General features: G+C 65.2%; 50 protein-coding genes and 1 tRNA gene (2 of these 51 only partly in view). 21 read left to right on the forward strand and 30 right to left on the reverse strand.

From position 1 onward, the window contains the following. The 6 genes from F9K20_RS07925 to F9K20_RS07950 form a co-directional block, all read right to left on the reverse strand. Positions 1-1,484: the 5' portion of an efflux RND transporter permease subunit gene (locus F9K20_RS07925; RefSeq protein WP_290999631.1), read on the reverse strand. It extends 1,684 nt beyond the left edge of the window; the window shows 1,484 of its 3,168 coding nt (coding positions 1-1,484); its start codon is at positions 1,482-1,484; its stop codon lies off the left edge, out of view. Further along, complete coding sequence (locus tag F9K20_RS07930) at positions 1,481-2,995, reverse strand: efflux RND transporter periplasmic adaptor subunit (RefSeq protein WP_290999633.1); 1,515 nt, start codon at positions 2,993-2,995, stop codon at positions 1,481-1,483. The genes F9K20_RS07925 and F9K20_RS07930 overlap by 4 nt, the downstream gene beginning before the upstream one ends. A 2-nt stretch (positions 2,996-2,997) precedes the next feature. Then, a complete protein-coding gene (locus tag F9K20_RS07935) occupies positions 2,998-3,393 on the reverse strand; it encodes a FixH family protein (protein WP_290999635.1) in 396 nt (131 codons plus the stop codon). A gap of 101 nt (positions 3,394-3,494) precedes the next feature. After that, positions 3,495-3,860, reverse strand: coding sequence for a hypothetical protein (locus F9K20_RS07940; protein WP_290999637.1), 366 nt, complete (start codon positions 3,858-3,860; stop codon positions 3,495-3,497). Positions 3,861-4,176: 316 nt separating this feature from the next. Next, entirely contained in the window at positions 4,177-4,890 is a 714-nt protein-coding gene (locus tag F9K20_RS07945) for an FkbM family methyltransferase (protein ID WP_290999639.1), read from the reverse strand. A 248-nt stretch (positions 4,891-5,138) separates the two neighbouring features. Next, positions 5,139-7,037 carry a sulfatase-like hydrolase/transferase gene (locus tag F9K20_RS07950; RefSeq protein ID WP_290999641.1) on the reverse strand — a complete coding sequence of 633 codons (1,899 nt, stop codon included), beginning with the start codon at positions 7,035-7,037 and terminating at the stop codon, positions 5,139-5,141. Between the two features lie 127 nt (positions 7,038-7,164). On the opposite strand from F9K20_RS07950, the gene F9K20_RS07955 reads away from it, so the two are divergent. Together F9K20_RS07955 and F9K20_RS07960 are read left to right on the forward strand one after the other, a co-directional pair. After that, entirely contained in the window at positions 7,165-8,199 is a 1,035-nt protein-coding gene (locus tag F9K20_RS07955; RefSeq protein WP_290999643.1) for a hypothetical protein, read from the forward strand. A gap of 10 nt (positions 8,200-8,209) precedes the next feature. Then, positions 8,210-8,842 carry a hypothetical protein gene (locus tag F9K20_RS07960; RefSeq protein WP_290999646.1) on the forward strand — a complete coding sequence of 211 codons (633 nt, stop codon included), beginning with the start codon at positions 8,210-8,212 and terminating at the stop codon, positions 8,840-8,842. Between the two features lie 108 nt (positions 8,843-8,950). Here the strand turns inward: F9K20_RS07960 and F9K20_RS07965 are convergent, their stop codons facing one another. The 4 genes from F9K20_RS07965 to F9K20_RS07980 all read right to left on the reverse strand — a co-directional run bounded on the left by F9K20_RS07965 (position 8,951) and on the right by F9K20_RS07980 (position 13,101). Further along, positions 8,951-9,694, reverse strand: a complete 744-nt coding sequence (locus F9K20_RS07965; protein WP_290999651.1) for an arginyltransferase — start codon at positions 9,692-9,694, stop codon at positions 8,951-8,953. 169 nt (positions 9,695-9,863) lie between these two features. After that, on the reverse strand, positions 9,864-10,769 hold the full coding sequence (rimK, locus tag F9K20_RS07970; protein ID WP_290999654.1) for a 30S ribosomal protein S6--L-glutamate ligase: 906 nt from the start codon (positions 10,767-10,769) through the stop codon (positions 9,864-9,866). A 271-nt stretch (positions 10,770-11,040) separates the two neighbouring features. Then, on the reverse strand, positions 11,041-11,307 hold the full coding sequence (locus F9K20_RS07975; RefSeq protein WP_290999657.1) for a hypothetical protein: 267 nt from the start codon (positions 11,305-11,307) through the stop codon (positions 11,041-11,043). A 210-nt stretch (positions 11,308-11,517) separates the two neighbouring features. Next, the gene (locus F9K20_RS07980) at positions 11,518-13,101 is read right to left on the reverse strand and encodes an AMP-binding protein (protein WP_290999660.1); all 1,584 of its coding nucleotides are present in this window, start codon (positions 13,099-13,101) and stop codon (positions 11,518-11,520) included. Positions 13,102-13,525: 424 nt separating this feature from the next. Between F9K20_RS07980 and F9K20_RS07985 the strand changes: the two genes are divergently transcribed. Together F9K20_RS07985 and F9K20_RS07990 are read left to right on the forward strand one after the other, a co-directional pair. After that, a complete protein-coding gene (locus tag F9K20_RS07985) occupies positions 13,526-13,732 on the forward strand; it encodes a hypothetical protein (protein WP_290999663.1) in 207 nt (68 codons plus the stop codon). Positions 13,733-14,002: 270 nt separating this feature from the next. After that, positions 14,003-15,298: an O-acetylhomoserine aminocarboxypropyltransferase gene (locus F9K20_RS07990; protein WP_290999667.1), complete on the forward strand. Its 1,296-nt coding sequence runs from the start codon at positions 14,003-14,005 to the stop codon at positions 15,296-15,298. Between the two features lie 150 nt (positions 15,299-15,448). Here the strand turns inward: F9K20_RS07990 and F9K20_RS07995 are convergent, their stop codons facing one another. Beyond that, positions 15,449-16,903, reverse strand: coding sequence for an MFS transporter (locus tag F9K20_RS07995; RefSeq protein WP_290999899.1), 1,455 nt, complete (start codon positions 16,901-16,903; stop codon positions 15,449-15,451). A gap of 89 nt (positions 16,904-16,992) precedes the next feature. Further along, the gene (locus F9K20_RS08000) at positions 16,993-17,298 is read right to left on the reverse strand and encodes a PadR family transcriptional regulator (RefSeq protein ID WP_290999670.1); all 306 of its coding nucleotides are present in this window, start codon (positions 17,296-17,298) and stop codon (positions 16,993-16,995) included. A gap of 211 nt (positions 17,299-17,509) precedes the next feature. Between F9K20_RS08000 and F9K20_RS08005 the strand changes: the two genes are divergently transcribed. From F9K20_RS08005 to F9K20_RS08015, 3 genes are all read left to right on the forward strand, one after another. Then, complete coding sequence (locus F9K20_RS08005) at positions 17,510-18,025, forward strand: hypothetical protein (RefSeq protein WP_290999672.1); 516 nt, start codon at positions 17,510-17,512, stop codon at positions 18,023-18,025. A gap of 136 nt (positions 18,026-18,161) precedes the next feature. Beyond that, a complete protein-coding gene (locus F9K20_RS08010; RefSeq protein ID WP_290999675.1) occupies positions 18,162-18,644 on the forward strand; it encodes a DoxX family protein in 483 nt (160 codons plus the stop codon). After that, on the forward strand, positions 18,641-19,948 hold the full coding sequence (locus tag F9K20_RS08015) for an APC family permease (protein ID WP_290999677.1): 1,308 nt from the start codon (positions 18,641-18,643) through the stop codon (positions 19,946-19,948). Before F9K20_RS08010 ends, F9K20_RS08015 begins: the two co-directional genes overlap by 4 nt. 16 nt (positions 19,949-19,964) lie before the next feature. Here F9K20_RS08015 and lpxD read toward each other — a convergent pair whose 3' ends face one another. After that, positions 19,965-20,984, reverse strand: a complete 1,020-nt coding sequence (lpxD, locus tag F9K20_RS08020) for a UDP-3-O-(3-hydroxymyristoyl)glucosamine N-acyltransferase (protein ID WP_290999679.1) — start codon at positions 20,982-20,984, stop codon at positions 19,965-19,967. 338 nt (positions 20,985-21,322) lie between these two features. Between lpxD and F9K20_RS08025 the strand changes: the two genes are divergently transcribed. Next, positions 21,323-22,252 (forward strand): glutaminase, encoded by a 930-nt coding sequence (locus tag F9K20_RS08025; RefSeq protein ID WP_290999682.1) that lies wholly within the window; start codon positions 21,323-21,325, stop codon positions 22,250-22,252. A gap of 39 nt (positions 22,253-22,291) precedes the next feature. Here the strand turns inward: F9K20_RS08025 and F9K20_RS08030 are convergent, their stop codons facing one another. Next, positions 22,292-22,504: a DUF2735 domain-containing protein gene (locus tag F9K20_RS08030; protein WP_290999685.1), complete on the reverse strand. Its 213-nt coding sequence runs from the start codon at positions 22,502-22,504 to the stop codon at positions 22,292-22,294. Positions 22,505-22,953: 449 nt separating this feature from the next. On the opposite strand from F9K20_RS08030, the gene F9K20_RS08035 reads away from it, so the two are divergent. Beyond that, entirely contained in the window at positions 22,954-23,988 is a 1,035-nt protein-coding gene (locus tag F9K20_RS08035) for a glutamine synthetase beta-grasp domain-containing protein (RefSeq protein ID WP_290999687.1), read from the forward strand. A 68-nt stretch (positions 23,989-24,056) separates the two neighbouring features. On the opposite strand, the gene F9K20_RS08040 is transcribed toward F9K20_RS08035, so the two are convergent. Both F9K20_RS08040 and F9K20_RS08045 read right to left on the reverse strand, forming a co-directional pair. Further along, positions 24,057-25,625, reverse strand: coding sequence for a serine hydrolase (locus F9K20_RS08040; RefSeq protein WP_290999689.1), 1,569 nt, complete (start codon positions 25,623-25,625; stop codon positions 24,057-24,059). A 119-nt stretch (positions 25,626-25,744) separates the two neighbouring features. Then, positions 25,745-27,556: a class I poly(R)-hydroxyalkanoic acid synthase gene (locus tag F9K20_RS08045; RefSeq protein WP_290999691.1), complete on the reverse strand. Its 1,812-nt coding sequence runs from the start codon at positions 27,554-27,556 to the stop codon at positions 25,745-25,747. 270 nt (positions 27,557-27,826) lie between these two features. Between F9K20_RS08045 and F9K20_RS08050 the strand changes: the two genes are divergently transcribed. From F9K20_RS08050 to recJ, 6 genes are all read left to right on the forward strand, one after another. After that, positions 27,827-28,009 carry a hypothetical protein gene (locus tag F9K20_RS08050; protein WP_290999692.1) on the forward strand — a complete coding sequence of 61 codons (183 nt, stop codon included), beginning with the start codon at positions 27,827-27,829 and terminating at the stop codon, positions 28,007-28,009. Positions 28,010-28,204: 195 nt separating this feature from the next. Then, on the forward strand, positions 28,205-29,431 hold the full coding sequence (locus tag F9K20_RS08055) for an LL-diaminopimelate aminotransferase (protein WP_290999694.1): 1,227 nt from the start codon (positions 28,205-28,207) through the stop codon (positions 29,429-29,431). 15 nt (positions 29,432-29,446) lie between these two features. Continuing rightward, the gene (locus F9K20_RS08060) at positions 29,447-30,790 is read left to right on the forward strand and encodes a homoserine dehydrogenase (RefSeq protein WP_290999696.1); all 1,344 of its coding nucleotides are present in this window, start codon (positions 29,447-29,449) and stop codon (positions 30,788-30,790) included. 19 nt (positions 30,791-30,809) lie between these two features. Further along, positions 30,810-31,799, forward strand: a complete 990-nt coding sequence (glpX, locus tag F9K20_RS08065) for a class II fructose-bisphosphatase (RefSeq protein ID WP_290999698.1) — start codon at positions 30,810-30,812, stop codon at positions 31,797-31,799. Between the two features lie 84 nt (positions 31,800-31,883). Continuing rightward, entirely contained in the window at positions 31,884-32,399 is a 516-nt protein-coding gene (locus F9K20_RS08070) for a hypothetical protein (protein WP_290999700.1), read from the forward strand. 91 nt (positions 32,400-32,490) lie between these two features. Next, on the forward strand, positions 32,491-34,329 hold the full coding sequence (gene recJ, locus F9K20_RS08075) for a single-stranded-DNA-specific exonuclease RecJ (RefSeq protein WP_290999702.1): 1,839 nt from the start codon (positions 32,491-32,493) through the stop codon (positions 34,327-34,329). 12 nt (positions 34,330-34,341) lie between these two features. Here the strand turns inward: recJ and F9K20_RS08080 are convergent, their stop codons facing one another. Continuing rightward, a complete protein-coding gene (locus F9K20_RS08080; RefSeq protein ID WP_290999705.1) occupies positions 34,342-34,506 on the reverse strand; it encodes a hypothetical protein in 165 nt (54 codons plus the stop codon). A 138-nt stretch (positions 34,507-34,644) separates the two neighbouring features. Here F9K20_RS08080 and F9K20_RS08085 point away from each other — a divergent pair. After that, a tRNA-Glu gene (locus tag F9K20_RS08085) sits at positions 34,645-34,719 on the forward strand. A gap of 174 nt (positions 34,720-34,893) precedes the next feature. Here F9K20_RS08085 and F9K20_RS08090 read toward each other — a convergent pair. After that, positions 34,894-40,296: a peptidoglycan-binding protein gene (locus F9K20_RS08090; RefSeq protein WP_290999708.1), complete on the reverse strand. Its 5,403-nt coding sequence runs from the start codon at positions 40,294-40,296 to the stop codon at positions 34,894-34,896. Between the two features lie 474 nt (positions 40,297-40,770). On the opposite strand from F9K20_RS08090, the gene F9K20_RS08095 reads away from it, so the two are divergent. The 4 genes from F9K20_RS08095 (at position 40,771) to F9K20_RS08110 (ending at position 46,114) form a co-directional block, all read left to right on the forward strand. Further along, positions 40,771-41,247, forward strand: a complete 477-nt coding sequence (locus F9K20_RS08095; RefSeq protein WP_290999711.1) for a hypothetical protein — start codon at positions 40,771-40,773, stop codon at positions 41,245-41,247. 239 nt (positions 41,248-41,486) lie between these two features. Next, positions 41,487-42,563, forward strand: coding sequence for an AAA family ATPase (locus tag F9K20_RS08100; protein ID WP_290999714.1), 1,077 nt, complete (start codon positions 41,487-41,489; stop codon positions 42,561-42,563). A gap of 24 nt (positions 42,564-42,587) precedes the next feature. Then, on the forward strand, positions 42,588-43,667 hold the full coding sequence (locus F9K20_RS08105; RefSeq protein WP_290999717.1) for an AAA family ATPase: 1,080 nt from the start codon (positions 42,588-42,590) through the stop codon (positions 43,665-43,667). A 20-nt stretch (positions 43,668-43,687) separates the two neighbouring features. Beyond that, positions 43,688-46,114, forward strand: a complete 2,427-nt coding sequence (locus F9K20_RS08110) for a tetratricopeptide repeat protein (RefSeq protein ID WP_290999719.1) — start codon at positions 43,688-43,690, stop codon at positions 46,112-46,114. Positions 46,115-46,246: 132 nt separating this feature from the next. Here F9K20_RS08110 and pqqE read toward each other — a convergent pair whose 3' ends face one another. From pqqE to F9K20_RS08170, 12 genes are all read right to left on the reverse strand, one after another. Then, complete coding sequence (pqqE, locus tag F9K20_RS08115) at positions 46,247-47,383, reverse strand: pyrroloquinoline quinone biosynthesis protein PqqE (protein WP_290999722.1); 1,137 nt, start codon at positions 47,381-47,383, stop codon at positions 46,247-46,249. 10 nt (positions 47,384-47,393) lie between these two features. Next, positions 47,394-48,152, reverse strand: a complete 759-nt coding sequence (gene pqqC, locus F9K20_RS08120) for a pyrroloquinoline-quinone synthase PqqC (RefSeq protein WP_290999725.1) — start codon at positions 48,150-48,152, stop codon at positions 47,394-47,396. After that, positions 48,149-49,078 carry a pyrroloquinoline quinone biosynthesis protein PqqB gene (gene pqqB / locus F9K20_RS08125; protein ID WP_290999727.1) on the reverse strand — a complete coding sequence of 310 codons (930 nt, stop codon included), beginning with the start codon at positions 49,076-49,078 and terminating at the stop codon, positions 48,149-48,151. The genes pqqC and pqqB overlap by 4 nt, the downstream gene beginning before the upstream one ends. A gap of 87 nt (positions 49,079-49,165) precedes the next feature. Next, positions 49,166-49,255 carry a pyrroloquinoline quinone precursor peptide PqqA gene (pqqA, locus tag F9K20_RS08130; RefSeq protein WP_290999729.1) on the reverse strand — a complete coding sequence of 30 codons (90 nt, stop codon included), beginning with the start codon at positions 49,253-49,255 and terminating at the stop codon, positions 49,166-49,168. 119 nt (positions 49,256-49,374) lie between these two features. Beyond that, a complete protein-coding gene (locus F9K20_RS08135; RefSeq protein ID WP_290999731.1) occupies positions 49,375-50,058 on the reverse strand; it encodes a Crp/Fnr family transcriptional regulator in 684 nt (227 codons plus the stop codon). 100 nt (positions 50,059-50,158) lie between these two features. Further along, on the reverse strand, positions 50,159-51,628 hold the full coding sequence (locus F9K20_RS08140; protein WP_290999733.1) for a cbb3-type cytochrome c oxidase subunit I: 1,470 nt from the start codon (positions 51,626-51,628) through the stop codon (positions 50,159-50,161). Next, positions 51,625-52,065 carry a DUF420 domain-containing protein gene (locus tag F9K20_RS08145; RefSeq protein WP_290999735.1) on the reverse strand — a complete coding sequence of 147 codons (441 nt, stop codon included), beginning with the start codon at positions 52,063-52,065 and terminating at the stop codon, positions 51,625-51,627. The genes F9K20_RS08140 and F9K20_RS08145 overlap by 4 nt, the downstream gene beginning before the upstream one ends. Before the next feature lie 7 nt (positions 52,066-52,072). Next, a complete protein-coding gene (locus tag F9K20_RS08150) occupies positions 52,073-52,195 on the reverse strand; it encodes a hypothetical protein (protein WP_290999738.1) in 123 nt (40 codons plus the stop codon). A gap of 72 nt (positions 52,196-52,267) precedes the next feature. Then, positions 52,268-53,911 (reverse strand): cbb3-type cytochrome c oxidase subunit I, encoded by a 1,644-nt coding sequence (locus tag F9K20_RS08155; RefSeq protein ID WP_290999741.1) that lies wholly within the window; start codon positions 53,909-53,911, stop codon positions 52,268-52,270. Between the two features lie 21 nt (positions 53,912-53,932). After that, positions 53,933-54,697: a cytochrome c oxidase subunit II gene (locus F9K20_RS08160; RefSeq protein WP_290999744.1), complete on the reverse strand. Its 765-nt coding sequence runs from the start codon at positions 54,695-54,697 to the stop codon at positions 53,933-53,935. Continuing rightward, the gene (locus F9K20_RS08165; protein WP_290999747.1) at positions 54,681-55,520 is read right to left on the reverse strand and encodes an SCO family protein; all 840 of its coding nucleotides are present in this window, start codon (positions 55,518-55,520) and stop codon (positions 54,681-54,683) included. Before F9K20_RS08165 ends, F9K20_RS08160 begins: the two co-directional genes overlap by 17 nt. 50 nt (positions 55,521-55,570) lie before the next feature. Continuing rightward, positions 55,571-56,365 (reverse strand): heme-copper oxidase subunit III, encoded by a 795-nt coding sequence (locus F9K20_RS08170; RefSeq protein ID WP_290999750.1) that lies wholly within the window; start codon positions 56,363-56,365, stop codon positions 55,571-55,573. 406 nt (positions 56,366-56,771) lie between these two features. On the opposite strand from F9K20_RS08170, the gene ubiM reads away from it, so the two are divergent. Next, positions 56,772-57,508: the 5' portion of a 5-demethoxyubiquinol-8 5-hydroxylase UbiM gene (ubiM, locus tag F9K20_RS08175; protein ID WP_290999753.1), read on the forward strand. The gene runs 493 nt beyond the window's last position; 737 of the gene's 1,230 nt are visible here — the first part of the coding sequence; the start codon lies at positions 56,772-56,774; its stop codon lies off the right edge, out of view.

Genomic DNA, 57,508 nt, shown 5'->3' on the forward strand with positions numbered 1-57,508 from the left:
CGCACGAAGATCACCATCAGCGCCGGGACGAGGGTCACGGACAGGAAAGCCGCCGCTGCCATGGCGAAGGTCTTGGTGAAGGCAAGCGGCTTGAAAAGTCGCCCTTCCTGCGCCTCGAGGGTGAAGATCGGCAGGAACGACACCGTGATAATGAGGAGCGAGAAGAAGAGGGCCGGCCCGACCTGGGTTGCGGCCTCGATCAGGATCTCCATACGCGGCTTATCGGGTGGCGCACGCTCCAGATGCTTGTGCGCGTTCTCGATCATCACGATGGCGGCGTCCACCATGGCGCCGATGGCAATTGCGATGCCGCCGAGACTCATGATGTTGGAGCTGATCCCCAACAGGTACATGAACACGTAGGCGATGAGCACGCCGAGCGGCAGCGTAAGAATGGCGACGAAGGCGCTGCGCGCATGCAACAGGAAGACGATGCACACGAGCGCCACGATGAGGCTTTCCTCGGTGAGCGTGCGCTTCAGCGTATCGATCGCCCGGTGGATGAGCTCGGAGCGGTCGTAAACTGGTACGATTTCCGTGCCGTCCGGTAAGCTCGATCTGATCTCCTCCAATCGCTTCTTGATATTGTCGATTACTGCGAGCGCATTTTGCCCGTAACGCTGCACGGCGATACCCGAGACCGCCTCTCCTTCGCCGTTGAGCTCGGTGATGCCGCGCCGCTCGTCCGGGGCCAACTCCACGCGCGCCACGTCGCGAAGATAGACCGGGGTGCCGTTCTCGCTCTTGAGAACGATCTGCTCGAGATCCTTGGTGCTCCTGATGTAGCCGCGCCCGCGCACCATGAACTCGGTCTCGGCGAGCTCGACGACGCGCCCGCCCACGTCCATGTTGGATTCACGGATCGCCTCCTTGATCTTGGCGAGCGAGATGTTGAAGGTCTTGAGCCGGCCGGGATCGACCACGACGCTGTACTGGCGCACGAACCCGCCCACGCTCGCAACCTCGGCAACCCCTTCCGCCTTCGCCAGCGCATAGCGCACCTGCCAGTCTTGAATGGTGCGCAGGTCGGCTAGGCTCCGCTTCGCCGCCAGGACCGCGTACTGGTAGACCCAGCCGACGCCCGTGGCGTCGGGACCGATGGTCGGGGTGACGTTGCGCGGCAAGTTGCGCGCGGCAAAGCTCAGGTACTCGAGCACGCGCGAGCGCGCCCAGTAGATATCAGTGCCCTCCTCGAAGATGACGTAGACAAAACTGACGCCGAAGAACGAGAACCCGCGCACCACGCGCGACTTCGGCACCGAAAGCATGGCCGTGGTCAGGGGATAGGTGATCTGGTCCTCGACCACTTGAGGGGCTTGGCCCGGCGCCTCCGTGTAGATGATCACCTGCGTGTCGGAGAGGTCGGGGATGGCGTCGAGCGGCACATTCCTGATGGCGTAGATGCCAGCGCCGGTGGCAAACAGGGCGCCGAGCATTACCAGCATGAGATTGTTGGCCGACCAGCGGATGATCCAGGCAATCATTGGCCAGCCTCCGCACCGGATTTCGGCTCGGTGGCAGAATCTTCCTCAGCAGGCGCAGCCTCGGCGGCGAAGCCCTTGAGGGCGGCGCGCAGATTGCTTTCCGCATCGATCAGGAAGTTCGCCGACGTGACCACCTTGTCGCCAGCTTTGACGCCCTCGACGATCTCCCGGAAGCGGTCCCCGTGCTGCCCGAGCTTGACCTCGCGCGGCTCGAAGCGGCCGTCGCCCTTGTCGAGAATTACGACTTGGCGCGTTCCGCTGTCGATCACGGCGCTGTTCGGCACCGCCACGACCTCGCGATCGGCCCCGGCCGTGATCTCGACGTCCGCGTACATGTCGGGCAGCAAGGCGAGATCGGCGTTCGGCAGCTCGATGCGTACTGGGGCGGTGCGCGTCTCCTTGTTGAGATGCGGATAGATGACGGCGACCTTGCCGCGGAACTCCCGGTCCGGATAGGCACGGGCGCGCACTGTCACCGGTTGACCCACCTTGAGGGCGCCAAGCTCGGCCTCCGGCACGTCGGCCATCACCCACACGTACGAATGGTCGGCGATGCGGAACAGCACCTCGCCGGCCTGCGCGCGCATGCCCTCCACGGCGGTGCGATCGAGAACGATCCCGTCGTTCGGCGCGCGCCAGACGATGGTATCGGGAACATTGCGCGTGCGTGCGATGCCATCGATGACGTCCTTCGGGATCTTCATGTTCTCCAGGCGCCGGCGCGCCCCGATGACGGGTGCGCGCGTGCGCGCACTTTCTGCCGCTGTTCGCCTCCCGGATGCGATAGGTCCCCAGCCCGTCTCTTCCTCGACGACCAGGCGGGCGCCGATGGAGAGCAGCTCGGGCGCATAGATGGTCATCAGCGGCTCGCCCGCCTTGACATGCGTTCCGGTCGTCACATCCGCAACCTTCTCGAGATAGCCATCGAAGCGCAGGGCGATGACGGAGATGCGCCGCTCATCCAGCTTGACGATGCCGGGGGCGCGCACCGTATGTCCCAAGGTGCGCTTCTTGACCTCCTCGCTGCGCACGCCGCTGCGCTGGATCTTCTCCGGCGAGATGCTGACGCTGCCCGCGTCATCCTCCCCCTCGTAGACGGGTATGTAGTCCATCCCCATGGAGTCCTTCTTCGGCACCGGCGAGATGTCCGGCAGGCCCATGGGATTGCGGTAGTAGATCGGCTTGCGTTCTTGCCCGTCGGCCGTCTTCGTCGTGGTCTTGGCGCCCTCGAACTGCGGCTCCTCATGGTCGTACACGGGCAGGTAGGCGCGGCCATCCTCCGTCTTTTTTGGCTGTGGCGAGTAGTCGGGTTTTCCGTCAGGATGCTTCCAGTAGAGCACCTGCCGCTCGCCCTTTTCAGCGGACTCATGGACGTGGGCTCCGGCTGCAGCCGGTCCTGAGCCATTGATCAGCGATGTGTCGGGCCAAGTGCCGGCACCAAGGCGGTAGCCGGCGACCAGGGCGATGAGGACCGCTATGATCGCGGTCCCCCCAATGAGCGTTCTACGCATGGCTACTTGGCCTGGAAGACGACCGTGCCCTGCACGGTGTCGGCTTCGCCGGGAACCTTGGCCATGATCTTGAGCGCCCAGCCGCCCGCCATGGAGAGATCGGCGTGGAATTTGTAGACGCCGGGCTCTTCCGCCGGCATGGCCTTGTGCTCGGCGAGCATGCCGCCCATGCCGTCGGGCGACATGTCGAGCTGAGTGCGGAACAGCACCGCGCCGCTGACTGGCTTGCCGGTGGCCTTATTGATGAGGCGTACAGCGACCTCACTGCCCTTGCCGCTCTTGATCTCGGCGGAAACCGGCTCGAACGCATAGTCGGCCGCGGCGGCATAGGCCGCTACGGAAAGGGTGAGGGCGCCGGCTGCCGTGAGGGCACGGAAAGCACTGATGATCTTCAGCATCGGGATTGCCTTCTTCTCGATTGCATGAGCGCGCGCAGAGGAGCGCGCGAAAGCGCAACGGCGCGCCGCGCCCGAGTGGGCAAAGCGCGCTTATCGAGAAGTCAGGCTTGCGGGGGCCGCGGCAGCGGCTCGGAGTGCCAGTTCGGCGGCTTCTGTGGCCGCGTCGGGTAGGCGATCGAGGTCATGATGATGGCGGAGGCGTTTGGTGCCTCGAGCTTGCCGATGAGCTTGAAGCACTTGGCCATGCACGTGCTGGATTGGCAGGCCGCCTTGACCGTATCGCAGCACCCGCAGTCGGGGTCGGTCGGGGTGGTCTTGTCTTGATGCGCGGCATGACCGGCACAATCCGGCATCGCAGCCACTATGGCAGCCGCCGCATCGCCGTCGGTGGGCGCAGCGACTGCCACGCCGAACGGCGCCATCGCCACGGCCATCGCTATCAGTACGGATACGAAGCTGCGCATCATTTAACATTATCTGGTGCAAAGGCAGTCGGGGTCAAGTCGGCGCCAAATCAGGGGGCTGGGCAGGCCAGCGCCATGACGCCGCCTCTTTTGGCGCCACGCCCATGTGGCCTGAGCAACGTGGCGCCAGGATACGGTGGCAGGAATGATGCGCGCGCGGAGCGAGGACGTCACGAAGCCCTGTAGCAGACGCCCTCCTGCCCCTTCGATCGGGACGGGGAAGATCGATTGGGGCAGGGCAATGCTAGTCACAATCGACGCGCGATAGGTCGATTATAGTTTCTCGCAAGGTTAATTCGCGCGCTGGTCCCCGATCTTTCTAGGCGTCTCGAATGAATGTCCGCACGTCCCGATCCATCCCTTCTGGATCCTCGGCGAACCCCAGGCGCGCCAGGTTCGCCTCGACGGCACGTAGGCCGTCCGCACCATAGAGACCGGGATGCGTCTCGATCACGGCGGCACGGATCGAGCCAGCACTTGGCGCCGCGAGCACATCGAGCTCGCCGCCCTCGATGTCCATGATCAGTACGTCAGGGCGATGCTGCTGCAGGATGGCGGAAAAGCTCAGCGCGCCGACCTCGACGACTGCGTCGTAGGGAAGCGAGGCATCGAGCGAGCTCGACCAGAAATCCCTACGGCAGAAGAAAGGAAACGCCCTCGGCGCGTCGCCGTGTACCACAACCACTCCGTTGAGCAGCTCGACTCCGTCGACGCCATTGAGGGCGTGAACTCTGCGGATGTACGGGATCAATCGCGGGTTGGCTTCGACGCAAACTATATTGCCGGCGTCGGTGAATTTGCGCAGGTACGAGCTCAAAAAGCCGAGTCCGGCGCCGAGCTCGAGCACGACATCGCCCCGGCGCATGATCCGCGTGGCGAGCGCCCGCTCGCGCCGCTCGTAGCGGCCGGCAGCGAGTGTTAGCTCCATGTGCGGAGACAGCACGTTGCGGTCGATAGGGAGCACGATGCCGCTGACGCGCGCGTTACCGCGCAGCCGGTTGATGGCGCGCTTGATGATCCTGACGGGGTTCATGAACGCATCGGTAATGTGCCTGCCGGGCGATCCCCACGCTCAAGGCTATACACCACACAGCCGCTAAAGAGCAGCTTGGGTTGCTGGCGTTATGAAGATGCGCGCTGCGCGCCGGCCGTGCGGGCAGCGCAGGCAAGACAGAGGGGTGCCGCAGGCTGGGAGGATGAGCCTCGGCGCGTGTCAGGCGGCGAGCTTCGTCTTCAGGTAGCCAACCAATTGAACGGCATCGGCGCCCCGGCGGTCGCGCGTTACGGCTTGATGCAGCCGATCTCGCCCGGCACCGCCCCGCTGCTGGGCGTGAGCCGTTTGCGTGCGCATTGCTCGGCAAGCAGCTGGCGCAAGGCTGCCTCGCGCTCCTGCCACTCGGGCTTGCCGGCGAGGTTGTCGAGCTCCAAGGGGTCGGTGGTGACGTTGTACAACTCGACCTCGTCCAGTGCCGGCGTGGTCTTGACGCGCTGCTGATAGAGGCGCCGGTCGGTGCCCTCGTCGGAGGATTCGCGGCGCAGCGGCTTGACGACGAGGTCGCGCACGCCGTCATCGCCCGGGGTACCAGGATCGCTCCAGTAGCGCGGATGATCGAAATAGCGCGAATACTTCCACAGCGCGCCGTCGATTTCGGCAATCACGGTCTCGACGTGGTTCGGCTGCGAGACGGAGTCGTAAGTAAGGCCGATGAAATTCTTCTGATCGAGGCCGCGGCTGGGGTCGTCGTCGGTCATGAAAAAGATCGGTTCCGCGACGGCTTTTGCGTCCTTCTCGCCGCGGATGAGCGGTGACAGATCGCGGCCGACGAGCGGCAGCGCGTCCGTGAAACCCGATGCGATCTCCTTGCGCACGGCCTCTGCGTCGATGCCGGCGATGCCGAGAATGGTCGGGGCGAGGTCGATGTGGCTCGTGGGGATCGGCACCGCCCGCGCCACATCTTTGCCTGGCGGCACGATGACGAGGGGTACGCGCACTGCCTCTTCATAAGCCATGTACCACTTCTGAAAGAGGCCGCCATGCGAGCCGAGCAAGTCGCCGTGGTCGGAGGTGAAGATGATCCAGGTATTGTCGAGGAAGCGCGATGACTGGAATGCGCTCATCACCTCGCCGAGGTGGCGATCGACGTCGGCGTGCAGCTTGTAATAGAGGCGGTAGTAGTCCGGCCGCACGAAGCTCGGCTGCATGAATTGGCTGTAGGCGTCCTTGTAGGACTGCTGGCACGAAGGCTTGTTGTCGAGCTTCTCGGTGCGCGTCTTGGCAAAGAGGTCGCGGTCGAACACGTCCTGTGGCACGTAATCGGGCACGCTGAAGTCGTACTGGCTCTGGGCGCGTGCCGTTAGGTTGGAGAAGAAGCCCCACAATGCGATGTCGTGTGGGTTGGTGAACGAGGCCATCACGAACCATGGGGTGTCGTCGCTGCTCGCGTGCAGGTCCTGCAGCAGCTCGACGACCTGCGAGGAGATCGCCGGGTCGCGTCCTTGCTTGCCCTGTGGCGCCGATGATCCGGAGCGCAGCGGGTCGGAGCCGTGCGGCTCCGGGCCGACCCAGCCGTTGAAGCCGAACGGGTCGAGCGTGTCGGCCTCGAGGTAGATCTTCTCCTTGGCGGGGTCGGTGTACCCGTTGGCGTCGTAGCTGGTGACGACCTGGCTGGTGCCGGGAACCTTGAGGTCGGCCTCCGTCACGTGCCACTTGCCCTTCCAGTAGGTGCGGTAGCCGGCGGCGCGCAGGTAGTGGCCGATGGTCGGCACCGAGCCCGGGGTGAGCCAATGCATGTCGGGGTCTTCGGCGGCCTTGGCAGTGCCGTCGGTGTTGGCGACCCCGTGCAGCGAGGGATAGTGGCCGGTGTAGAGCGAGGTGCGGCTCGGGACGCAGGCCACCGAGGCCGCGTAATGGCGATCGAAGCTGATGCCCTTCTTGGCCAGCGCCGCCTGCGTCGGCAGATAAGCCTGGCGGAATTGCTTCAGGGCCTCGCTCTCATAGACGGTCGGGTAGCGCTGCTCGTCGACCAAGAGGAAAAGGATGTTGGGGCGGCGCGGGCCCGGGCTGGCGGGCTGCGCGCCGGCCTCGCGGGGCGCATGGGCCTCGAGTCCGGCGATGCCAGCTGCTCCGGCGAGACCGAGTTTCAGGGCCGTGCGCCTATCGACGTCGCGCGGTTCAGTCATTGGCTACCCCCTGGGATGGGCTATTCTTCCCCTAAGCGCGATGCCGCCCCAATCGAGCCGAATTGCTCGCCATGACTGTGCCGGGCCGGCATTGCCGTTGCGGATCGATCGTGGCTCGGGATTGCGCGTGAGTTCAACTGTAGAAATTCAGTCGCATCGCACCGGCGAGCGCGCATCGGCGTGCAGCGCCGCCCGCGTCGCCGACCTGACGTCGGCGCATGGACCGCTTTCCGCGACGGCGCGCGCCAGCTTGCGCGCCAGGCACGGCTTTACCGCCGCCGTGCGCAAGGCGGCCCTCGGCCAACTCGACCTGCATCACGGCAACCGCCTGCTCAATCTGATCGTCAACGATCGCGGCCGCTTTCTCGTCGGGCTGTTGGCGCTCGATCTGCATTTTAATCGCGACGTCGGGGGAGCCGGTCTGACACCCGGACGCTTGCGCCAACGCTGCGCACATACTGGAACCTGCAGTCCGACGCGCGCCAGCGCGCTGCTTGCCCTCATGCGCTTGGGCGAGTTCGTCCGCACGGCGCCGGCGGCGCAGGACCGCCGGCGGCGCGAGCTGGTGCCTACCGAGCGGCTGCTCGGCGCTCAGCGGGAGCGCTGGCGCTGCCAGTTCGAAGCAGCGGCGCCATTGCTTCCCGAGGCGGCGCTGGCGCTTGCGGCGCTCGATGAGCCGCACTTCGTGCCCGCTATGGTGCGCCGGCTGAGCGACTACTACGACGCGGGCTTTCGCGTGCTCGATCTGGTTCCGGCGCTACGTCTGTTTGGCGAGCGCTCGGGTGGGATGTTCATCGTTCTGGCTCTGATCGCCGCCGCCGACGAGGACGCCATTGTCAGGGGCGCCCCCGTGTCCGTCTCCATCTCGGAGTTGGCGCGCCGCATAGGCGCATCGCGCACGCACGTCATCAAGCTCATCAACGATGCTGCCGCCGAGGGACTACTGGAGCGAGCCGGGGCGCAGGGAATAATCCTCAAGCCGCGCCTCAGCGACGCCGTCCATGACTTCTTCGCCATCGGCTTCCTGTTCCTGGCGCATTGCGCCGAGGCCATCCGCGCCGCCGCGCAGGAAGCGCCTTCACCAGTCGGCAGTGAGGCGGTTGTGCCGCAAGCCCAGGTTATGCCCGCCTCGCGGCTTGCCGGGGAAACGGCCGCCCGCTAGGACTGGTCCGATGAACGGGACGGGGATCACAGCGATTCTGGCGGCGGCGCTGCTGGCGGCCGTCGCGGCTGGCGTGGCGGGCGGCGCGTCCGCGCAGGGGGCGGCGCCTGCCCCACCCGATTCCTCTTGGGCACCGGTCGAGCCGGCGGCACCTGCCGATACCGGGGCCCGCAATCAGCCGCTGCCCAAGGAGCCGGAGGATCAGGCAACCAAGCCGTGGGCTCCCCCGGACCTGGTGGCGCCCGCTACGCCGGGCGGGGCGGCGGGACAGGTTTGCGCCAAAGCCGATTTCGAGGCCGTGGTCGACGAGGCGGCCGGGGCGCTGCGCGACCTCAACATGCAGAACAAGCCGGCCTTCCAGGAGAAGCTGCGCCAGCTGAAGGACAAGCGCGGCTGGAGCCACGACGCATTCCTGAAAGAGGCGGCGCCGTTCGTGCGCGACGACAAGATCGCCGTCTACGACCAGGATTCGGAGCGGCTGCTGACCGATATCTCGACGCTCGGGCAGGAGGGGGCGGACGCACCGACGCCCGACTGCGCGCTGCTCGCCGGCTTGAAGGCGCGCATGCAGACGCTGGTCACGACGCAGACGGCCAAGTGGGCGTACATGTTCCAGAAGCTCGACGCCGCGCTGGCGCAGTAGAGGTTGGGCGGACTGCGCCAGTAGCTGAAGTGGCGATTGCCGATACCTGCATGGATGGCCGCCTGCGTGTTCGGTCCCGGCGGATGTACAAGGTTTGGCCTGAGCGAGCTACTTGCGGACCCAGCCGTTGGGGCCGAGATGCTCCTGCGGCTGGAAGCGCATCTTGTAGCTCATCTTGCGCGAGCCGTTGATCCAGTAGCCGAGATAGAGATACGGCAGCCCGAGCTTGCGCGCATATTCGACATGCTCGACGATCATGTACGTGCCGAGACTCATGGACTCCGCCGCCGGATCATAGAAGCTGTAGACCATCGAGATGCCGTCGGAGAGCAGATCGCACAACGCGACCGCCATCAGCGGCCAGTTGTCGGGATCGCTGTCGAGTGGGTCGTCCGGCTTCTGGCGGTACTCCGTGACAAAGGTATTGATGACGCTGTCCTCGACCATCATGGCGTAGTCGAGCACGGTCATGTCCGCCATGCCGCCATCGGAATGGCGCGCATCGATGTAGCGGCGGAAAAGGGTGAACTGCTCCGACGTCGGCTCCGGCGGCACGCGCCGTGCCTCCAGGCACCGCGCCTTGTCCATGACGCGGCGCATCGAGCGGCCGATGACGAACTCGTCGATGACAACGCGCACCGACACGCACGCTTGGCAGCCCTCGCAGTAGGGCATGTAGGCGATGTTCTGGCTGCGGCGGAAGCCGCCGCGCAGCAGATTGTCGATGAGGCTCGCCGGCTTTTCCTGCGTCAGGTGCGTGAACAGCTTGCGCTCTTGGCGGCCGGGTAGATAAGGGCAGGGCTGAGGAGCGGTGACGTAGAACTCCGGAAAGTGCTTCTGCTGCTCCGTCATTCGCCGACTTTCCTCGAGCTGGTGAGCGGTGCGGGTGCACCACCGACCGCACCCCAATGATAGGTGAGCGGTAAGGGCGCGATCAAGACGCCTCGCGAAGTTCGCCTGGCTGTGACTGCAAAGCCCTAACCATGGCTTCCGCGGTGCAAAAAGAGAGGTTGCGGCAACTCTAGCCGACGCCCTTGGTCTCGGTTTTGCCGTAAGAGGCGTTCTGCTCCAGAAAGTCGATGATCTGGCTGGCGATGTCGATGCCGGTGGCGCCCTCTATACCCTCGAGACCGGGCGAGGAGTTAACCTCCATGATCAGCGGTCCGTGGCTGGAGCGTACCATATCGACGCCGCTGACGTTCAGTCCGAGGGCGGTGGCGGCGCGCCCCGCGATGCTACGCTCCTCGCTGGTGAGCTCGATCTGCACTGCCGTGCCGCCACGATGCAGGTTGGCGCGGAACTCGCCCGGCCGGCCGATGCGCTTGGTCGCCGCCACAACCTTGCCGCCGATGACGAGAGCACGGATGTCGGAGCCGTTCGCCTCGCGGATGAACTCCTGCACCATGATGTTGACGTTGGCGGCGCTGAACGCCTCGATGATCGACTTGGCCGAGGCTTCGGTCTCGGCGAGGATGACGCCCATCCCCTGCGTGCCCTCCAGGAGCTTGATGACGACGGGCACGCCGCCGACCTCCTTGATCACGTCCTCCGCTCGGCGCGGGCCGTGTGCAAAGGCGGTGACGGGGAGGCCGATGCCTTCGCGGGCAAGGAGCTGAAGGGCGCGCAGCTTGTCGCGCGAGCGGCCGATGGCGACGCTCTCGTTGAGCGGATAGACGCCCTGCATCTCGAACTGGCGCAGAACGGCGAGGCCGTAGTGGGTGATGGAGGCGCCGATGCGTGGGATGACGGCATCGTACATCGGCAAGCGGCGGCCGTTGTAGCGCAACACCGGCTGGTTGGAGGTGATGTTCATGTGGACGTGGAGCGTATTGACCACGTCGATAGTATGCCCGCGCGCGCGGGCGGCCTCGCACAGCCGTACGTGAGAGTACAATTGCGGATTGCGGGCGAGCATCACGAAGCGCATCGAGCACCCCTAGAGCCTAGTGTGATGATCGAGACGTCCGCTAGTCCTGCCAGCCGCGCTCTGAAGCACACTAGGATCACTACGTTAGCCCGTGTCCTTCCGATCGCGAAATTCGCTCCAAGCACGCCGAGATGAATTTCGCGACAGGACACTAGCCCCCTCAACCGGCAACGAACCGCGACGCGGGGCCAACCGCGTTGCATCATCGGCAATTGAGAGAAAAGTGAGGCTCTGCACTGCGCCGTTTTTGGCGCCGCCCCCAGGGGCGCCGCTAGACGCGGCGTCCCACCTCGATGTCGAGCCGGTTGGGCGTCGAGAAATGGGTAAGCCCGCTGCCTGCAGGGGCGGATACGGCCGGACGGTCACCCTCTTCCTCGGGATCGATGGAGGCGTAAAGGAGCGTTGCCGCGGCCGCGATCGTAACGAACAAGATAATGAGGCCGAGCAGCGTCCGCTTCAGTGCCCACTGGAGCGTCGGCGTCTGCAGCACCACAACGTTCGTACCCTCAACGCGCGCCGGCGTCGTGGTCGTCGACATGGCTTTTCGCACTCTCTTTCGGTGTGGAAAGTCTAGGCGTCCCTCGGGGCGGAGCGCGATGCGACCCGCCTTATGCGCACCATCCATGTAAGACGCCGAGCGCCTGGTCAAGACCTGTTGCGGGGTGCGTCGCGTTCTCGCAGCTGCACGTTGTGGCGGCGCCACGCCAGCCTGCGCAGGCGACCGCTTTTCGGCCTCGCAGCAGGAGGACTAGAGCGCCGGATTGGCTTGGCGTGCGATCTCCACGGTGGCCTGCAGGTCGACCTTGCCCGAGGCGAGGACCGGCACGGCGGCGACGACGAGGATCGATTTCGGCACCCATAGCTCGGGGAAGCCCTCGCGACGCGCGTGGGCGAGCAGCTCGTCCTTGCTGGCCTGCGGCTTATCGGTGACGAGCAGCAGTTGCTCGCCTTTGCGCGGGTCGGGAAAGCTCAACACGACGTGCTGGGCGTCACTCCACAATCCGCACGCGAGGGTCTCGACGGCAGCGAGCGAGACCATTTCGCCGCCGAGCTTGGCGAAGCGCTTGGCGCGCCCGCAAATCCTGATGAAGCCGTCCTCGATGGTGACGATGTCGCCCGTGTCGTGCCAGCCATCCTGCGGGCCGACGATGACGCCCGGGTTGTCGGCCAGCAGATAGCCGGCCATCACGTTGGGCCCGCGCACGAACAGGCGCTTGCCGTCGTTGAGACCCGCCACCGGCTCCAGCCGCGCCTCGATACCCGGCAGCAGGCGCCCGACCGTGCCATGGCGGTTGGTCTCAGGCAGGTTGCAGGCGAGCACCGGGGCGGTCTCGGTGACGCCGTAGCCTTCGAGGATTTCGGTGCCGTTGGCGTGCATGAGCTGGCGGGTCGGATCCTTCACTCTCTCAGCGCCGCAGACGACGTACTTGAGACTCTTGAGCTGCCCCGGCTCGGCGGCGCGCGCATAGCCGGCGAGGAATGTGTCGGTGGCGACCATCAGTGTCGCCTTCACCTTCTCGATGAACTTGGGGATCTGCCGGTAGTGCAGCGGGCTGGGGTAGAGCACGCACTTCACGCCGGCGAAGATGGGCGTGAAGGTGCCGGCGGTGAGGCCGAACGAATGGAAGATCGGCAGCGGGTTGAGCAGCGTCTCGCCCGGAACCAGGACGTTCTGCAGATGGATGCGCGCCTGCTCGACATTGGACACGATATTGGCGTTGGTGAGGACGACGCCCTTGGGCGCGCCTTCGGTTCCCGAGGTGAAGAGGACGATGGCGGGATCTTCGGCCTTGCCCGGGGATGGGGCATAGAGGAACTTGGCGAGTGTGGTACGCACCGCGCCGGCGAGCTTGTCGAGGATGCCGATGCCGGCGCGCACGTCCTCCAGATAGACGATGCGCGTCTTGGCGCCGGGCGCGTACTCGGCGTCGGCGAGCGCGGCGATCAGCTCCTCGAAGTTGCCGGCCTCGACGAAGCGCTTCGAGGTCAAAACGGTGCGCAGCTGAGCGGTGCGGATGGCGGAGGTGAGCGCACGCTTGCCGGCGGAGAAGTTGAGCACCGCGGCGACGCGATCATAGGCGTTGAGGCCGAGCAGGGTGACGGGCAGGCCGACAGCGTTGGGCAGGAGCACGCCGACGGTCTCGCCGCGCTTCGAGAGCTTGGCGAGCCGGCGCCCGAGCACCTGGCTGGCGAGGATCAGGCGGCCGTAGGTCAGCGCGTTGCCGTCGGCATCCTCGAGGATGACGGTATTGATCCCGTTCCTGATCGCGGCTTCGACAAAGCCGGAATAAAGGCTGGTGCGCGCGTTCGCGGGGTCGAATGTTTGCGTCATCGAAACAGGAATTGGCCTGGGGCGCCGACGAGGCGGTTTGCGTCCGTTGTAGCGGGTGAGGGGCGGCGCGCAATCGTCGATCTCCTGCCGCGATGCACAAGAGAGGCGCCGCTGAACGTTGTGCGGCGCAACAAAGCGTTGCCGAAAAATCCGGCATTCCCCGCCGTCCTACGGTTAAGGAGATGTGACCGCGCGCCGCGCCGAGACGCGCTAGCGCCAGCAATGACGGGCGATCCCCGGGCTTCGGGAGGATTTGCCTACTTGTTCGGGAATTGAGCACGAGTTGCTCATGATTGAAACTTGAGCAACCTCCGATTCGGCCTTACCTTTCAAGTAACAACAAACAAGAAGCGACGAGGACACAACCAAGGTGGATCCGGCCCTCTCACGAGGGTGATTTCGGCAGGAACCTTGGGGGTATCCCATGATTGAAGTCGTCGCGATGGTCTGCTTCATCAGCGATCCAAATAAATGCAAGGACGTGCATCTGTCGTTTGCGGCCGAGTCCGTCACGCCGCAGCAGTGCATGATGTACGGCCAGATGGAGCTGGCCAAGTGGACCGAAGGCAATCCCAACTGGCAGATCCGCAAGTTCAGCTGCGCCCGCGCGGGTCGTTTCGCCAAAGCCTAGCCGGCGCGACGACGGGCTGAGGCGGCCGAGCTCGCGGGCCGGCACCGCCTGATCCCATGGCTCCAACCGTTCTCGCACGGGCAACGAGAGCGGACGAGCCGTCAATATCTTGCTCGTCAATGTGCCGAGCGGCGGCAATCCAAGACCTTTGGCCAAGACCTTTGGCCAAGACCTTTGGCCAAGACCTTTGGCTTGACCTTTGCCGTTGACTTAGCTGCCGCCATCGCCTCCCTAGACCGCCATCGATCATGCGGCAAAGCGGAGAAGACGATGCCGGAGACGCCAGCACCAGCGCCCAAGTTCGACACCCTCGCCGTGCATGCGGGCGCCGCCCCCGACGCTTCGACCGGCGCGCGCGCAACGCCGATCTATCAAACCACCTCCTACGTGTTCAACGACGCCGACCACGCCGCGGCGCTGTTCGGACTGGAGGTGTTCGGCAACATCTACACCCGCATCACCAACCCGACGCAGGCGGTGCTCGAAGGGCGCATCGCGGCGCTCGAAGGTGGCACTGCCGCCCTTGCGGTCGCGTCGGGGCACGCGGCGCAGTTCCTCGCCTTCCACACGCTTCTGGAGCCGGGCGATGAGTTCGTCGCCGGGCGCCAGCTCTACGGCGGCTCGGTCAACCAGTTCAATCACTCGTTCAAGAAGTTCAATTGGAACGTCGTGTGGGCCGACGCCACCGACCCCTCCTCGTTCGAGAAGGCGATCACGCCGAAGACGCGGGCGATCTTCTGTGAATCGATCGCCAACCCGGGCGGCATCGTCGTCGATCTGCCGACCATCGCCAAGGTCGCCAAGAAGGCGGGCGTGCCGTTCATCGTCGACAACACGCTGGCCACGCCCTACCTGTGCCGGCCGAAAGAGCACGGCGCCGACATTGTCGTGCACTCGCTGACGAAGTTCATCGGCGGGCACGGCAACTCCATCGGCGGCGTGCTCGTCGACTGCGGCACCTTCGACTGGCTCGGGGCCAAGCACCGCTACAAGACGCTGGTGGAGCCGAATGCCTCCTACAACGGCATGAAGCTGGCCGAGACGTTCGGCAATTTCGCCTTCGCTATCGCCGCGCGCGTCATGGGGCTGCGCGACATCGGCCCGGCGATTTCGCCCATGAATGCCTTTTTGATTCTGACGGGCAGCGAGACGCTGCCGCTCCGCCTACAGCGCCACTGCGAGAATGCGCTGGCCATCGCCACCTGGCTGGAGAAGCATCCGAAAGTGGAGTGGGTCAGCTACGCCGGACTGCCCTCCAGCAAGTACTATGAGCTGCACAAGAAGATCTGCCCCGAGGGCGCCGGCGCAGTGTTCACGTTCGGGCTCAAGGGCGGCTATGAAGCGGGCGTCCAGCTCGTCTCCGGCCTCAAGCTGTTCAGCCATCTCGCCAACATCGGCGACACGAAGAGCCTTGTCATCCACCCCGCCTCGACGACGCACCGGCAATTGACCGACGAGCAGAGGAAGGCGGCGGGGGCGGGGCCGGACGTGGTGCGCCTGTCGGTCGGCATCGAGGACAAGGCCGACCTCATCGCCGACCTGGAGCAGGCCCTGGCGCAGGTGTAGACGCAGGCTTTGGGCGATCAGATACGGAGAGGAGCAGCTCAAGGCTCCCAATGAGCCGCTCGCGGCCGTGAACCGTCGCGTGCAAGTCATCAACTGGACGGATGTGGCAGGCAGGTAAGCCAAGGTATGGCTGGGGAGCGATGATCGAACTCAGTCGACCGACGCAAGCGGTCGGGCGACGCTCTCCAGCGGTTTGCGCTCCGCCGCGATGCCCCAACGCGCGGCGATGCCGGCGGCGGCGAGCATCAGCACAGCGCCGAGCAGATAGCCACCAAAGACGCTGAAGCGCGAGCCGGTCTCGATGAGCAGACCGAGGAGCCATGGACCCAAGACGCCGCCAACGCCAGTGCCGATGGCGTAGAAGAAGGCAATGGCCAGCGCACGCATCTCGAGCGGAAATGTCTCGCTGACGGTGAGGTAGGCAGCGCTGGCGGCAGCTGAGGCGAAGAAGAAGATGACCATCCAGGCCACGGTCAGCGATGCCGGCGCGACGACATCGATCGCGAACAGGTATCCCGTTGCCGCCAGCAGCACGCCGGAGACCGCATAGGTGAAGGCGAGCATCGGCCGGCGCCCGACCGTGTCGAACAGGCGCCCGAGCACAACCGGACCGAGGAAATTGCCGGCGGCGAACGGGAGCAGATACCAGCCGATGTGCTGTGACGGGACGCTGTAGAAATCGATCAGGATGAGCGCGTAGGTAAAGAAGATCGCGTTGTAGAAGAACGCTTGCGCGGCCATCAAGCTGAGGCCTACGGCGGTGCGGCGGCGCTGCGCCCGAAACAGAGTGGCGGCGACCTCGGTGAGGCTGGTGTGCGTTCGCATTTGCAGCCGCAGTGTGGAAAGCGGCTCCGGCGCAGGATGATAGCTGGCCATTGCGCAGCGCCGCTCGATGTCGGCGACGATCGCCTCGGCCTCCAGAGGTCGCCCGTGCGTGACGAGCCAGCGCGGGCTTTCGGGGATCCACATGCGCAGGAAGAAAATGACGAGGCTCAAGGCGCCGCCGAAGAGGAACGCCAGACGCCATCCGGCATCGGCGGCGAACAAGCCGGGTTGCAGGAGGACGATCGATCCGGCCGCTCCGATCGCTGCTCCGAGCCAGAAGCTGCCGTTGATGACGAGATCGGTCCAGCCCCGCGCGCGGGCGGGGACGAGCTCCTGGATCGTCGAGTTGATGGCCGAGTACTCACCCCCGATGCCGGCGCCGGTAAGAAAGCGAAACAGCATGAAGCTCCAGGCGTTCCATGACAGAGCGGTGGCACAGGTCGCGAGCAGATAGACCGCCAGCGTGATGAAGAAGAGTTTCTTGCGGCCGAACCGATCGGTCAGCCAGCCGAAGAACAGCGCGCCGAGCACCGCGCCGGCCAGATAGGCGCTGCCGGCGAGGCCGATCTCGGTATTGCTGAAGCGGAGGGACGGACTTTCCTTCAGCGCGCCGGAAACGGCGCCCGCCAGCGTGACCTCGAGGCCATCAAGGATCCAGGTGATGCCGAGGGCGACGACGACCAGCGTGTGAAAGCGCGCCCACGGAAGGCGATCGAGGCGCGCCGGGATGTCGGTTTCGACGATCGCGTCCGTTGCCGGTAAGCCGGCGTATGGCGGCACACGGCTGCGTTCTGCGAGGTTCGTTGCCACGGGCGCCTCTTTGCGCGAACCGCAGCATTCCTAACGTGCCCCCCGCGGCGCCAGTTCCCTCACCGCTGCTCGATCAGCTCGCCGACAAGCTCCCGCAGCTTCACCTTCGCTTCCTCAAGCGCGGCGCGGCCGCGTGCGGTCGTCCGATAGAGGCGGCGCCCGGTGCGTCCCAGGCGCTTCGCGCGCGAGCGCAGGTAGCCCTTACGCTCCAGCGCATGCAGCATGGGATAGAGCGTGCCTGCGCTGAGGCGATAGCCGTGTCGGCCGAGCTCCTCGATGATCCATTGCCCATAGATTTCGCCCTCTTGCGCGTGGTGCAGAATATGCAGCCGGACGAAGCCGGTAAGCAGGTCTTGATGGGCCATGCGAAAGTCCTCGGGTGTCCCTTGTCTCGCGCCGCGATGGGTTCACGGTCTTATTTGAGTATTGATAATCGAAACCCGAGTACAAAGCAGCGGCTCACATGCGCGGGCGGAAGAATTGAGTTGACGGCGATCTCTGTCCGTGGCTATCGAATTTCGATATTCATGGAAAAGGCGACAGGCCAGGCAGGCTGGCCCATGGGGAGCCGAAACGATGGCAAGTCGATTCTCGCGCGCGACTGCGTTCGGCTTTGTGGCTGCGGCGCTGCTCTCTGTCGCCGTCGTTGCCGAACCTGGCGATGCGCCTGACAGGAAGCCGGACGACTGGCTGCTCAATGCCCCCGACGATGCGGCGCGCTTCAAGCTGCTGCAGCGCTACCTGCGCGGCTTCGATCAGCCGATGTGGGAGGTGGGCGAGCGCTTTGAGTCGATCTATGACGCGTTGACCGACGAGAACTACGAGCTCGCCGCCTATCACTGGGAAAAGATCAGGACGACGATCGTCAATGGCTACCTGAAGCGGCCCAAGCGCCAAGCCAATGCGGATGCCTTGTTCGTCAATGGCGCTTACCAGCCGGTGCTCGATGGCTTCCGGTCGAAGGATCGTGACAAGGCCTGGGACGCCTTCGAGCTGGCGCGCAATACCTGCCAGTCCTGCCACGAGGCGGAGAAGGTGGGCTTCATCAACAACCAGCCGCTGTTCCGCAAGGCGCCTCCGCAACAGAAGTAGTGGGAACGTAACGTTTGGCTGCGCCTTCGCCGGGCGGTGACTTGACCTCGTCACATTGATAATCGAAAGTCGATATTGGAAACCGATTGGGCCGGCCTGCGTTTCACTTGCGCGCCGAGCAGAGAGGAAAGCTGACGTGGATTGGGGTGCACTGTCGCGAACGAGCGCGTCGGGCTGGACCATCCTCATCCGCCTGCTCGTCGGCCTCGTTGTGTTCTTCCAGGAGGGCATTCAGAAGCTCATCTTCCCGGAGATTCTGGGCGCGGGCCGCTTTGCGCGCATCGGCATCCCCTACCCGGAGTTCACCGGTCCTTTCGTCGGCGTGGTCGAGCTCGTCTGCGGAGCGCTCATCATCGTCGGCTTGTTGACCCGGCTCGCTGCGATCCCGCTCATCGTCATCATGCTCGTGGCGCTCATCTCGACCAAGCTGCCGATCTTGCTCGGCCATGACGTGGGCATCTTCCACCTGTCGGCTGATATCAAGCGCCTCGGCTTCTGGAGCGCACTGCACGAGGCGCGCGCCGACCTCACCATGCTCTTGGGTTCTCTCTACCTGCTCATCGAGGGTGGTGGCCGATGGTCGTTGGATGCGCTTCTGTCGAACAGGGGGGAGAGATGATTGACGTCCGCGCCATGGGCGCGCTGAGGCGCGAGATCGGGCTTCCCGGTGCCACGATGATGGGGCTGGGCTCGATGGTGGGGACGGGGGTGTTCGTCAGCATCGGCATCGCCGCCGGTGTCGCCGGACCTGCCGTGCTGCTGGCGATCGCCCTCGCCGCCGTCGTCGCCACCTGCAATGCGCTGAGCAGTGCCCAGCTCGCCGCCGCCAAGCCGGTGAGTGGCGGCACCTACGAATACGGCTATGCCTACCTCACACCCTGGCTCGGCTTCAGCGCCGGATGGATGTTCCTGTGCGCCAAATCCGCCTCCGCGGCCACGGCCGCGCTCGGCTTCGCCGGCTATCTCATGCATGCGGCGGGGATCGAGGGTTTCGTCGTGCCGGGGGCCGTCATGGCCGCCGCGGTGCTCACGGCCATCGTCCTCGCCGGCATTCGCGCCTCGAACCGCGTTAATGCCGTGATTGTCTCGGTGACGGTTCTATCGCTGACCTTCTTTGTGCTCGCCGGGCTCTTCTCGCTGCCAACCGATTGGCGGGAGCACTGGACGCCATTCTGGCAGCCAACGGAGCAGAGCAACGCCGGCGCGGTGGGCGACTTCCTGCAGGCGACGGCGTTGATGTTCGTCGCCTTCACCGGCTATGCGCGCATCGCCACATTGGGCGAAGAGGTGCACGACCCCCGGCACACCATCCCCAAGGCAATCATCGCGACCCTCATCGTCTCGGCGTTGCTCTACATTTCGGTCGGCGCGGTCGGTATCGCGGCGATCGGCGCTGAGCGCATGGCCGGCGCCGCGCAAACCGAGGTCGCGCCACTGCAAGTCGCGGCGGCCACGTTTGCCGCCCCCGGCGCGCTCGCCGTCATCACCGCGGGCGCCGTGACGGCGATGCTGAGCGTGCTCCTCAACCTGATCCTCGGTCTGTCGCGCATGCTTCTCGCCATGGGACGCCGCGGCGACATGCCGGGGCGCCTCGCCTTCATCAGCCCGTCCGGCTCGCCCTCGGCGGCCATCATTGTGGTGGGGATCGCGATCGGCGCGCTGACGCTGCTCGGCGACGTGAAGCTCACATGGTCGTTCAGCGCCTTCACCGTCCTCATCTATTATGCCATCACCAACCTCGCGGCGTTGCGGCTGCCGCGCGAGCAGCGCATGTATTCGCCGCTCTTCGCCTGGGGTGGCCTTGCCAGCTGCCTGTTTCTGGCCTTCTGGGTCGAGTGGCAGGTTTGGCTTGCGGGTCTCGGGCTGATCGCGCTTGGGCTCGTCTGGCATGGGGTGGCCGCGCGGCTGCGGGCGCCTGCCTAACCATCCTCTTCTGCCGCTACTCAACCTTCTTGGAGAGACGGGCGATCCCGATCGTCTGGCGGTGCCAGGACTTGATCGCCACGGCGGGAAATCCGCCGACCACGGCCCCTGGCTCCACATCGCGCATGACGCCGCTCTTGGCCGCGATCTGCGCGCGTGCCCCGATGGTGAGATGATCGGCGACGCCCGTCTGGCCGCCCATCATGACGCCGTCGCCCACCACCGTGCTGCCGGCGATGCCGACTTGCGCGCAGATCACGCAGTGGCGCCCAAGCCGCACGTTGTGCGCGATGTGGACGAGATTATCGAGGACGCTGCCGGCGCCGATCACGGTATCGTCGGTGGCGCCGCGATCGATGGCGCAATTGGCGCCGATCTTGACGCCTTCCTCGATGACGACGCGGCCAAGCTGCAACATGCGCTCGAGGCTCATCGGCCCCGGCACGAAGCCGAAGCCCTGCGAGCCGACGGTGACGCAGGTCTCGATCTCGACCCGGTGTCCGATCAGCGCATGGCTGATGCAACTGTTGGCGCCGATCCTGCAATCATCGCCGATGAGGACGCCGTCGCCGACGACCACGTTGGCGCCGATGTGGCAGCGCTCACCGATGTCGACGTCGCGCCCGATGATGGCGCCGGCATCGACCTGCGCTCCCAGCCCGATAGAGGCGCTCGGATGCACACTGGCGGTCGGGTGCACGCCGGGTTGAAGCGCCTGCGGCGGATAGAAGAGCCGTCCCACCTGGGCATAGGCACGGCGTGGGTCGTCGACGTAGATGAGGCGGCTGGATGCGGCGGCGTGATGCGCGAGCTTGCGAGTAATGATGATGGCCCCGGCGCGGCTCGGCGCCAGCGCATCGAGATAGCGCACGTCGGTGAAGACGCTGATGTCATCCGGGCCGGCGGATTCGAGGGCGGCGATATCGTGAATGGAAACGGCCTCATCAGCGGGAAGCAGGGGCTCGGCGCCGACGACCGTGGCGATGTCCCCGAGCGGAAACGGGCCGGCGCGATGGAAGAAACGTGCGTCAGCCATGGGGCCACCTTTTCGGATGAAGGGGCGCTACGGCGGGCCCCAACGCAACTGTCTCCGGCAGCATAGAGGTACCGGCGCACCTATGCGCGGAAATTCTCACAGCATGTAAACGTGTCACGGACCGGCGATCACCGGTATGTGGAGGATGAGCAACCTCAATTGGAGTGTCCGACTTGCGGGGGCGCTCGGCGCATTCCCGTTCTGGTTCAATATCGTCGCGACCAGCGGAGGTGCTGCGGCTAGAGGCATCCTTCCAGGCGGCGCGGCGCTCGCGCATTGTGTGCCGATGCGCGCTGCTCTGGACCTCGGAGCGGCCGACCACTGAAAGCGGCGCCCTAGTGTCGAAGCTCGAAACCGTCGTCAAGGACATCGTCGATGAGATGCGGGGAAGGCCGCATCGCGGCGAGGTGGCGAGCTATATCCCCGAACTCGCCCGCGCCGATCCCAAGGCGTTCGGTCTCGTCGTCGTCGACGCGGATGGCCACGTCGTCGCGGCGGGCGATGCCGACACCCCGTTCTCGATCCAAAGCATCTCGAAGGTGTTCACGCTGACGCTGGCCCTGGGCAAGATCGGCGACCGGCTGTGGACACGCGTCGGTCGCGAGCCGTCGGGGAGCCGCTTCAACTCCATCGTGCAGCTCGAGTACGAGCGCGGCATCCCGCGCAACCCGTTCATCAACGCCGGCGCCATCGCCGTCACGGATGCGATCGTTGCTGGACATCAGCCGCGCGAGGCGCTGGGCGAGATCCTGCGCTTCATGCGGTTCGTCGCCGCCGACGACACGATCGTCATCGATGACGCCGTCGCCGCCTCCGAGCAGCGCACCGGGTTTCGCAACGTGGCGCTCGCCAACTACATGAAATCGTTCGGCGTCATCGAGAACCCGGTCGAGTTTACCCTGGGTGTCTACTTCCACCATTGCGCCATCGCCATGTCGTGCCGGCAGCTGGCCATGGCGGGACGCTTCCTGGCGCACTTCGGCCATAATCCGTCGACGGTGCTGCCGGTGGCGACGCCCGAGCGCGCGCGGCGCATCAACGCGCTGATGCTCACCTGCGGGCACTACGACGGATCGGGGGAGTTCGCCTATCGCGTGGGCCTGCCGGGCAAGAGCGGGGTGGGGGGCGGCATCCTGGCGATCGCGCCGGGGAAAGCCTCGATCGCCGTATGGTCGCCGGGCCTCGATGCCTCGGGCAACTCGCAGCTCGGCCAATTGGCGCTCGAGCGGCTCAGCAAGCGAATGGAGTGGTCCATCTTCGGAGCGTGACGCCCGGATGGCGCCACGCGCGGACATTCCTTAAAGGCCCTAGCGGCCCAAGGAGTCCTCGGCCTCCTCGACAGCCTCCTGGTGGTACCAGCTCGAGCCGTAGACGATGTGCGGCGCGGACTCGGCGGCGGCGCGAAGCGATGCGGTGCGGGGGGAAGGCATAGTGTTGGTGCGGTAGCCCTTGAGGGGCGCCCGGCCGCCGGCCGGGAAGGCATAGATCTTGGCCGTGGGCCGGTGGGTCTGGGTAGCCATTTTCCTCGGTCCTCTCTTCTCGTTCGACCTCGTCATTCTCCAATCGACGCAGTGCTCGTGCACTGATTCAGATCATCTCATGTCGGGAACCATCATCCGATATCCAATTGGATCGTTGCACAATAATAGGTCAGCAAGTGCCCATATTATGGGCACGCCATGAATTGCATCTTTCGCTAGCATTCCCCTCCAGGGTGAACTCATTCAGCTGCCGCCGGTTCCGCGCCTTGCGCTGCGAGCCGGACGAGTTCGCACCGAAATGCGCGGGGAGGTCGGATGGTCGGTGAGGCGTCTGAGGGGTTGTTGCGCGATCTCGCGCGTCCTGACGCGACCGCATCCGTTCTGCACCGCACGTGGATCATCGATGCCCGTCAGCGGGGCCGTTCGGCCGCCGTGCGGGCACCAGGACCATCTCAGCCTCGCATCGTCAAACTAGGAGAGACCCAGCAATGACGAAGTACAAGCTCGAGTACATTTGGCTCGACGGATACACGCCGGTTCCCAATCTGCGCGGCAAGACGCAGATCAAGGAGTACGCCTCGTTCCCGAGCCTCGAGGAGCTGCCGCTGTGGGGCTTCGACGGCTCTTCGACGATGCAGGCTGAGGGCCACAGCTCCGACTGCGTGCTGAAGCCGGTCGCCGTGTATCCGGACGGCGCGCGCACCAACGGCGTGCTCGTCATGTGCGAGGTCATGATGCCCGACGGCGTCACCCCGCACGCCTCCAACAAGCGCGCCACCATTCTCGACGATCCCGGCGCCTGGTTCGGATTCGAGCAGGAGTACTTCTTCTACAAGAACAGCCGTCCGCTCGGCTTCCCGGACTACGGCTATCCGCCGCCGCAGGGACCCTACTACACCGGCGTCGGCTTCGCGAACGTCGGTGACGTTGCCCGCGAGATCGTCGAGAAGCACCTTGACCTCTGCCTCTACGCCGGCATCAACCACGAAGGCATCAACGCCGAGGTGGCCAAGGGCCAGTGGGAATTCCAGATCTTCGGCAAGGGCTCCAGGAAGGCCGCCGACGAGATGTGGATGGCCCGCTACCTGATGCTGCGCCTCACCGAGAAGTACGGCATCGACATCGAGTTCCACTGCAAGCCGCTCGGCGACACCGACTGGAACGGCTCGGGCATGCATGCCAACTTCTCGACCGCCTACATGCGCGAGGTCGGCGGCAAGGAGTACTTCGAGGCGCTGATGAAGGAGTTCGAGAAGAACCTCCACGACCACATCGCCGTCTACGGCCCCGACAACGACAAGCGCCTGACCGGCAAGCATGAGACGGCGCCGTGGAACAAGTTCAGCTACGGCGTTGCCGACCGCGGCGCCTCTATCCGCGTGCCGCACTCGTTCATCAAGAACGGATACAAGGGCTATCTGGAAGATCGCCGCCCGAACTCGCAGGGCGACCCCTACCAGATCGCCTCGCAGATCCTGAAGACGATCTCGGCCGTTCCGACCGCTGCCGCCAAGGCTGCGTAAGCGTCCGGTAGCTAAGAAAAGTGGCGGCGCCGAACTCCCGTCCGGCGCCGCATTTTTTCACAAGGCAATCACATGCGCGGGCTCTGGCGCCGGTACTCGAGGCCGCGCAGGCCCCAGCTGGCGAATATGAAGGCACCTGCCACCACGCGCAGCGCGATGCCCTCGTCGGTGACGAGTTCGCCCTCGGCCCCGGTCCGCAAGCGTCGCTCCTTGCCCAGCAAGTTGGCTGCGAGATGCTCGCCTTCCGCGCGCAGCTCGATGTGGCCGTCGCATTCCTCGCTGGTGTAGCGGCCAGCGTAGTGCGCGAGGTCGGGCGCCCAGGCTTCGATGGCCACATAGTCGGCGACCTCGTCGTCGAGCTGCACCGAAAGGTGAAGCCGTTCGTCCGGCGCCGCATGTCCGACGGCGATGAACGCGTCGCCGCCCGCATGGAATTGCAGCAGGCCGTCAGCACGCGCCGTGAGTGCGTACCTGCCGTCGCCCCAGGCAATCGACAGACCCTGCTCGTCCTGCAGGATGCGGAGATACTGGCCGAATTCCCCGCGATACGTCCCTGCTTGGACGGGCCGGTAATCGGCGCCTGCGCGCAGTGCGATCAGGTGTGGCAACGGCTGCGCTTGTGCATCCTCGGGCAGATCGAGGTGGAGCGCGGCGACCTTCTCGGCAAGCGCGCACGCATCGGTGTCGTCGCGGTTGCTCAGCACGATGACACTCAAGTGCCGCTCGGGAAAGCGCAGCAGCTCGCTGCGATAGCCGGCCCAGCCGCCGCCGTGACTGACGGCGGCGAGGGCGCCGCGCCGCGAGAGAAAGAGGCCGCCACCGTAGCCAACGGCATGTCCGTCGTTCAAGACGCCCGAGCGCAGCATCGCGTCGATTATGGTGCGGTCGCCTACGCGCGGAGCGTAGAAATTGGCGTCCCACAGGGCGAGGTCGCGCACCGTGGTATGAACCTGGCCATCGCCGGTCTGCTCCCAGGCCGATTCGGCGATGCTTGTTCCCGCCTCCGAGACCGAATACCCGCGCGCGAGCTGTGCAATGCCCACCGGATAGCGGTCGACGACCGAGGTGCTCGTCATGCCGAGGGGGGAAAAGATATTGGCGTGCGAAAAATCCTTCAGCGACTGGCGGCTGGCGCGCTCAATGATGAGCGACATCAGGAAGTAGCCCGTGTTGCTGTAGGCGAATGCGCGCCCCGGCTCATCGTCGGCTCCACGCTGGCGTACGACCGCCGCGAGCGCCTCATGGCGCGTCGTGCGCTCGGTGAAGGTGCGGCCACCGAGCAGTAGCAGCTCGATGTAGCTTCTAAGTCCCCCGGTATGGTGCATGAGGTGGCGTAGCGTCACGGCATCGGCGTAGGGCGGCAACTCGGGGACGAACTTGCGCACGCAATCGTCGAGGGCGAGCCGGCCATCGCGAGCGAGCAGCAGCAGGGCGAAAGCGGTGAATTGCTTGGACGTCGAGGCAATGTTGAAAACGGTGTCGGCATCGATGCGCGTGCCCCGCTCGATGTCGGCGAAGCCATAGCCGGCAGCATGCACGAGCTCGCCGTTGTGGATGACGCCAACGGCGCAGCCTGGCTGCATGCCGCACTGGAACCTTTCAAACATGGAGCCGGTGTTGTCGCTCGGCGCGGGCATTGGTCGGCTACTAAACCTTGGCGCCGAGCACGGCGGCCCGCAGCCAACCGATGCGGCCAACCATATGGTGCTCGACGTGCAGCCGCGGTCGGATCATGGCTCTCTGCTGAGAGGGCGGCTCAGGACTTCATCTTCACGTAGGCGCCTGGCGCGTCCTCGATGACGCCCAGCCCCTCGCCCGGCTCGCGCGGCAGCGTCCACTCGCCCGAAAGCTCGTGCAGCCATTCCGCCCAATGCGGCCACCATGAGCCCGGATGCTCCTTCGCCGTCGCCAGCCACTGCTCGAGCGTCTTGGCACGCTTGCCGCTCGTCCAATACTGGTACTTTACCTTGTCGGGCGGGTTGACGACGCCGGCGATGTGCCCCGATCCCGACAGGACGAACTCGACCTCGCCGCCGAACAGCTGGGCGCCTGTGTAGACCGAGCGCGCCGGCGCGATGTGGTCCTCCTTGGTGGCGAGCTCGAAGACGGGGATCTTCACCTTATGCATGTCGAGGCGCGCACCGGCGAGGGTGAGCTCGCCCTTCGCCAGCCGGTTCTCGTTATAGAACTCGCGCAGGTAGTAGTTGTGGTTAGCCGCCGCCATGCGTGTCGAATCCTGGTTCCAGTACAGGAGGTCGAAGGGAAACGGCTTCTTGCCAAGCAGGTAGTTGTTGACGATGTACGGCCAGATGAGGTCGCGCGGGCGCAGCATGTTGAACACGTTGGCCATGCGCGAGCCGTCGAGGTAGCCGCGCTCCGACATCAGCGTGTTCAGCGCCTCGAGCTGATCGGCGTCGGTGAACAGGAGGAGATCGCCGGCATACTGGAAGTCGATCTGCGTGGCGAGGAAGCTGGCGGAGTTGAACACCTCCTCGCCGCGCGCAGCGAGGTAGGCCAGGGTAGTGGCGAGAAGCGTGCCGCCGACGCAATAGCCGACGACATTGACCTTATCGACACCAGTTTCGCGCTTCACCTCATCCGCGGCGGTGAGGATGCCCTCCTGCATGTAATCCTCGAACGACTTGTGCGAGAGGGATGCATCAGGGTTCACCCACGAGATGACGAACACGGTAAGGCCCTGATCGACGAGAAACTTGATCAGGCTCTTCGCCGGCGTCAGATCGAGAATGTAATATTTGTTGATCCACGGCGGCACGATGAGCAGTGGCAGCTCACGCACCTTGTCGGTTGTCGACGTGTACTGGATCAGCTGGAAGATGTCGTTCTGGTAGACGATCTTGCCGGGCGTCGTCGCCAGATTGCGGCCGACCTCGAAGGCGGCGACGTCGGTCTGGCTGATCTTCAACAGGTCGCCGGATTTCTTCATGTCCTCGGCCAGAAGCGACATCCCCTGCACGAGGTTTTCTGCATTGGTCGACAGCGTCTCGCGCAGCACCTCGGGGTTGGTGAAGGGGAAGTTCGACGGCGACAGTGCGCTCGCCACCTGGCGCAGATAGAACTCGGCGCGCTGGCGCGTGCGATCATCGAGGCCACTGGTGTTGTGCAGCATGTCCTCGGCCCACCTGGCGGTGACGAGGTACGCCTGCTTCCAAAAGTCGAAGTAAGGGTTGGCCGACCACTCCGGGTCCTTGAAGCGGCTGTCGCCCGGCTCCGGCTCGGCGACCGGCTCGACGTCCTCGCCGAACATGCGGCGCACGGTGTTGTTCCACAGCTCCGCGTAGGAGCGCAGCAGCGTGCCCTGCGCCTCGGCGAAGCGCGCCGGATCGGCCAGCCACTGGCGGGCGAGATCCGTGAGCGTATTGGTTGCCTCGGTGACCTCGGTGGCGGCCGAGTAGGGGCCGAGCTTGGCGTCGTTACGCTCGATGAACTCGGTAAGCACGTTGCCGCCCTGCTCGAACAAGCGCAGCAGGTTGCGGGCCAGCTCCTCGGCGTTTACCGACTGGTAGGGTAGGAGGTCGGTTTCGATCTCGTGTATAGGCTTGGGCATTTGACCCTTAATCGCGTTTGCGGTCGGCGGCCGCCAGTATCCATTGTATGCCAAGCTTTTGCGACATTGCGCAGGTAGTGTCACTTGGACGTGTGGACAAACTGCGTCGCACGGGCAGTATCGCCGGCGGTCGAATCGCGTAAATCCTCGCCCCGCGCAATTTGGGGAGACGGTATGCAAGTTGTGCGGCCGTGGAAAGCCTGGGGCGCGGGCGGGCGGCTCCCGTCGCCGCGAGGCTGCAGCGCAGCATGCAGGGGAACCATCCTGTCCTTGGCCGTCATTATGGCCGGCTTGGCCGGCTGCTCCTCGATTTCCACACCCTTGCCGGATCTGAAGCCGAGCGCCTCGACCGCAATGTCGCAGCAGGATCGCCAGAAGGCGATGGACGAGCTCAACCGGAAGCGAGACACGCACGAGGAGGAGGCCGAACGCCAGATCGAGGGCGCGCAGTAGTTACGCGTCGGCGCGCCGGCACCCGACCTCGATCGCCATTGGTCACATCGGCCGCCGGGATGGCGGTCGGTTGGGCTAGAGGTCTGGACGGAGGGCGCCGGCAGGGCGTAAACACGGGGCCCGGTCTCGCGGGCAGCGTTGCTTAACGGCCTGCCCGCCACTCCGCCCATTCACACGTCCAGGAAGAGGCGTCCCGTGCACGAGGACTTCCACCGCATCAAGCGCTTGCCGCCGTACGTTTTTGCCGAGGTCAACCGGCTGAAGGCGGCGGCCCGCGCACGCGGCGCCGACATCATCGACCTCGGCATGGGTAACCCCGACATGCCGACGCCGCAGCACATCGTCGACAAGCTGGTCGAGACCATCGCCAAGCCGCGCACGCACCGCTACTCGGCCTCGAAGGGCATTCCGGGGCTGAGGCGTGCGCAAGCCGCCTACTACGAGCGGCGCTTCGGCGTGAAGCTCGACCCCGAGACGCAGATTGTCGCCACCATGGGCTCGAAGGAGGGCTTCGCCAACATGGCGCAGGCCATCACCGCGCCCGGCGATGTGATCCTGGTGCCGAACCCGACGTACCCGATCCACGAGTTCGGGTTCTTGTTGTCGGGCGCCGCCATCCGCCATCTGCCGGCGTCGACGGGCGAGGAGTTCCTGCGCCTCGTCGAGCGCGCCTGCAAGCACACCATCCCCAAGCCCTTAGCGCTGGTGCTGTCGTACCCGTCCAACCCGACGGCGATGATCGCCGACCTCGATTTCTACAAGGACGCCATCGAGCTGGCGAAGCGGCTCGATCTGATCGTGTTGTCCGACATCGCGTATGCGGAGATCTACTTCGACGGCAACCCGCCACCCTCGGTGCTGCAGGTGCCGGGCGCCATCGATATCGCCGTCGAGTTCACCTCGCTGTCGAAGACCTACAACATGCCGGGTTGGCGCATGGGCTTTGCGGTGGGCAACGAGCGGCTCATTGCGGCGCTTGCACGCATCAAGTCGTATCTCGACTACGGTGCCTTCACGCCCATCCAAGTGGCGGCGGCGGCGGCGCTCAACGGGCCGCAGGAGTGCGTCGAGGAGATCCGCGCCACCTATCACAGCCGCCGCGACTGCCTCGTCGAGTCCTTCGGGCGAGCCGGCTGGCACATCCCGCCCCCGCCGGCGACGATGTTCGCCTGGGCGCCGGTCCCGGAGCCGTTCAAGGAGCTGGGCTCGGTCGAGTTCGCCAAGTTGTTGATCGAGAAGGCGAGCATCGCCGTCTCGCCGGGCCTCGGCTTCGGCGAATACGGCGAGGGCTTCATCCGCATCGCCCTGGTCGAGAACGAGCATCGCATCCGGCAGGCCGCCCGCAACCTCAAAAAGTTCCTCGCCCAGGCCCCGGAAACGATGCATAACGTGATCCCGATTCAGCACAAAGCCAGCCGCTAACTCCTCGCGTTTCCAATGCAAAAGCCTCTGACCCTGGGCATTGCCGGCCTTGGCACTGTCGGCGCTGGCCTGCTTGAGCTGCTCCAAGTGCACAAGGAGCGCCTCGCCGAGCGCGCTGGCCGGCCGCTGAAGGTCGTTGGCATCTCGGCGCGGTCGAAGAACAAGAAGCGCGGCGTCGACACGGCCGGCATCGCCTGGTTCGACGATCCGGTGGCGCTGGCGAAGGATGCGAGCATCGAGGCGTTCGTCGAGCTCATCGGCGGCTCGGACGGTGTCGCCAAGGACGCGGTCGAGGCGGCGCTGAAGGCCGGCAAGCACGTCGTCACGGCCAACAAGGCCCTGCTGGCCAAGCACGGCGTCGAGCTCGCCAAGCTGGCCGAGGAGAAGGGGGTCGCGCTCAACTTCGAGGCGGCGGTGGCGGGCGGCATTCCCGTCATCAAGACGCTGCGCGAGTCGCTCGCCGCCAACGAGGTGCGCCGCGTTTACGGCATCCTCAACGGCACCTGCAACTACATCCTGTCGACCATGACCGACGAGCACCGCTCGTTCGCCGAGGCGCTCAAGGAGGCGCAGCAGCTCGGCTACGCCGAGGCCGACCCGACCTTCGACATCGGCGGTTTCGACACGGCGCACAAGCTCGCCATCCTGACCAGCCTCGCCTTCGGCACCGAGATCGACTTCGAGCAGGTCGACGTCGAAGGCATCCAGTCGATCACCGAGGCCGACATCGAGGCGGCCGAGGACATGGGCTACCGCATCAAGCTCTTGGGCGTCGCAGCGCGCACCGTGGGCGGCATCGAGGCGCGCGTGCACCCCGCCATGGTGCCGAAGCACTCGGCCATCGCCGAGGTATCGGGGGCCACCAACGCGGTGGCAATCGACGCCGACTTCTGCAATAGCCTGCTGCTCATCGGCCCCGGCGCCGGCGGTCGCGCCACAGCCTCGGCGGTGGCCAGTGACATCCTCGATATCGCCCGCGGCACCGTCATGCCGCCACTGGTCACGCGCACAGGTAGCCTAAAGCGCTATACGAAATCGAAGCTCGGTGCGCACCAAGGCGCTTACTATGTGCGGCTTTCGGTCTACGATCGCCCCGGTGCAATGGCGGCGATCGCCAAGCGCATGGGAGATCGCGAGGTGTCGATCGAGAGCATCGTGCAGCGGCGCCCGCGCTCGGCGCTGCCCGGCATCGGTGCGCGGTTGAAGCCCGGCGCCCCGGCTCTCGTCGTCATGATCACGCACGAGACGACCGAGGAGGCGATCCGCCAGGCGGTCGAGGCGATCGAGCAGGACGGCAAGGTTTCGGAGCGTCCGCAGGTGATACGCATCGAGAAGCTCGGTGAAGGCGATGAGCTCTAGCCGGGGGAGGAGTGGGGCGATGACAGAGGTGTGCGGCAATTCTGGCCTCGACCGCGTGCTGGTACTCGAGGTGACGCGCGTCACCGAGGCGGCGGCGATCGCTGCTGCGCGCCTGCGCGGGCGCGGCGCCGAGAAGGCGGCGGACAAGGCGGCGGTCGATGCCATGCGCCGCGAGCTCACCAAGCTTGCCATTCGCGGCACCGTCGTCATCGGCGAAGGCGAGATGGACGAGGCGCCGATGCTCTACATCGGCGAGAAAGTGGGCTCGGGGGAGGGCCCGGAGGTCGATATCGCCGTCGATCCGCTGGAAGGCACGACCATCTGCGCCAAGGCGATGCCGAATGCGCTCGCCGTGCTCGCCATGTCGGAGCGCGGCGGCCTGTTGCACGCCCCCGACATGTACATGAACAAGATCGCCATCGGCCCCGGCTATGCGCCGGGCCTCGTCGATCTCGACGCGTCGCCGGGCGATAACATCGCCGCTCTCGCCAAGGCCAAGGGCGTGCCGGTGTCCGACATCACGGCCTGCATCCTCGACCGGCCGCGTCACGCCGAGCTCATTGCCGCGGTGCGTGCTGCCGGCGCGGCGATCCAGCTCATTCCCGACGGCGATATCGCCGGCGTCATCTGGACCACCGACCCCGAGAAGACCGGCATCGACATCTATCTTGGCTCCGGCGGCGCGCCCGAGGGCGTGCTGGCCGCGGCGGCGCTGCGCTGCATCGGTGGGCAGATCCAAGGGCGCTTGATGCCGACCAACGACGACGAGCGCGCCCGGGCTGCGTCCATGGGCATCGTCGATATCAGCCGCAAGTTCAAGCTCGAGGACATGGCGGCCGGCGACGTGATCTTCGCCGCCGCCGGCGTCACGGATGGCTCGCTGCTCGACGGCGTGCGCTTCCACGGCGAGTTCGCCGAGGTCGATTCGGTCGTCATGCGCTCGAAGACGGGCACCGTACGGCGCATCAAGTCGAAGTGTCGCGATATCGCCGGGCGCTTCGGCGCCTAAGCTGGCGCGATGCGCCTTGAACAGGCGCGGGCATTCCTGAAGAATGGTGCCTCAACGCGGGCGCGTCTTCCGAAGGGGGCAAGCGTGGACGAGCGCGATGCCGGAGGCTACTCGGTCACCTACGGCGGTGAGGAGATCCAGGCACCTGTCTACGTGATCGCCTTGCTCGCCGCGGCGATGCTGGCTGCCGCGCTGGTGACGGGCAGCACGTTGTGGCTGGTGCTGGGGGTCGCTGCCGCGGGGGTGACCTACTACAACGTGCCTCTGCTCGAACGGCGCCCCGCCATGGGCGCCAACCAGTACGGCATCTTCATTCAGGGCCTCGGGCTCATCCGCTGGCGGGCCATCGATCGCATCGAGCTCGTCGAGGTCGCCGTGCGGGCGAGCACCATCCACGAGCTGCAGATCGCGCTCAAGGAGCGCCTGTCGAGCGCGCTCGTCGCCGACTGGCGCAAGCAGCCCTTCTATCGCTCGTTGATGCGGCTGCCGTGGTCGATGGCGCGCTCGAACGTGGTCGGCGTCAACCTGGAGCCGTTCAACCAGGAGCCGGACGAGATCCACCGCACGCTCTTGCGCCTCTGGCGGCATTACCGCAGCTAGGCGAGGCTGTGGATAAGCGGCGCCCTCGTATCGCCAACTCGGCGCGCCGATGATCAACTTCGCCGGAGGCGAATCAAATCGGGGGCAGGGCATGGTCGCGGCGCGCAGGCGGCGGGACGAAGCGGCGGCCGCGACACCGTTTCTTGGCGTCGCCGCTTCGGCGCGTGGCCTCGCCTGGCGCGAGCGGCTGGCCGGCGAGGCGCAGTTGCGCGCTGGGGCAATCAGCCAGCGGCACGGCCTTCCGGAGCTTTTAGGTCGCGTGCTGGCGGCGCGCGGCGTTTCGGTCGACGATGTCCCGGTGGTGCTCAATCCGACGCTGAAGGCACTGATGCCGGATCCCTCCAGCGTGCGCGACATGGATGCTGCCGCGGCGCGCCTGGCCGACGCCATCGAGAAGCGGCAGTCGGTGGCGATTTTCGGCGACTACGACGTCGACGGCGCCGCTTCCGCGGCGCTGCTGTCCCGCTTCTTGGCGCATCACGGGGTGTCGGCGCGCATCTACATCCCCGACCGGCTGTTCGAGGGCTATGGCCCGAACCCGGCAGCCATCGAGGCGCTCGTCAAGGACGGCGCGCAGCTCATCGTCACCGTCGACTGCGGTACGACCAGCGCCGAGCCGTTGGCGCGCGCCGGCGAGCTCGGCTGCGACGTCATCGTCATCGATCATCATCAGGCGGACGAGGTGTTGCCGCGCGCCTGCGCCGTGGTCAATCCCAACCGGCAGGACGATGTGTCGGGGCTCGGGCACCTGTGCGCGGCCGGCGTCGCCTTCCTGGTGCTGGTCGCGACGACGCGCGAATTGCGGCGCCGGGGTTTCTATGCGGAGGGCAGGACGGAGCCGGACCTCATGGCCGAGCTCGATCTCGTGGCGCTGGCCACGGTTGCCGACGTGGTGCCGCTTACCGGCCTCAACCGCGCCTACGTTACGCAAGGCTTGCAGGTCATGCGCTGGCGGCGCAACAAGGGCGTCAAGGCGTTGATCGACGCAGCGGGTCTCAACGAGCCGCCGACGCCGTACCATCTCGGCTTCATCCTGGGACCGCGCATCAACGCAGGCGGGCGCATCGGCGACGCCGCGCTCGGCTCGCGACTGCTGGCCGGCGAGGACGAGGTGGAGGCGGCGCGCATCGCCGTGCTGCTCGACAGGCTGAACAAGGAGCGGCGCGCGCTCGAGAAGCAGATGTTGGAGGAGGCGCTGGCCGAGGCGGAGGCGCGCCTTTCCGCACGTCCCGACGCGGCGTTGCTCATGCTCGGCTCGCATAGCTGGCACAAGGGCGTCGTGGGGCTGGTCGCCAGCCGCCTGACCGAGCGCTTCCGGCTTCCCTCGTGCGTCATCGCCTGGAACGAGGAGACGGGCGGCGACGGCACCGGCTCGTTGCGCTCGGTGTCGGGCGCCGATATCGGCAGCGCGGTGCGCGCCGCCGTCGCCGCCGGCCATCTCGTCAAGGGCGGCGGCCACGCCATGGCGGCGGGCTTGACCGTGACGCGGGCCAATGTCGCCGCGCTGGAGGAGTTCCTCAATGCTCAGCTCGCCGCAAGCGTGGGGCAAGCGCGCGAGCGCGCCGCGCTCGACATCGATGGCGCACTGACGCCGGCCGGGGTGACGGACGAGCTCATCGACCTCATCGCCCGCGTCGGTCCGTACGGGCAGGGCAACCCGGCTCCGCGTTTCGCCTTTCCGGCGACGCAGGTGAAGTTTGCCAAGGTCGTCGGCGAGAGCCATGTGCGCTGCGTGCTGCAATCGGCCGATGGCGCCAAGCTCGAAGGCATCGCCTTCCGCGCCGCGGGCGAGCCGCTGGGTGACATGCTGCTGGGCTCCGGCGGACTGCCGCTGCACGTCGCCGGCTCGGTCAAGCGCTCCGCCTTCAACGGGCGCGAGCGGCTCGAGGTGCACATCGAGGACGCTGCCGATCCGCACCGCCAGGGTTGACCCCGCTGCGCCTCAGGCGGCGCGGCCGCGCCGCCCAAGCATCCCCAAGACGATGACGGCGACAACGACGCCGATGGCGGCGGGCCGCAGCGTTCCGGGCCACAGGAAGCGGTCGATGAGGATGACGGTAAGGAGTCCGGCGATGAGGCCGAGGAGGCTCCTGGCGATGGGATGCATGGCTTACTCCCGCAAGGCTTATGGCCGTGCATTCGCCGCGCAGATCGGCGCCTTGCTAGGATAGCCGGCTGCGCGCAATCGCGCAGCGGGGCGTTGCTTGCGTGGGGCGCCAAACGTCCCTATACGGGTGGCCCTGCCGGTCCCTTCGTCTATCGGTTAGGACGCGAGATTTTCAATCTTGAAAGACGGGTTCGACTCCCGTAGGGACCGCCAAAGATCGCAACCCCGTTATGTCTCGTCGAAGACAAGAATGTTCACGGTCAGTGCTGAGCGGACCCTCCTACTGACGGCTGCTGAAGACACTGACCCTGAGGAGACCACTGTCAGGGGCATTGCCGTAGCAGGCCATGCCTTTCCAGACGCCAAGCATGGCCTTGGTCTGCACCGTCATTTCTTGCTCGGCGCTTTGCTGCAGCGGAATTGATTCTTGCCGACGGTTTGCCTAACGGTCCCCTTCGGGCAGATGCATTTGCCGCCTTGCACCGTGCCACCGGAGCAGATCAGCGCCGGCGGGGGCGGTGAGGTCTTCACGCAACTGAAGGCATTGGTTGCAGTCTGTTTGCGCGTGGTGCCCTTCGGGCAGATGCATTGGCCGCTAACGACACTGCCGCCGATGCAGGTCAGCGACGGCGTGGTCTTCACGCAGCTGAAGGCGTTGGTTGCGGTCTGCTTGCGCTCGGTGCCTTTCGGGCAGATGCACCGGCCATCTTGCACATGCCCGCCCGAGCACGTGAGCGAGGGCGCTCTAGCACAAAGGATGCTTTGGCCACCGCTCGTGACCTCTCTGATCTGCCAGCCTTGTGCGACGAGGACCTTGGCTCTGTTGCGGTCGACCTCGGACCAGCCCGCGTCGCAGCGTGGGGGCGGCGCGGTTTTCACGCAGCTGAAGGCATTGGTTGCGGTCTGCTTGCGCTCGGTGCCCTTCGGGCAGATGCACTGGCCGTCCCGGACGCTGCCGCCGGTGCATGTGATCGGCGGCGGGGGCGTCACGCACGTGAAGGCGTTAGCGGCGGTCTGTTTGCGCTCGGTGCCCTTCGGGCATTCGCATTGGCCCTCCACAACGCGCCCACCCACGCATTGCGGCGGCGGGGGCGCCTTGGCGCAGAGGATGGTCGTGCCCGCGCTGGTGACCTCCCTGATCTCCCAGCCCCGGGCACGTAGAGCCTTGGCCTTGTCGCGGTTGACCTCTGACCAGCCCGTCTCGCAGCGCGGTGGCGGCGCGATCTCGACGCAACGGAAAGCATTGGTTGCGGTCTGCCTGCGCTCGGTGCCCTTCGGGCATTCGCATTGGCCGTCCACCACGCGCCCACCGATGCATTGCGGTGGCGGGGGCGCCTTGGCGCAGAGGATAGTCTTGCCTGCGCTGGTGACCTCCCTGATCTCCCAGCCCTGGGCACGCAGAGCCTTGGCCTTGTCACGGTTGACCTCTGACCAGCCGGCCGCGCAACGTGGCTCCGGCTCCTCCGCGCCTGGGATGGTGATGATGCTCTCGTGCCGGTCGTTCGCCGGATTCCTGTCTTTCACCTTGCTGTCAGGCCACACCATTTCCTTGACGTGCGTGATCTTGTCCGGCGCGAAGTCTGCGGGGATATTGATGACGAGCTTCAGCCGCGCAGCATCGCCGGGCTTGATGCTGAGATGCTCGCCTTGGCACGCATAGGCACCAGTACCCGTGACGTTGCAGGTGAGGCCGGATGTCTCCCCCGTGGCGCTGGTGATCGATACCGCAGGCGAGAGCGTGCCCTTCAGGCCGGCGCTCCCTTCAAACTGCTTGTTGCCCTTGTTCCTGATGCGGACATTGAGTGTGCAGGCGGCGCCGCGCTGGCACGTGGTGTCGCCCTCTGGCGCTAGATCGTGGCCAGGCCGGCGGACCTCGACCTCGACACAACTCCGATTGTTGGCATTGTTGCGGTCTCCCTCGGGGGCACCAAGCGAGTCCGGGAACAGGGCAGCGAGCGTCGCCGCATCCAAGGCGCCGGTTTCCGGCAGTCCGTGGTCGCGCTGGAACTGACGTAGCGCGTTGACGGTCGTAGCGTCGAGCAGGATATCGATCGGTCCAACTTCATAGCCAAGAAACGACAGCTGTATCTCTGCGAGAGAGTACCAACTATCGATATTGATCCTCTCTCTCGGATAGATCACGGCGGCACAGTTTGTGATGGTTTCGGGCGCGTAGTCCTCAGGGATCGGGATGTTGATGAAAAAGTCCCTGCTTGCGTCGATAGGCATCGAGACCGGATTGGTGGCGGTAAACGTGCTATTGGTCCACCATTCGTAACGCGCTCCCGGTCCTGTGTAGATGGTGAAGCCTCGAGATTCGATCCCTTCGGGCACGATGTCCTGCAGAAACAGGGCGCCGTTATACGTCTCCGGTCCATTGTTCGTGACCACGATGTCGAACCTGCAGCTCTCGCCCGCCACGCAGAATTCGGGTGCGGTCTTCACGAGCTGAAGATCAAGACCAACGGCCTCGGGCTCGGGCGCCGCCTCGCCACGAACGATTGGCACCGTGACACATTGAGCATCGTTGGCATCGTTGGCATCGTGCCCGCCGGGAAATGCCATTTCGCCCCATGCGATCTCGGTGCAGTTTTCAAGCTCGTCACCTGCGATGTCGGCAGCAAGCCCGACGGCAATCTGGATCCTGTGGCAATCGCCAGATTCGGTATGTGGTGCGAGCTGAAGTGTGCCAGCGTCTGGTTGGCAGCGTGCGGTATCGCCGTGCGCAGGCGTGCAGCTCCAAGTCGGATGGGGCGAACTGATCGAGGCGGCCGGTAGACCGGTGCCATTTACGGTGGCTGTGTCCTCGGCGACGAACGGTCCATCGAACGGAGCCGTCCCCAGGTTGCACACATTAAGGTGGAAGCGGCAGGTTTCTCCAGGGCGGCACTCGTCAGGACGCTCCTTTTGGAGCTGCAGTTCGACATTCGCCGGCTCGACTGGCGCCGCTTCCTCGCCGAGGACGGCATCGACGCAGGCAAAATCGTTGGCTGGATGGCCGTCGCCGACGGCGCCCGGCAAGGGCATTTCAGGCCAGGCAATGAAGGAGCAATTGCGCAGCGTGTCGCCGGCGGCGCCAGCGGGAACATCGACGCCGATCTCGAAATGAATGGGATGGCCAAGCTCGATGACGACCGGGCCAGCATGGGCACACCGGACGTTTCCAGCGCCATGCGGCTCGCAGGTCCACTCCGGCGTCAAGGCATGGATCGACCCCGGATCGATGAGGGCTCCTCCGATCACGCCAGCAGTGTCGTTTATGGCGACCGGCCCCTCATAGTTGTCGGTGCCGAGATTGCTGACCGTGATCCGGAAATCGCAGCGCTGTCCGGGCCGGCAGACGCCGATCGACTGTTTCTCGAGCTGCAGCTCAATATTCAGCGGCTCCCCTCCCGGAGGCACGATAGCGGGCCCAAGCGGAATGCGGATGGGCGCGCAATCCCTGTCGTTGTCTGCAGTTCCATCGCCCGGCAGGCCAGACGAGGCCGGGAACAGGGAGTTGAACAGAGCGTCGTCGATGCCGCCGGGTGGAAGTCCGTGAGCCGCACGGTAAGCATCGATAGCGGCCTGCGTTGCGGCATCGGCAACGCCGTCAACCGGTCCTGGGTTGAAACCCAAAAGCAGGAGTGCGGCCTCGATGGCTCGAATGCGCGCCGGGCCTTCCAAGGCCCCGGGCCAGACAATGAAAGCGCAGTTCCAGTACTCCAGAGCAGCCGGAGGCTCACCGGGAAGGATGATGAGTGGCCAGCCGATTGTCAGCGTGAGCGTCACGCTCTCACCAGGCGCAAGCGTGACGGGCTCGTGCCGGCAGCCGATCGGGCCTGGAACGACGGGCTGCTCGCAGGTCCATCCGGCAGAGGCGCCGATGAGGAAGGCATTCGGAACACCCGGCGCGTCCAAGATATGGAGGGGTCCGTTGTAAACGCCGGGACCGTGGTTCGTGACTGTGATCGTGAGCGTGCAGGGTATGCCCTGCTCACACTCGGCGGCTTGTTTATCGATGCCAAGCTCGGGCCACGCCTCGCCGGGCGGTAGCGGCGGGTATTCGTCTTCCGGAACAGGCCAGGGCCAGGATTCCTCCCACGGTCCATACCACGGGCCTTGCTCGGGCCGCTCCTCTGGGCTTGGGGCGGTCTGATAAATCTCCACATCGCCAATACGAGTGGCGTCGTTGCGGCGCAATTCGGATTCGATCCCGCCGCCGCCCGCGTCGACATTGATGTCGGTGTCGATGAAGAAAGAGCGGTCGGGGCCGGTTGCCGGGGTAACGGGGCCGGGCTGGGGATAGGGCTCGAAGGCGGTGGTGGGTTCGGCCGCCTCATAGGGCTGCTCTGCGCGGCCCTGCAGCCCGTGCACCTCTGACGCATTGTTGTGCGCATTGGAGTTGCGGTCGAAGCACAAGCCCTTGGGCGAGCATAGGCCGTCGCCGGTCATCCACACAAACGCGTCGGGCCGGTTCGTGTCGATGCTCCAGCTCTCGCCGTAGCCCATGCCGAAGGAGACGCCGCCTGATGAGCCGGCGCGCAAATAGGGCGGCCCTTCGTCCTTGCGGTCGTAGTAGCCGACGTCGTAGCGCCCGGCGAGCCGCCAGGCGCCCTGCGGCGTCAGCTCATAGCGCAGCACGCGCGACTCCTGCGGGCGGGCGAAGGCGCTCTCGGCATCGAGACCGAGATTGCGCACGCCGCCACGCTCGGCGACTAGCATCACTCCCTGGCTGCCGAAGGCGGGGAACGCAATATCCGCAACCGGATGACTGCGGCCGGAGCGGGCGATGGCTTCCGGCGAACGGAAGAAATCGGGCAGAAAGAACTCGCGGCGCACACTCGTCGTGTCGATGCCACCGTCAGGGCCGATGCGCACGGACCAGACCGAATTGCGCTGGTCATCGCCCGAGGCGGCGAAGTCGGCATTGCCAAAGCCCTGGCTGCCCCAGATGGAATAAAACAGGCGCACCTCGCCGCTTGCAGGATCGCGCCGCACGCCTACGCCCCAGACGCGGCGGCGAAAATCGGCGAAGTTCCAACAGGAGGGCGTGCGCGCGAAATCTCCGCTCGCACAGTCGCCAGCGCGCGCCTTCGAAGCCGGATCGAACGCGACAGGCTCGAGCGTCCCTGCCGCACCCGTTGTCGCGTCGAAGAAATTGGCGCGGCCGCTGGCCCCGTGATCGTAATGGCCGAGATCGGCGCCGTCAGAGGCCCGCAGCCGGTGGATCATGCCGGTCTCGAGGTCTGATACGTAGAGCTGTTTGTTCCACCGGTCGTAGGCGATATTGCCGAGGGCGGCGCCGGTGTTGGCGCGGCCGTTCAGCGTGATGTTGGCGAGCAGCCGAGGTCTGAGCCCGTTCGCCACCTCGAGCACGTAGACGGAACCCGGGCCGCCGCCCGGTCCCCACATGCCTGCCATCCAGTTCGTATTGTCGGGCGTTCGATGCAGGCCGAAAGCCGAGGTCGCCGTCAAATAGATGTTCGGCGGGTTAGCGTCGTCGAGTGCAATGCCAAATACCTGGCCGATCTGAGCGGCGGTCACCGGCGTGCGCTGCAGCTCATCCCACCAGTGCTCACCCTGCGGCGCGCCGCCCGGCGGACGCAAGTCGATGATGCTGCCGACAGTGCCGCCCGTATTGATGACGGTGCGACCGCCCTCAGTGATGGTCCCGGAGAATCGGGTAACGTAAGCTTCTCCCGGCTGCAGTGCTTCCTGAGCGCGCGCACCCTCCTGGGGCAGCAGCAAGACCGACGCCGCGATCAATACCGAGAACGCAATAATATGCCATTGGGAGGAACGGCTCATGCCGTACCTTGGCTCTCGGGAAATTACTCCGCTTTGATGGCGATCAACTGCATGACGTGTCTCTGGCGTGGCTGCAGCTGGCCCGATGCCCCCGAGACGGTCGTGCGCTTGCATGGAGGCTCAACCTTGCGGCTCTGCTCGGGTTGAGCGCGGCATCGACCGGCCAAAGGGTGCAATCGCCAGCAATAAGGAGCAATGCCAAAGCTGGATTGATAAGCAATAATAATATTAGGATCAAAGCCATCTTCGAGTGAGATCGACAGATACTGGAGACCCAGCGTGGCCACCAGGGATGAGCGGACAACAGGCACTCCGGTTTCGACGCAACCGTCGCGCCATGGCGGCCCTCGGCCCGCCGCGTTTCAGGGCGGAAGAAATGGGGCCGCTGAATCGCAAAAAGCGGGCACGGGCTCCGGGCGCGGCATCGACCTTACGGCAAACGTCGCGCTCATAGCCGCTGGCGCCATCGGATTGTTGGCGGCCGCCATCGTGAGCGTTGGACTATTGAGCTCGCCGGGAGAGCACGGCACGCCCACTGCCGGAGGTCAGCAGCCCGTCGCCTCGACGACAACGTCCCTTGTCCAGCCCGTCGCCGCTAACGACAGCGAGCAGGCGATCGCCCGCCTGATGATGAGCGCCCCTGAGAAGGATAGAGTGAGAGAGGAGCTGGCCAGCGGCAGGCTGCGGCTTGGCTGGGTGACGCTCTCGGATATCCAGCAAGAGGACGACGACTGGGTGCGGCTCGAGGCGGCGGGCTTCCGGCAGGACCTACGTCTCCTCCATAAGGCGTATACGATCGCCGTCCCGTATGTGCCGGGATTGCCCATCACCGTGACTGGCCTTGTGGACGGCGGTGGCGGGGACATTACCGTCGCGGTTTACGTCGGCGCGGCACAGATCTCACTCAGGCCCTTGAAAAAGGGGGAGATGCTGCGGATCCCGACCCCCTGACGGGCTCCAGGCAGTTGACGTGCCCCACCTCGCTTCAGCCTACAGGAAATCTCGTCTTTACCCGTCAAAGACAGGGTGACAATCTTCCCACTCGACTGGGATTGAGAGGAGACCACGGCATGACGGGCATGGCGTGGGCTGGTCGGCTCGGTATCGTTATCGCGGTCATTATAATTGAGCGCGCATCCCCGGCGCTTGCGTGGTTCTTGGTCGGTTTGTCCGCAATTGGCGTGATTTGCGTGCTGCCCTACCAGGCACGCTACCTCCCCGCCCCCGTGCTCGAGACAATCGATCGCGCCATGGGCAAGCACGGCCGCAAGGTCGAGCCTAAGACGCCCACCGTGATCGATGAGACCGAGCTCTCCGACTACTTGAAGTCGCGCGTCATCGGTCAGAACGAGGTGATCGATGCGCTTGCCCGGCGGTTGCGCCTGCGGTTAGCGGCACGGCGACAGGGCAAGCCAGTGGCGGTCATGTGCTTTGCCGGCGCGCCAGCCGTTGGCAAGACATTTCTCGCCAAGGTTCTGGCGGAGAAGCTCTATGGAACCGACGCTCACCTGCATATTTTCGAAATGGCCAAGTTTCAGGAAGGCTTCTCGGCTACCGCGCTTTTCGGAGTGCCGGCGGGCTTCGCGGGTTCAGGCGAGCCGGGGCTCATCTCCCGCGCGTTGCACGATACCCCAAACTCTATTGTCCTGCTCGACGAGTTCGAGAAGGCGAGCCGCGACATTCACATGCAGTTCCTTTCCGCCTGGAACGACGGATTCGTCACGGATCTTGGCACCTCGACCAAGTATCCCACGACCGAGACGATCTTCGTTCTGACGACCAATGCCGGGGCCGCCCGCATCAAGGAGCTGACGCGCAATTCCGACATCGCACAAGACGACCTCAATAGACTCATCAAGAGCGCCCTTCTCGACGCCGCCTTCGCCCCCGAGGTCCTTTCCCGCATTGATGATGTCTTTGCTTTCCGCGACCTCGCAGGGCTCGATATCGCACGCGTTGTGGCGCTGGAGATGGAGCGCAAGACGCATGAATACCAGCTGGAGATTGCCGAGCACGGCATTGATCCGGCGATCCTGATCGATGCCATCGACGATTTTACCGAGACCAAGCCGAAAGGCGGCGTGCGCGATATCGCACGCGAGATCGAGGACCAGATCGCAGATGGCCTGATTGAGGCCAAAGCTGCGGGCGCGCGCCGGGTGCGCTTCGAGGCCACTGGGCGCCGCGTGCGCGTCGTCCCTGTTCATGAGGACGATGGGGAAGAAGGCGAGCAGCGGGCGCGCATCGAACGGGCCGCGGTTGGATGATCCGCCGCCGACAGGAGAAGCGTCATGACAGGAGATGCCAAGAAGCCGACCGCGGGGAACAGAGACCCGCTCGCGCGATTATCCAACTTCGATGTTCTCTCCGACAAGTGGGAGGCCAAGAGCCGCGAGCTTACGCTGATCGATCCGGTGGAGCTGGCAAGCTACCTCAAGTCCAAGGTGATCGGCCAGAACTCGGTGATCGACTCGGTGGTGACGCGTCTGCATCGGCGCATGGCCGCCAAGCGGCCGAACAAGCCCATAGCCGTATTCTGCTTTGCCGGCGCGCCAGGCGTGGGCAAGACGTATCTGGCGCAGGTTCTCGCCGAGAAGATCTACGGCAGCCCCAAGCATCTGCATTACATCGACATGACGAAGTTCGGCAGCGAGGCCTCCTCGTGGACGCTCTTCGGCTCGGCTGCCGGCCACGTCGGCTCGAGCAGGCCCGGGCTCCTGCCGCGGTATTTACGCGATGTTCCGAACTCAATCGTTCTTCTCGATGAGATCGAGAAGGCACATCGCAGCATCCTGACGCAGTTTCTGTCCGCCTGGAACGATGGGTTCATCACCGAGCTCAGCGACGGGTCCAAGCATTCGACCAACGAAGCGATCTTCATCATGACAACGAATGCCGGGCGCAGCCGCATCGCGGAGTTAGCTCGCGATCCCAAGATCACACAGGAAGAGCTCAACAAGCTGGCTAAGTCGGCGCTGCAGGACGCGCAGTTCGCGCCTGAGGTTCTCTCGCGCGTCGATGACGTGTTCGCATTTCGCGAACTCGCCGGCCTCGACATCGCCCGCGTCGTCGCGCTCGAGATCGAAAAGGCGACCAAATCCTACAACCTGGAGATCGCCGGCCAGGGCATCGACCCAGAAATTCTTGTGAGCGCGATCGACGAGTTCACGCAGAACAAGCCAGCAGGCGGCGTGCGCGAGATCGCGCGGCACATCGAGGACAAGATTGCCGACGGCCTGATCGAGGCGCGCAGGAACGGCGCAAATGAGGTGATGTTCGAAGCCGACGGCAGCGATGTCCGCGTCGTGGCCGTTCCGCCGGCCGAGGCAGAGCAACCCGCCGCATCGGGCAATGAGACGGTGTCGCGCTAAGGCGCGCGAGGAGCCGGGACATGACGAGTACGACCCCCACGGGCAAGGGCATGCTGTCGACCGAGGCGGCACGCAAGTCGTTTTTCTCCACGGTCGTCGATCTCTACAAAAGCGATCTTGCCCTCCGCGGCATGGTCGATTTCGCGGTGATCGGCGCCGTGACCCTGATGTTCATCAACCCACCGCACAGGGTGCAATGGCCGTGGAGCGACGCAGATACGAAGCAGGATACGATAAGGCCCAAACCCATCACTCCCGGCATAAACCTGCCGGACCGCACCATCCCGACGCCGGGGGGAGGGCCCCAGACCACGGTCGGCACGGTCGTCAGCATCCCGTTTATGGACGTGCTGCAGCACCCGCGGCTGGGCATGGACTCCTTGATCGATTTTGACCAAAGCGCCTTTTCCTCGTCACGCTTGGAGGACCGTCCGCGGCTCGAGGCAGCGCGGCTGGCGATTGCGCGCGCTGACAACGAGGGAGCGATCGAGAAACTGCGCGAGGCCAATGGTGACGACGCAAACGTCGCGCTGTTGCGCGGCGCCGCGCTTGTTCTACAGGGCACGGCGGAGGGCAACCGCACGGCAGAGGCGTTGTGGCGGCAGGCCGTCAATGGAGGCAACACCCAGGCCAAAGCCTTGCTCGGACGGCTGCTCGGAAGCGGCTGGGCAGGCATAACCGCCAACGCCACCGAGGCCCAGAGGCTAATCGAGGCGGGAGTGGCGAGCAACGACCGCCAGGCCATGCGCATTGCCGGCCTCGGCTACATGAGCGGTGACTTCGGAACGCTTGATCCGCCTAAAGCCGCCGACATCTTCAAGCGTGCCGCGGATGCCGGAGATGTCCTGGCGATGGCGCTTTATGCGCGCGTGCTGGCAGACGGTATCGGCGTCGCCTCCCCCGACGGAAAGCTGGCTGAACAGTACCTGCGCAAGGCCGCCGAGGCCGGGCTGACAGTGGCCCAGTACACGCTCGGCGCTTGGATCATCGATGAGTTCTCGAAAGGGCTTATCCCAAGTCCGCAAGAGGGCCTGGATTGGCTAAAGAGGGCGTACGAGAAGGGTCACACCATTTATGCCCTCAACAGCTTGGCTGTCTTCCACGGAACCGCCAAGGCTCCGCCCTGGAAAGACATTCCCCGCGCGATGGACTATGTGCGCCGCTGCTCGGGCTTTGCCGAGCAGGCCTGCCAGAACAATGTCGGCTATGCGTGGGAGTCGGGCGCCTTCGGCAGCCCCAATCTGCCTGCGGCACGCGCCCACTACGAGATCGCACGGACACTCGACCACCCAACAGCTGCCGGGGAAGTTAAGAGGCTGGATGCGCAGCTCTCCCAGGCGCAGCGGACGGAGGCACAAGCGATCGAGCAAAAGGTGCGCGCGGCGCTCAAGCCCATTCCACCGAGCATCCTGCTGCAGTACCCGGAACTGTCTGGGCCACCACCGGAGGCGATCGCACCCGGCATTCCGCTCATCGACGCCCATGTGCAGGACAAAGGCGGGCAAGGTTCAGGCCCAGTCAGCTCCGACGCCACGCTCGATGCTCTGCGCAGGCGAGCCTATGGCCACATGGAGGCCAAGGACTACGACAGCGCGATCGCCGACTTCACCGACATCATCCGCCAGGGCAGCGCGGCCTGGGAAGACTACAACCAGCGCGGCATGGCCCACCATTCGAGGCGTCAACTCGATGACGCGCTCGAAGACTACAGCCGTGCCATCTCGCGCAACGGGCAGGCGTATGCCGCCTACTTCAACCGCTCACTCGTCCATCAGGAGAAAGGCGATTTCGACAGCGCGATAACCGACCTCAACTCCGCGATCAAGGGAGAGGCCTCGAACGCATCGTACTACCTCTCCCGTGGTCACCTAAACTTCAAACGACGAGCTTTCCAAAGTGCCATCCAGGACTACGACAAGGTCATAGAGCTGCTTACCAACGACAAGTCGGCGAGCAACGATGACAAGGCGTTTGCCTTCCTGATGCGCGGCAAGGTTCGCGTGCAGGAGGCGGCTGCGCAGGGCGGCAAGGATGCGTCGATGTTCATGCCCGCGCTTCTCGATCTCGAACAGGCGCTTCTCGCCAAGCCGAATGACGCGGAGGCACACTTCCAGATCGGCTGGATCGCCGACAGGATCGGCAACTATCGCAAAGCCATTGAGTCCTACACGTTAGCCGTGAAGGAGGATCCTAACCACTCGACGGCCTACAACAACCGTGGGGTCATCTACGGGAACCGGGGGCAACGTGATCTGGCGCTCGCCGACTACAACGATGCCATTCGCGCGGACCCGCAAAACCAGCATGCCTGGGCGAACCGGGCCGCGCTCTTCGCCGGAGCCCGCAATCGCAAGCAAGCCATTGCCGACTATCGCCGCGCACTCGAAATCGACCCCAACCATGAGTATGCGCGCCACGGCTTGCGCAAGCTGGGCGTCAGGCCCTGAAGAGCTCAAGGGGGACCTGCGGCCGTGGCCCGCAGGGTCGGGAGAGCGTCTCTGGCTCCGGTCAACCACTTCATGCCGGCGGGCAGGTAATGACGAGGCAAGGCGCTAGCCCGCCCGCGGGCGGGCTAGCGATCAATTCAGCGACGCCCCCATGCGCCGGTAGATGAACGGCGGCGCGGGCTGGTGGGATTCGCGCTCGGCGATAGCTGCAAACTCCGCGTGCCATGGCGACTTGGCACATGCAGGGTCGGCGTTCGCCGCGTCTCCCGTCATGGTGAGCGCCTGGCAGCGGCAGCCGCCCCAATCGATCTCGCGGCGTTCGCACGAGCGGCACGGCTCCTTCATCCAGCTCGTGCCGCGAAACTTCTGGAACGCCTCGCCGTTGAACCAAATGTCCGCCAGCGGCCTGTCGCGCACGCTGTCGATGGCGAGGCCGGGGATCGACTGGCAGGCGTGGCAGGGCAGCACCTTGCCCGTCGGCGTAATGTCGATGAGGCTGCGGCCCCAGCCGCCCATGCAAGGCTTGGGGCGCACCGCATAGTGGTCGTGGGCGACGACGTCGAAGACGAGGATGCCCTTGAGGCGGTCCTTGGCCGCGTTGGTGATGTCGACGGACTTCAGGAACTGCTCGCGCGTCGGTATGAGCGCTGCCCGGTTCTTCAATGCCCAGGCATAGTATTGCGTATGCGCGACCTCGATGCGCCCGGCGCCGACCTCGACCGCGTAGTCGATCATCGCCGGCAGGTTGTCGATGTTCTGGCGATGGATGACGACGTTGAGGGTGAGCGGCAACCCGAGCTCGCCGATCCAGCGCGCCACTTCGCGCTTCTTCTCGGCGCCTCCCTTGTAGGCCGAGATGCGCTGGGCGTTGGCGGGGTCGACGTCCTGGATGGAGAGCTGGACATGATCGAGCCCCAGCTTCGCCAGGCGCTCCAGCCGCTCGCGGGTCAACGTGACGCCGGAGGTGATGAGGTTGGTATAAAGACCGGCGGCGACGGCACCCTCGAGGATATCCTCGAGATCCAACCTAAGAGTAGGCTCGCCGCCGGAAAGGTGGAGTTGCAGTACACCGAGCTCGCCCGCCTGGCGCAGCACGTCCCGCCACTCGTCCGCCGACAGCTCGTTACCGCGCTCCATATCGAGCGGGTTGGAGCAGTAGGGGCACTGCAGCGGGCAGCGGTAGGTCAGCTCGGCCAGGAGGCCGACCGGCGCCCGCGTGCAGGCGGGCGTCGCGTCCTCGAGGCTATCGAGCGGCTTTAGCTCGGTCATCGCGGAATGCTCACTCGGGCCGATAGGCGCCGGGCGGAATCATCCCGTTCACGTAGGCGAGCTGCAGCGCATCGAGCTGCGCCCACAGCACGTCGCACTTGAAGCGTACGGCGGCAACGCACGCCTCCTGCATGTCGCGCGTGCGGGCGTTGGTCTTGACGAACTCGAGCGCGAACGTCGCATCGCGCGGCGCCTGGGTGAGACGGCGCTTGAAGTAGGCCATCACGTCGTCGTTGACGAAATTGTAGTTGGCCAGCATGCCGGCGATGCGCTCGCGGTGGATCGCCGGGGCGAACAGCTCGGTGAGCGAGGAGGCGACGGCGACGACGAGCGGCTGCTCGACGACGAAGCGCACGTAAGATTCGACCGCGAAGCGGGTGGCGGGCAAGGCGCCGCGCATGCTCGTCACGTATTCGCGCTCCAGCCCGAGGCAGTCGGTGAGCTTCAGCCAGCGCTCGATGCCGCCATGCTCCTCGGGGAGCATGCCGTCATGATCGTGAATGCGATGGATCCACTCGCGGCGGAATTCGCGGTCATATACGCGGCTCATCAGGGCTGCGTCCTTTCTCGGCACCGCCTCCTGATAGCAGTAACGGTTGAGGGCCCAAGCCGCGACTTGGCCCTTGTTCAGCTTGCCGCCGTGCAACAGCTTATGGAACGCGTGCTTGTCGTGGTAACGCTCCTCGCCCACGGCGCGGATCTTGGTCTCGAACTCCTGCGGGCTCCAGGGCTGCTCGAGTGTCTCGAACGTTCTGACGAACTCATTCATAGGCGAACCTCCATACCGTCGTAGCCAATTTCCCAGCCGGCGGCCTCGACGGCTCTGCGTTCGGCAGAGTTCGCGTCCAGCACCGGATTTGAGTTGTTGATGTGCACGTAGATCTTGCGTCCGACCTCGAGGTCGCCGAAGGCGGAGATCGAGCCCCGCGGCCCCGAGATCGAGACGTGCCCCATCCGCTCTCCCGACTTGTCGAGCAGACCCTGATGGATCATCTCGTCGTCGGCATAGAGCGTCCCATCGAAGAAGATCAGCGATGCGCCCTTGAGACGCCGCTCCAGCGCGGGGTCGACCTCGGCGCAGCCGGGCACGTAGAAGAAGCTCTCGCCGGTTGCCGCGTCGCTGATCTTGAGACCAATGGTATCGCCCGGTTGCGTGCCGAAACCGGGACCCGCGGCGGCATCCTCGAGGTAGAGCGCGATCTTGCCCGGCACATCGAAGGCCTCGATGGTGAGGCCAAGATCGGTGCCGGCGCCGGCGAGCGGCACGCTGAGGCCAAGCTCGAGCGGGATGCGCGCGACGATCCCTGCGGCGAGGATGCCGAAGACGGAGTTGGACTTGATCACGTCGAGGACGCGCGGCGTTGCGTAGACGGAGAACGGCTGGGCCTCGCGCAGATTGATGAGCCCGGCGATGTGATCGACGTCGCCGTTGGTGAGCACGACGGCCTTGATGGGGCTGGCTCGCAGGGCGCCGTTGCCAGGCGTAAACACCGGGGCCGCCTCGATCTGTTGCCTGAGGTCGGGAGACGCATTGAGCAGGACCCAATCGGCGCCGTTGGCGCTCACGGCGAGCGAGGATTGCGTGCGCGCAACAAACCCTGGCTTGCCGCTGCGCACGGAGGCGCAATTGCGGCAATTGCAGTTCCATTGCGGACAACCACCACCGGCACCGGACCCGAGAACGCGAATGATCATGGAGTGCACGCCATTTTCACGCCAAGGCAACCCTTGCGGCCATCGCGGGCCGCAACTGCGCTTGGCATGTCTGGGTTGCGGAGGGAGTCAGATGGCGCCGAATTCCGCCGGCAGGTAGCTCGTCACCTCGAGCCCTACTTCCTGCTCACTGACCTGCGGCTTGCTCCAGCTTTTCATGGTTCCTCCCATTTCTTGTCTGGAGGAACTCTGGGCCGATCACTGCGCGCGCGCTTGATCCACATCAAGCGCCCGATCACGCTGCGGTCAAAGGCGTGTGAGCGGAGGCGGCAGGGACATCACCTGTCCTCGCCTTCGGCGAGGGTGCATAATAGATCGGGCTTGAGTACGGACACACTGCGGCGCCCCGAGGTGGCAATTACGCCGGCCATCTTGAGGTAGCGGATCTCGCGGCTCACAGTCTCGATGGTCAATCCAAGCGCATCGGCGATCTCGTTGCGCGATAGCGGCAGCTCGAAGCGCTGTGAAAGCCCGGGGCCGACGCCCGGAATGGGGCGCATGATGCGTGTGGCGATGGATACCAATAGACTCGCGACCTTCTCGCGGGCGGATTTGCGGCCGAGCAGGAACATCCACTCGCGTGCCGTTTCTAGGTCATCGAGCGCGCGCCGATAGAGCGCCTGCTCGAGAGAGGGGTGATTGCGCATCACGGTCTCGAAGGCGCTGCGCGAGAAGCAGCACAGCTCCAGTTGCGTCGTGGCCTCGGCGACGAGCGTATTCTTGGCGCCATAGGGGTGGCCGACGAAATCGGCAGGATACTGCAGGCCGACGATCTGCAGCCGCCCGTCCTTCTGCGCTTTGACGAGCTTGACGACGCCCGAGACGATAATGGCCAGCCAGCTGAAGCCCTGGTGCTCGCTCTGAATGACCTGACCGGCGGGAATGCGCCTGTGGTGGGCGATCGGCCCCAACTCGCGGGCGGCGGCCTCCGTGACATCGCTGCACAAGGCGCGATCACGCACGGCGCAGCGATCGCAATAGTATCTTCCTCGCATATCCGTCTTTAGGTCTTGACCGGTGAGGGTCGGACGACGATCCAGGGGCGGCGCGCATCTCACTTTGCTAGCGCCCTCCCCGGCGACCTTTGATCTGTGTCAATGATCCGGCAGCAGAGTTAATGCCGGGGGCCGCGGGTTGTTGCCGCAGGAGCGCCCGTGCGACCGTGCTCACGAACAGTACGCCGCCGATGACGGCGAACAGGGCTCCGACGCCGTGCAGGTACATGCCTATGACGGCGCCGTCGACGAGATGCGCCGCGCCGGCAGGCATCTTCCTCGGCGCACCATAGCCGCCGGCCCAGAACAGCCCCAGGCAGGCGACGAGCTGGCCAAAGCCAAACAGCAGGATCTGGGCGCGGACCGTACGGCTTGGCGGCACGGAGCGGCCGAGTGCCGGCAGGCAATGAACCAGGAAGAGGCCCATCAGGGCGAGGTTCACGCCGGCGATGGTGCCGTGGTAGTGGGCCGGCGTGCGTGTGTCCGAGCCGGTGATCATGAGGCCCATGATGCCGCCGGCTCCGAACACGATCGGCGACAGGACGAGAGCGAGGAATCCGGGGTCGTGCCAGGGCAGCGGGCCGCGACGTCGCGCGGCGAGCACGCCGCTGAGGCCGCCGACGGCGATGATCAGCGAGGGAAGCGCCACGACGAACTGAAGCCGGCGAAAGGCCTCGGTCTGCAGCGGCGAGAATGGCTCGAACACCTTGTAGAAGAACACCGCCGGCAGCGTGAATGCGGCAAGCAAGACGATGGCCAGGCGGAAGACATCGGCATCAAAGCTCGTTTCGCCGAGTGAGCTGCGCAGCAGGACGAACCATCCCGTCAGCATCAGCAGCGCGTAGAGGAACTGCAGCACGTGCCCGCCGCCCCAGAAAAGATGCTCGTGGAAGGTGCGTCCTGGTTCGGAACCCCACGATAGCGATAGCGCGAGCGCGATGCAGGTGAGCGCGATGATGTAGATGACGGCGCCGGCGCTCATGGCGAGCGCAAGGTGACCAAAGTCTTGGAGCCGCCGCGCGCCAACGTTGGCGAGCAGTCGCACGGCGGGGAGTGCGATGCCCAGTCCGAACAGCAGCAGCCCGAGATAGTAGGAGCGGTGGACGATGACCGGAACGTAGTTGTTGAGCGAGGCGACGCTGTCGTTGAAGAAGGCGGGCGCCAGCAGAAACGGAAATGCGAGGGCTACCAGGTGGGCTCCGGTCGCACCCAGGGATGCGAGGCGGGGCCCCTCCTCGGTTGCGTTCAAAGTGGCGATGCTGGCGAGGAGCGCGAAGGTGGTGAGGAACCATACGACGAGCGAGAACACGACGTGGATGACGAGGCCCTTGGCAAAGAAGCCCGTGGGCCACGGCAGCACGCGCTCGATGCCCGGCAGGCGCGACACGGCGAGCATGAAGGCGAAGACGCCGGCGATGGCGAGCGAACCCACGGCGAGGATCGCCCATTGCCTGAGCTCGTCGCGCATCCTCCGCCGCACATCGGCGGTGCCACCGGCGCCGATGCCGTCATGGGCATCGAAGGCGACGTCCGTCATTGGCCGGGCACCTGATACGGCCAGAGGTGGATCGTCATGATGTAGACGACGATCCCCGACATGGCGACGAACATCCAGAGGCCCCAGGCCGGCACCGCCAGCCTACGGTGCGCGTCCTCGCGCCCGCTCAGCGCGCGGAAGACGAGCAGCGGCACGACCGGGGTGGCGATTGCGGCCGCGAGAATATGGATGATCAGGATCGAGAAGTAGATCGGCCGGATGATCCCATAGCCGCCGAACTTCGCCAGCCCGGCGCCGAAGTGGTAGACGAGGTAAAGGGCCAGGAATGCGACGCCGAGAGTCACGGCCGCCAGCATGAACCGTCGATGCAGCGCGCGGTCTCCGCTGCGGATGGCGAAGTAGCCGCCGATGAGCGCGGCGATCGTTGAGACGTTTATCGCCGCGAGAATGTGCGGCAGCGCTGTATTCAGGCTCATTACGTGCTCAAGGGCCGTAGTTGATGATCTTCCAGATGATGCTCACGTACATGAGCCCCGAGAGGGCGAGGAACGCGGCGAGAGCGATCCGGCGGCGTCCCTCCCATTTGTGTCTTGCGTCAGACGGCATGACCTTTGAGCCTTCTTCTGGCAGTGCAGCGGCCGAGCCGAAGGCGCTAGGCCTGCGGCTCGACCGCGACATTCAGTTGTAATTGTAGGGCGTCCAGTTCGCGTCGAGATGAACGGGCCGCGGGAAATTGCCGGGACCGGGTGGGCTCTCGGTGTGCGTCCACTCCAGGGACTTCGAGCCCCACGGGTTGGTGCCGACGACAGGGCCGCGCAGCGCCGAGTAAACCCAGCCATAGAGCATGAGCAGAACACCAACGCCGATCATCGCGGCGCCGAACGTCGCCACCATGTGATAGGGCTCGAACTCGGGGAACATCTGATAGTCCCAGTAACGTCTGGGCATGCCCCTAACGCCGATGATGAAGAGCGGCCAGAAGGTCACCTGCGTGCCGACGACCTTGAGCCAGAAGGCCACCTTGGCCACCTTGCTGTCCGCCGAGCGCCCGGTGATCTTGGGGAACCAGTGATAGACGGCGGCGAACACCGCGAACGTGGCCATCAGGCCCATGATGAAGTGGAAGTGGGCGTGCACGAAGCTCGTCTCCGACAGGTGCACGGTGAGGGAGGTCACTGCCAGCGGAATGCCGGTCATGCCGCCGACGAGGATGAGGAACAGGCAGACGACGGCGTACCACATCGAGACGTTGTAGGAGATTGCGCCCTTGTACATTGTCCCCCAAAGCGAGATCAGCAGCAGGCCGACCGGAACCGAGATGAGAAGCGTCGACACCATCATGCCGATGCGCAGCCAGTCGGGCATGCCGGCGATGTACAGGTGGTGGATCCACACCTCGCCGGTGATGACGAGGATGCCAACGATGCCGCCGTAGACGGCAGCCTTGTAGTTGAAGACGTAGTTCTTGGCCTGCGTGGCGATGATGTCGAATAGCAGGCCGACGGCCGGCAGGAAGATCACGTAGACGGCGGGGTGCGAGTAGAACCAGAACAGGTTCTGATAGAGCAGCACGTCGCCGCCGCGCGAGGGGTCGAAGAATCCGGTACCGACGTACTTGTCGAGCAGCAGAAGCGTGACCGCCGCGGCGAGCACCGGCACGAAGACGATCTGGATCATGAAGGCGGCAAAGGTGGTCCAGACAAAGATGTTCATCTGGTTCCAGCCCATGCCGGGCGCGCGCATATAGATGATCGTCACCAGGAAGTTCACCGCGCCGAGGATCGAGGAGAAGCCGATCAGGTGCACGGTGAAGACGTAGAAGGCGGTGTTGGCCGAAGTCGTCACCGAGTACGGCGGATAGCCGGTCCACATGATATCCGGCTTGTCGGGAATGAGGAACGTGAGCAGGGCGAGAACGATGCCGGCCCAGAACAGCCACAGCGACAGCGCGTTGATGCGCGGGAAGGCGACATCGGGCGCGCCGATCATGATCGGCACAAGATAATTGGCGGCAAAGCCGGTGAGCGCCGGGATAAGGAAGGCGAGGATCATCGCCGCGCCGTGGAAATAGAGGGCGACGTTGTAGGCGGTCCCCGTCGTCATCTGCCTGGCGAAATCGCCGACGAAGTAGTTGATGAGACCCGACTCGCCCGGCTGCATCTGCTCGATGCGGATGCCGAGCGCCATGATGCCGGCGACGGCAAAGGCCGCCATGGCGCCGACGAGATAGAGGATGCCGACGCGCTTGTGGTCGGTAGTGAAAATCCATTCGCGGATGAAGGAGCCGCCCGGCGCGCGGGCGAACTCAGCTGCGGTCGTCATTGAAGTATTCCCTCCTCACGCTCAGGGCGTCGGTTGCTCGGCGGCCGGCGGGGCTGCCTTGCGCTCCGTCCGCTTCTTTTTCTTCTCAAGCTTGGCGGCGAGCCAGGTGTCGTACTCGGCCTTGGGCATCGCCTTCACCAAGTTGTTCATCTGCGAGTGGGCATCGCCGCAGAACTCCACGCACACGACCGATGTCTCGAGCGGTTTGTCCGGGTAGAACCACAGATGCGTGATGCGGCCAGGCATGATGTCCTCCTTCAGCCGGTACTCGGTCAGTCCGAAGGAGTGGATGACGTCGTTCGAGGTCATGCGCAGCACCACCGGCTGGCCGACGGGAACGACGAGCTCGCTGTCGGTGATCCCGTCGCCGTAGTCGTATTCGAAGAACCACTGGTTGCCGGTGACCTTGACCTCCATGGCCCCCGCCGGCACCTCGCGCTGGATGTTCCACAGCGACCAGCCTTTGGCGGCGAGCAGGAAGTCGTCGGCCATGAAGAGCGCGGCCGGCACCAGCGACCAGGCGAGCGCCTTATCGAGGTTCAGCGGCAGCGCGGTGCCGACGGCCCCGGGGCTGCGCGCGCGATAGCGGATGAGAAGGTAGACGGCGACGACGGCGAAGATGCCGCCGATGATCCACAGATCCCAGAGCACCTCGTCCCAGGTGTGATTCCATGCCTCGGTCGGATTGCGGATGTGGCCGTTCGCGGCCTCCTCCGCCAATGCCGTGCCGCCCGTGAGCAGAAGCGCTCCGAGCGCGCCGAATACGAAATCAAGCCGCCTCAGCATAGCTGTGGTTCCCTGTGCGTTTCACCCGTATGGAGATTTTGTAGGCGAGCATCCCGCCGAACAGCGTCGTAACGCCGAGGCCCAATGCTCCGAGCCCGACGACAAGCGGAATGCTCAGCACGTATTTGCCGTCGTGGTAGCTGTAGCTGTAGCAGAGGCTCAGGGCGAAATTGATGATCTCGCCGGGCCGGAACTGCCCTTGCCGGGCGTCGAGCAGGGCCAGCTCGATGTCCCGCGCCGATAGCGCATCCTGGTAGAGGACACGGACGAGGCTGCCGTCGGGCGAGAAGAACAGAAAGGCGCCGGGATGCAGGAACATGCGGTCCTCGGGCGACCAGAAGAATTTGAAGCCGATACGCTCCGTCTCGCTCTTGAGCTCGTCTTCGTACTTGAAGGTCGCGAACGTCCAATGCTCGGCGAGCGGACCGGTCAGCTCCAGATGCTTGCGGAAGGCCCCGGTCGTCGCCAGCGTGTCGTGCTTGTCGAAAGACAGGGTCAGGATGCGGAAGTCCTCGCCTGGCGCGAGAAGGCGCACGTCCTTCATGAGCTCGGCCAGCGAGGCATTGATGATCGAGCAGCTGCCGTCGCACGTGAAGTAGGAGAGCACGAGGATCAACGGCTTGCCGAGCATGTCCGCCCAGCGGAGCTCCTTGCCGCTCTGATCGACAAGCAGCGTTTGCGGCCTGATCTTGGCGCCGAGCACCGCCTTCTCGTCGACCACCATGATGTTGGGATTGAGATCGGACACCGGACGGCGAAAGTACTGCGCCTGCGCCGCGCTCGCCGTCATCGCGACGGCCAGCAGCGCGAGGCGCCCAACCATGCGAGCGCCTGCGCCTCTTCTGCGTGAGGGTCTTCCAGGTCCGCGCGACATCACCAGAAGTAGACCTGCGACGCGACGAAGAACCATACGATGTCGACGAAGTGCCAGTAGATGCCGGCCACCTTGACCAGATTGCGGTGGACGCGGCCGAACACCATGCCGAGGAAGATGGCAACGAAGCTCGCCAGCCCAACCAGCACGTGCGAGCCGTGGAAGCCGGTGAGCGAGTAGAACGCCGCCGAGAACTGGTTGGTGGCGGGGAGGAAGCCCTCCTCGAAGAGGTGCGTGTACTCGTACGCGGTGCAGGCGAGGAACGTGGCGCCGAGCGCGATCGACAGGGTGAGCCAAAACAGGAAGGCGCCCTTGCGGTCGTGATCGAGACGCTCCTCGGCGACGTGATACGTCAGGCTCGAAGCGACGAGGATCGCCGTCATGACGAGCGGCAGCACGAGGTTGAGGTGCGGCGTGCCTGCGGGAGGCCACACCGCTTCCGCGCTGACCGAAAGGCGCAGAGTCCAGTAGCTGGCGAAGAGACCGAGGAAGATGAGGATCTCGCCGATGATGAACACGCCGACGCCGACCGGCGAGACATTGGAGATAGCCGAGTGCTGGGTGGCGCCCTCGTAGATCCACTTGGAGATGCCCGCCAGCACGAGGGGCGTGCCTACTCCGGCAGCGATGATGGCGGGGAGCTGCAGCTGGTAGACGAACTTCAGCGCAAAGGCGACCGGGAGCAGCAGTAGTACGCCGAACGAGATGGCCATCGGCGCCCAGCTCCACTCCCAGTGGTGCTCGTGGTGCAGGTGGGCCCCATGCAGCGTTTCAGCGCGCACGATTTGGTGCATCTTCCTTGTCCCTCCCTGTTTCCCCGCCCGCGCGCTCTTGGTCGCGCATTGCAGGGAAATCGTCCCACCGATTGACTCGGCTTTGAATTTTGAATTTGCCGGGAGGCGCATTTCCAAACTTGATGTGCATCAAGTAGGCATGCGGCAAAAGACGGCGGCAGCGATCGTCCGCTTGCGCACCTGGGGCACGAGCAACACGCAAGATAGCGCCCATCGAGAACCCATCGCGCCGATCAATGCAACGGTGCCCAATTCATCCTGCCGCTCTTTCCTCTGCCCGCTTCCGAATGCGTTGCCTTCGGCGTGGATACGCGGCAATTCGCACGCTCAAGCTTGAGGTGCATCAAGCGGTAACCCACTCGTTGATCCAAGCTCAGCGTCGGATTCGCGGACGCCGGGCCAGAGATTGAGCACGAGCTACGACATGGTGATCGCGGGCGGGGGGCCGGCAGGCTTGAGCCTCGCATGCCTTGCCGGCGATCTGGGCCTGAGGGTCGCCGTCGTCGACCGCCAGCGCGAGGATGCACTCGCCCATCCTCCACCCGACGGCAGGGACATTGCGCTGACGCACCGGTCCGTGCGCATTCTTGATGAGATCGGGGTTTGGGGCGCGCTTTCTCCCAAGGACATCGCTCCTATCAGAAGCGCCCGGGTCAAGAATGCCGATCAACCACACCTACTGTGCTTCGATCCCGAAGGAGCGGGGCGCGAGGCGCTGGGCTATCTCGTCAGCAACCAAGTCTTGCGTCGTGAGCTCTACCGCGCAGCGCGGCAACGGGCGAGCGTTGAGCTCCTCGCCGGCGAGACGGCTGGCGAGCTGCAGCTTGGCGCCTGGACCGCCTCGCTCGCCCTGTCCTCGGGAAAAGTGCTCGAGGCGCCGCTGCTTGTTGCCGCCGACAGCCGCTTTTCGGAGCTGCGGCGCAAGGTCGGAATCGGTGCCGACATGCGCGACTTCGGCCACCTCTGCATCGTCTGCCACCTGCGGCACGAGAAGCCGCATGACGGCACGGCGCACGAGTGGTTCGACACCGATCAGACGCTGGCGGTGCTCCCCCTCAATGAGCAGACGTCGTCGATCGTCCTCACCCAGCCGGCGAGCACGGCGGCGCGCAGCTTGTCGATGCCGGCATCAGCCTTCGCGGC

It is taken from the genome of Hyphomicrobium sp. (assembly GCF_009026145.1).
Taxonomy (GTDB): domain Bacteria; phylum Pseudomonadota; class Alphaproteobacteria; order Rhizobiales; family Hyphomicrobiaceae; genus Hyphomicrobium_A.

Excerpts from the sequence above, each read along its gene's own strand:
- F9K20_RS07930 (WP_290999633.1), bottom strand. The coding sequence starts at position 2,995 with ATGCGTAGAACGCTCATTGGGGGGACCGCGATCATAGCGGTCCTCATC.
- F9K20_RS07935 (WP_290999635.1), bottom strand. The coding sequence starts at position 3,393 with ATGCTGAAGATCATCAGTGCTTTCCGTGCCCTCACGGCAGCCGGCGCC.
- F9K20_RS07940 (WP_290999637.1), bottom strand. The coding sequence starts at position 3,860 with ATGATGCGCAGCTTCGTATCCGTACTGATAGCGATGGCCGTGGCGATG.
- F9K20_RS07945 (WP_290999639.1), bottom strand. The coding sequence starts at position 4,890 with ATGAACCCCGTCAGGATCATCAAGCGCGCCATCAACCGGCTGCGCGGT.
- F9K20_RS07950 (WP_290999641.1), bottom strand. The coding sequence starts at position 7,037 with ATGACTGAACCGCGCGACGTCGATAGGCGCACGGCCCTGAAACTCGGT.
- F9K20_RS07960 (WP_290999646.1), top strand. The coding sequence starts at position 8,210 with ATGAACGGGACGGGGATCACAGCGATTCTGGCGGCGGCGCTGCTGGCG.
- F9K20_RS07965 (WP_290999651.1), bottom strand. The coding sequence starts at position 9,694 with ATGACGGAGCAGCAGAAGCACTTTCCGGAGTTCTACGTCACCGCTCCT.
- rimK (WP_290999654.1), bottom strand. The coding sequence starts at position 10,769 with ATGCGCTTCGTGATGCTCGCCCGCAATCCGCAATTGTACTCTCACGTA.
- F9K20_RS07975 (WP_290999657.1), bottom strand. The coding sequence starts at position 11,307 with ATGTCGACGACCACGACGCCGGCGCGCGTTGAGGGTACGAACGTTGTG.
- F9K20_RS07980 (WP_290999660.1), bottom strand. The coding sequence starts at position 13,101 with ATGACGCAAACATTCGACCCCGCGAACGCGCGCACCAGCCTTTATTCC.
- F9K20_RS07985 (WP_290999663.1), top strand. The coding sequence starts at position 13,526 with ATGATTGAAGTCGTCGCGATGGTCTGCTTCATCAGCGATCCAAATAAA.
- F9K20_RS07990 (WP_290999667.1), top strand. The coding sequence starts at position 14,003 with ATGCCGGAGACGCCAGCACCAGCGCCCAAGTTCGACACCCTCGCCGTG.
- F9K20_RS08000 (WP_290999670.1), bottom strand. The coding sequence starts at position 17,298 with ATGGCCCATCAAGACCTGCTTACCGGCTTCGTCCGGCTGCATATTCTG.
- F9K20_RS08005 (WP_290999672.1), top strand. The coding sequence starts at position 17,510 with ATGGCAAGTCGATTCTCGCGCGCGACTGCGTTCGGCTTTGTGGCTGCG.
- F9K20_RS08015 (WP_290999677.1), top strand. The coding sequence starts at position 18,641 with ATGATTGACGTCCGCGCCATGGGCGCGCTGAGGCGCGAGATCGGGCTT.
- lpxD (WP_290999679.1), bottom strand. The coding sequence starts at position 20,984 with ATGGCTGACGCACGTTTCTTCCATCGCGCCGGCCCGTTTCCGCTCGGG.
- F9K20_RS08030 (WP_290999685.1), bottom strand. The coding sequence starts at position 22,504 with ATGGCTACCCAGACCCACCGGCCCACGGCCAAGATCTATGCCTTCCCG.
- F9K20_RS08035 (WP_290999687.1), top strand. The coding sequence starts at position 22,954 with ATGACGAAGTACAAGCTCGAGTACATTTGGCTCGACGGATACACGCCG.
- F9K20_RS08040 (WP_290999689.1), bottom strand. The coding sequence starts at position 25,625 with ATGCCCGCGCCGAGCGACAACACCGGCTCCATGTTTGAAAGGTTCCAG.
- F9K20_RS08045 (WP_290999691.1), bottom strand. The coding sequence starts at position 27,556 with ATGCCCAAGCCTATACACGAGATCGAAACCGACCTCCTACCCTACCAG.
- F9K20_RS08060 (WP_290999696.1), top strand. The coding sequence starts at position 29,447 with ATGCAAAAGCCTCTGACCCTGGGCATTGCCGGCCTTGGCACTGTCGGC.
- glpX (WP_290999698.1), top strand. The coding sequence starts at position 30,810 with ATGACAGAGGTGTGCGGCAATTCTGGCCTCGACCGCGTGCTGGTACTC.
- recJ (WP_290999702.1), top strand. The coding sequence starts at position 32,491 with ATGGTCGCGGCGCGCAGGCGGCGGGACGAAGCGGCGGCCGCGACACCG.
- F9K20_RS08080 (WP_290999705.1), bottom strand. The coding sequence starts at position 34,506 with ATGCATCCCATCGCCAGGAGCCTCCTCGGCCTCATCGCCGGACTCCTT.
- F9K20_RS08090 (WP_290999708.1), bottom strand. The coding sequence starts at position 40,296 with ATGAGCCGTTCCTCCCAATGGCATATTATTGCGTTCTCGGTATTGATC.
- F9K20_RS08105 (WP_290999717.1), top strand. The coding sequence starts at position 42,588 with ATGACAGGAGATGCCAAGAAGCCGACCGCGGGGAACAGAGACCCGCTC.
- F9K20_RS08110 (WP_290999719.1), top strand. The coding sequence starts at position 43,688 with ATGACGAGTACGACCCCCACGGGCAAGGGCATGCTGTCGACCGAGGCG.
- pqqE (WP_290999722.1), bottom strand. The coding sequence starts at position 47,383 with ATGACCGAGCTAAAGCCGCTCGATAGCCTCGAGGACGCGACGCCCGCC.
- pqqC (WP_290999725.1), bottom strand. The coding sequence starts at position 48,152 with ATGAATGAGTTCGTCAGAACGTTCGAGACACTCGAGCAGCCCTGGAGC.
- pqqB (WP_290999727.1), bottom strand. The coding sequence starts at position 49,078 with ATGATCATTCGCGTTCTCGGGTCCGGTGCCGGTGGTGGTTGTCCGCAA.
- pqqA (WP_290999729.1), bottom strand. The coding sequence starts at position 49,255 with ATGAAAAGCTGGAGCAAGCCGCAGGTCAGTGAGCAGGAAGTAGGGCTC.
- F9K20_RS08140 (WP_290999733.1), bottom strand. The coding sequence starts at position 51,628 with ATGACGGACGTCGCCTTCGATGCCCATGACGGCATCGGCGCCGGTGGC.
- F9K20_RS08145 (WP_290999735.1), bottom strand. The coding sequence starts at position 52,065 with ATGAGCCTGAATACAGCGCTGCCGCACATTCTCGCGGCGATAAACGTC.
- F9K20_RS08150 (WP_290999738.1), bottom strand. The coding sequence starts at position 52,195 with ATGCCGTCTGACGCAAGACACAAATGGGAGGGACGCCGCCGGATCGCT.
- F9K20_RS08155 (WP_290999741.1), bottom strand. The coding sequence starts at position 53,911 with ATGACGACCGCAGCTGAGTTCGCCCGCGCGCCGGGCGGCTCCTTCATC.
- F9K20_RS08160 (WP_290999744.1), bottom strand. The coding sequence starts at position 54,697 with ATGCTGAGGCGGCTTGATTTCGTATTCGGCGCGCTCGGAGCGCTTCTG.
- F9K20_RS08165 (WP_290999747.1), bottom strand. The coding sequence starts at position 55,520 with ATGGTTGGGCGCCTCGCGCTGCTGGCCGTCGCGATGACGGCGAGCGCG.
- F9K20_RS08170 (WP_290999750.1), bottom strand. The coding sequence starts at position 56,365 with ATGCACCAAATCGTGCGCGCTGAAACGCTGCATGGGGCCCACCTGCAC.